Source organism: Microvirga splendida, from assembly GCF_016427565.1.
Lineage (GTDB): Bacteria > Pseudomonadota > Alphaproteobacteria > Rhizobiales > Beijerinckiaceae > Microvirga > Microvirga splendida.
Genome location: NZ_JAELXT010000034.1, coordinates 1 through 44253 on the forward strand (window position 1 = coordinate 1; position 44253 = coordinate 44253).

The window sequence follows — 44253 nt, forward strand, 5'->3', positions numbered from 1 at the left end:
CTTGAACAGAGACAACAGGGCGGCTCCTCGACTGGCCGCATTCCTCTAAACCGCCAAGGTTAATGCAACGGCGCCATGCTTACTTCCAAGAAGTGCCAGGAAGAGACATTCCAGGCGCGTGAATCTCTACCAAGAGGGCGACGAATGATCGTTGCTCTTCTCCCTGAACGGTGGTCGGTCTAGGCGTACTGCCGTTGGCCCTGCGGGACCCCCATCCCTGCTCCTGGTTCATCGAGGCTTATCGTGCCCAGGAGGTGGCCCGTACAGTCCAGGATCTCGAGACTCCAGCCGTGCCAATCGTCCTCAGCATCCGGAACCGCTGCCCGCAAATCGCAAAGGGCCGTTAGGACCTGGGCAGAGGCGTTCCCAATATCGGCAGCATCGACGCCGACATCGTCAGTCAGCACGACCTCGCCCTTCACGAGGTGGAAGAAGCAACGCGTCCCGCCGCCCGCGTCGGGCGGTCTCGCTCTGCCCGTGGGCATCGGGCCCTCTCCAGTCCACACGGGAACCGGCAGGGAGCGCGGCACCGTAGGCCCGTGCGCATGCCTAGGTTCCGTTTCCATGGGCGGCCGCCCTCCGCCTTGTTTCGTGGCCACTCTCACTCCTCCCTGAAAGCCTTGGCGAACTGGTCTGTGAACGGCTTGGTCAGGTAGGAAATCGCGGTCCGATCCTGCGTCGCCACGAACACCTCCACGGGCATGCCTGGCTTGAGCGGCTGTCCGGCCAGCTTTTCGAACTCGCTGGCGCTGATCTGGACGTCTGCCAGGTAGTGGGTGGTATTCGTCGCCGGATCGCGGGCCGCCGCGGCCGAGACGTAGGCGATCTCGCCCTTCAGCTCGGGCGTCGTGCGCTGGTTGAAGGCCGAGAAGCGCAGCTTCGCCGGCTGGCCTACGAACACCTGGTCCACATCCACGGGCGAGAGCTTGGCCTCGATCTTGAGCGTTGCGTTCTCCGGCACGATGGTGGCCAGCGTCTCGGCAGGCGTGATGACGCCCCCGACGGTGTGTACCGACAGCTCGTTGACGGTCCCGGTCATGGGCGCGCGGATGTCCGTTCGCGAGAGGCGATCCTCGAGGGCGACGCGGCGGTCGTTGAGTTCGGAGATCTTGGTCACGACCGCGCTCAGCTCGCGCTGTGCCTCGGTGCGGGCGTTCTCGTCGATCGAGATGATCTGCAACCTGATGCTGCTCGTCCGGGCGCGGGCGCGGGCGATGCTGGCATCGACTTCTCCAACCTCCCCCGTCAGCTTGGCAAGGTCGCGGTTGATGCCATACATCCGGGAGCCCTCGATCAATCCCTTGTCGGCCAGCCCCTTGAGCTTGCCGTGCTCGCCCCTCACGAGGTCAAGTTCCCGCACCTTCGCGATCTGCTGGAACTGGAGCCCCTTGATCTCCTGCTCAAGCTGGGCGATTTCGGCCTGGAGCTGCTCCTTCTGGCTCTCCCGGTGCGTCCTGTTGCCCTCGAACAGTCGAACCTCGCCGTAGGCGGCTAGATCGGCCAGGGAGACCGGAACCACGTCAGTCAGAGGAACCACGATCTCATGCACGCCGTCGCGCTCCGCGATCAGCCTGACCTTGCGGGCCACAAGCTCGGAGAGCTGGGAGTTGACGATCGAGAGCTCCGCCTTCGTCTGCACGTCGTCGAGCCGCAGCAGAATCTGCCCTGCCTTGACGACGTCGCCTTCCCGCACCGCGATCTGGCTGACGATGCCGCCGTCGCGGTGCTGGATGAGCTTCAGGTTCTGGTCGACCTTGACCGTCCCGCTGGCAATCACCGAGCCGTTGATCTGGGCTACTGCGGCCCAGCCGCCGCAGCCCACCACCAGAAGCGCCCCCAGGGCAATCCCGGCCGTGACCCGACTGCCGAGGCGGAAGTCGTCGTTGTCCTTGCCTGCGCGCTTGCTCATTCCCTATCTCCTTGATGCCGCGGCTCGTGCCTGCGGTCGTTCTCGTGGTTATGCGTGTTCGACGATGACGATGGCCCTGTGTCCGTCGAGATGGATGGTCGTCTCGTAGAGGCTGTCGCGGTCCATGTCGGCCTCGATCACCGTGCGGTCTATGCTCTCCGAGCGCTCGTGGCGGAAGCGGATGCGTGCGTCGTCCTCGTCGACCTTGTCGCCGTAGATGGTCTCGAACTGGTCCTCGAGCTCGTCGAAGACCTTCTCGAAGAGGTCGTACTTGGACATCCGGATGCGGTCGCCCGCCTCGAAGTCGACGATCTCGTGGAGAACGGGCGCGCTCGCCTGAGGCGGCGGAGCGAACTCGAAGAGGTCATTCCCCTCGCCGCCCTCAAGCACCATGGGCTGCTGCCCGGTGACGAAGTGGTCGTCGCCCGAGCCGCCGACCACGGTCTCGAAGCCGCTGATCGTGTCGTTCCCGATGTCGCGGCCGTTCGCCGTCCCTTGGGTGAGGTCGACGGTGATCCCGCCCTCCGAGGACGAGTAGTCCAGCGTGTCGCAACCGTCCCCGCCGTCGTAGACGTCGTCATCACCGTCCGCCTCGTTCCTGATGACGTCGTTCCCGCGCCCTCCCGACACAGTGTCACGCCCACTGCCGTCGTAGAGCGTATCGTCCCCCATGCCGCCATCCAGCGCGTCGTTGCCGCCCCGGCCGTCGATGTCGTCGTCGCCTGAACCGCCGGAGAGCGTCTCGTTGCCAGTTGAACCGGCGATGCTGTCATCGCCCGATCCGCCCCTGACGATCTCGAAGCCGACCACCTCGTTGGAGCCGATCTCGCAGCCCTCGGTGGCGCCTTGCGCCAAGTCGACTTCGATCCCCCACTCGGTGGCAGACATGACCAATGTGTCGGTCCCGCCTCCGCCATCGTAGATGTCGCTGTCTCCGTCGAGGGCGACGACAGCATGGTCGTCGCCCTCTCCGCCGGACACGGTGTCCCGCCCCGCGCTGTCGAGGAGGAGGTCGGCACCGGCTCCGCCCTCGAGTTTGTCGTTGCCGTCACCGCCCGAGACCACGTCATTGCCATCACCCCCCGCGATGACGTCGTTGCCTGCGTCTCCCTCGATCCTGTCGTCCCCGGCGTCGCCGCTGACGAGGTCGTTTCCGGCCCCGCCGAACAGGGCATCGTTGCCGCTGCCGCCATGGACCTGGTCATCGCCGTCGTCACCGAAGACGGTATCGTTGCCGTCGTCGCCGAACAGGCGGTCGTCGCCCGCCCCGCCCGAGATCTGGTCGTCACCCGCACCGCCGAAGACGATGTCGTTGCCAGCGCCGCCATGGATGATGTCGTTGCCGGCCCCGCCGACGATGTGGTCGTCGCCAGCGCCGCCGTCGATCAGGTCGTCTCCGCCGCGTGCGTCGATGATGTCGTTCCCGCCACGTCCCTTAACGTCGTCGGCGCACGCGCTGCCGAGGAGCATGTCATCGCCGTCCGTGCCGAAGATCGAGTTCCTGACCACCGAGAAGTAGGCATGCTGGACGACCGTCTCCTTGCCGTCGGTGATCTCGTAGGTGACCGTCACGGGGCCGAGGCGGCTTCCGTCGTAGAGCCAGCCGTTCGCGGTCCAGGTGATGGTGCCTGAGGACACCTTCAGGTTCTTGATCGAGAGGATGTCGCCGTCCGGGTCCGAGGCATGCGCCAGCAGGTCCGACAGGCTGATCAGGACGGCCGCGCAGCCGGCCACGTCACGGAGGTAGACGGGCCCGCTGACCCGCGGTGCCCGGTTGGCGGGGGTGCGCGGGTCGTCATCCTCGTCCCGGTCCACAGGCTTCGGGATCGGATTCGAGTGATCCGGCTTGTCGCCATTCCCCTTGTCGTCCTTGCCCTCGTCGTCGACGGGAGGCCTGTCCGTGGGGTGGTCACCTCCCGGCCTCGGGCCGCCGCCCGTGCTCCCACCGGGGCGCAATCCGGTCACGGGCCCGACGTTGTCGTTGGACGCGAAGATCGGCCCCTCGAACCTGGCATGCCGGCTCACGTCGGCCGGCTTGGGGAACGTCATCCCGAACTGGAGCGGCGGCGAGTCGACCATCAGGAACCCGGCCGGAGGCAGGCGCCAATCGTGAAGCGAGCTGGACCCAACCCGTTGCGGCTGCTCCACCTGGGCGTCACCCTGCTCCAGAGGCTCCAGCGGGATCGACAGCAGCCCGGCATCGACGAGCTTGAGGTGCGGCTTGCCGCCCTCTTCCGGACGCGAGGGCGCCTCGCCCTCGTCAGGAAGGCGGCCAAAGCTCGGCATGGCGCTCTTCAGGTAGGCCGCGATGCCCAGGATCAGCGCCCCGAAGGCCAGCGGCATCTTCGAGAGCCTGGTTTCCTTCAGCTCGTAATGTTGACGGGTATCGGCCTCGGTGGACTGACCGCCGCCCTTCGTTCCTTTGACGTCGATGATCATGCCATGGCCCTCGCGGTTGCAGGTGCCGATGCTGTTGCGGGTGTGGCTGTCCGGGCAGCAGCGCCGTCGATTGCCCCTCGGATGCCGATGATTTCCTCTTTCGGGCCGAAGGCGGTCAGGCGACCGTTCTGGATGACGGCGACGAGATCGACGGCCGCCAGCGCGCTCGGACGGTGGGCGATCACCATGGCGACACCGCCGCGGGCGCGGATTCCCTTGATCGCCTCGGTCAACGCCGCCTCGCCCTCGCCGTCGAGGTTGGAGTTCGGCTCGTCCATGACCACCAGGAAGGGATCCTTGTAGAGCGCGCGGGCCAACCCGATGCGCTGGCGCTGCCCGGCCGAGAGCGCCGCGCCCTGCGCGCCGAGCTTGGTGCGGTAGCCGTCGGGCAGGCGCACGATCATCTCGTGGATGCCGGCCGCCTGCGCAGCCGCCACGATGGCCCGGGAGTCGTTCTCGGCATCGAAGCGGGAGATGTTCTCCGCGACGGTGCCATCGAGCAGGGACACATCCTGCGGCAGGTAGCCGACGTGGCGGCCGAGATCCTCGTCCTTCCACTGGGTGAGCTCGGCCCCGTCGAGGCGGACGCTGCCGCGCAGCACTGGCCAGATGCCGGTGAGCGCCCGCACCAGGGTCGTCTTGCCGCCGCCGCTCGGGCCGATGATGCCGAGCGCCTGCCCGGACCTGACCTGGAGCTCCACCTCGCTCAGCAGCACCCGGCCGGAATCCGGTGCCGCCACCGTGATCCGCTCGACTTGGAGCATGCCCTTCGGAGCGGGTAAATCCAGGGGTTCCTCCAAGTCGGCGAGGGCGATCACTGTCTCCTTGAGGCGCTGGAACGCCGTGCGGGCGGCGACCACGCCCTTCCAGTTGCCGATGACCTGATCCACCGGGGCGAGCGCCCGGGCGGAGGCCACCGAGCAGGCAATGATCGCCCCGGCCGAAAGCTCGCCCTGAATCGTCAGGTAGGCACCCAGGCCCAGCGTCGCCGATTGCAGGATCATGCGCAGCACCTTGGCAATGGCGCCGAAGGTGCCGCTGATGTCGTTGGTCCTGGTCTGAAGGCTGAGGTGCTCGGCATTGGCCTTATCGAAGCGGGCGACCGCCCGCTTGGCCATGCCCATGGCCTTGAGGATCTCGGCGTTGCGGGCGTTGGAGTCGGCGATGGCGTTACGCTCGATGGCCGCCTGATGCGTCGAGCCCGCCAGTCGCCGGGTCATGATCTCGGTGGCGATGGTGAGCATCGTCAGCACGACGGCGCCGCCGAGCACGAGAGCGCCGAGCAGCGGGTGCAGGAAGTAGACGAAGGCAAGGTAGAGCGGCATCCACGGCAGGTCGAAGAGCGCCGTCGGCCCCTGCCCGCCGAGGAAGCCGCGCACGGTGTCGACGTCACGGCCGCGCTCGAGCGCCTCCGAGGTCGAGAAGCCGAAGCGGGGCATGTCGATGGCGACTTGGTGCGCGAGGGGCGCGATGCGCCTGTCGAGCCGGGCTCCGACCCGGACGAGCACCTGGGAGCGGATCACGTCGAATAGTCCCTGGAACAGGTAGAGGCCGACGGCCAGCACCGACAGGGCCAAAAGCGTCGGCACGCTGCCGCTGGTCAATGCCCGGTCGTAGATCTGGAGCATGTAGAAGGAGCCGGTCAACGCGAGGACGTTGATGATGCCCGACACGGAGAAGAGGAAGATGAAGACGCCCCGAAGTCCCTGGGTCAGCTTTTCCGCTGCCTTCCGCTTCTGGGCCGAGGTGAAGCTGGTCCCGCGCATTGGTCCGTCCCTGCTGGTGGTCTTGTTGTATGTTCTTGCTGTCTCTTATGGGGTGACTGGCGGGCCATGTGGCCCGCCAGTCGTCGTCCCTCCCTTGGGGGGCTTAGGAGAGGACGAAGTCGGATGCCTTCAGGTCGTGATTGCCCTTGAGGCTGATCTTGAATTCGGCTGCGTCGGGTCCCGCCGTGTTGCCGCTGACGACCGTGTAGTCGCCGTCGTCGCGGGTCTCGTGGGAGATCACGAGTTGGGCCGGACCCGTGAAGGATGAGCCGTTCGCCAGGGTGAAGGCCTGCTTGCCGCCCGCGCCGCCGTTGGCATCGATCGCCGAGAGGTCGAGACGGTCGCCCGGCTGGAAGCCGAGGATCGTGTCGCCGTTGGCGTCGGCCGCCGACAGGAAGCGGAAGACGTCGTTGCCGGCACCACCGTCGATCACGTTCACCGCGTGGTTCGCCGTGATCGTGTCGTTGCCAGACCCGGTCACGATGTTCTCCACGCCCCAGACCGTGTCGGTGCCGGACTGACTGCTGAACACGCTGCCGTTGCTAGCACCGTTGCCGCCGAGGTTGGCCGTGATGTTGGCGGTGATCGCCGACATGTCGAGCGTGTCGGTTCCCAAGCCGCCTGCCATGTCGTCGCCGTAGTAGACGTCGTTGCCGTCGTTGGCCGAGGCCACGATGAGGTCGTCCCCAGCTCCGCCATAGACGGTGTCGTTGCCCGCTCCGGCATCGATCATGTCGTTGCCGTCGTCGCCGAAGATGCGGTCGTTGCCCGCATCGCTGTAGAGCATGTCGGCATCAGCACCGCCGAGCATGTTGTCGTCGCCGTCGCCGCCGAACATCACGTCCCGCCCGGCCTCACCGCTCAGGAAGTCGTTGCCCGTCCCGCCGTGGACGATGTCAGACCCGGCCCCGGCAACGACGTTGTCGTTGCCGTCGAGCGCCATGATCGTCTCGCCCTTGGCGGTGCCAATCAGGGCCTCGGTGGCGTTGGTCCCGGCGATGGGAGTCCCCACCGAGGTGTCGGGCTGGGTGACGGGAGGCGTGGTGGCGCCCCCGTTGTCGCCCGATCCGGCACCGTCGCCCTCGTCCCCGTCGTGGTCGCAGGAGTCGTCATCCTCGTCCTCGTCGTTCCCGCCCGGGTTGGTGACGTCATCCTCATCCTCGTCATCGCTGCCGGGCTCGGTGACATCGTCATCCTCGTGCTCGTCGTCACCGGACCCGAACTGCGGCAGCCCGCCCTCGCAGACGAAGGTCAGCTTGTGGCCGCCCTTTGTCATCGTGGTCACGCCGTCATCATCTGTCGCGATCTCGTAGTCGCCCGGCACCGCGCCGGCCGGAAGTTCGATCACGTCCTGCGGGCGCAGGGTGCCCACGATGGTGTCATTGCCGCCGTTGGAGCGGAACACGATCCGGTGGGCCGAGGACAGGGCCGAGATGTCGACCGTATCATTGCCGGCATCGCCGTCGATGGTGATCGTGTTGAAGTTGAGGCTAGTGCCGTTGAAGTCGCCGACGACCTGGATGGTGTCGGTGCCCACCGTGCCGCCGTTCTGGCCGCCCGGCGTAGTGACGTTGAGAGCGCTGACCCTGATCTCCTCGATGTTGTCGAGTTCGGCGATCACGACCCCGTTCCGGGCGATCACGATCTCGGTGCCGGCCGCGAGGGACAGGCCCGTGATCGCCCCGAGCGCTGCGGCACGGGTGTAGATCGTGAAGGTCTCGCTTTCGGCGGAGCCGTTCAAGACGTACGTGTCCTCCCCGTCGCCGCCATCGACCGTATCGCGTCCGGCATTGCCTGCGGCCTGGATGATCGTGTCGGCCCCGGTCCCGGCGTTGATGACGTCGTTGCCGATGCCGCCGTTGACTACGTCCGCACCGTCCCCGGCCGCGACGATGTCGTCGCCGCTGCCCGCATTGATGGCATCGTCGCCGCCGAAGCCGAAGATCGCGTCCCTGCCGAGGGTGTTGGTGTTGATGTCGTTGGTGCCGTTCAGGGTTGCATCCGCCTCTGCGGTGCCCAGCCGGACGGCGTACGTGACGCCGTTGAAGTCGAGGCGCTCGATGCCGCGCAGGGTATCCGTGCCATCGGTTCCCACAGTATCGGTCACGATGAGTTCGGTACCGTTGTCGCCGAAGGCGTACTCGGCGGCCGACCCGGTGAAGTGGGCGACGTCGAGGAGCGCATCCCCGCCGTCGAGGGTGTCGTTGCCCTGGCCACCCGTGAGGTGGTCGACGGCAAGGCCGCCGATGAGGACGTCGTCCCCCGCCCCTCCGTCCAGTTCGTCGGCACCGGCACCCCCATCAAGGGTGTCGTTGCCGATGCCGCCCATGAGGTTGTCGGCGGCTCCGAGACCATAGGCGGCATCGTCGCCGTCGGTGCCGTTGAAGACATCCTCAAGCCCGGTTCCGTTGAAGAGGTCGCCGACGACGGCCGTGGGTTGCGAGTACACGGTCTCGACCATGCCGTACCCGTCGGTGTAGGTCATCTCGACCCGCACCTGCCTACCGACCTGGGCCTGCGCCGGGGTGAAGCTCACCGCCGTTGCCCCGGCGATGTCGACCCAGACGCCATCGACCAGCACCTGCCACTGGTAGGTGTAGGAGGCCGGATCGATGCCGTCGGCATCCTGCACCGTGCCGATGGAGGCGATGATCGGAGAGCCCTCGGTCGGCCGCATGTCGGTGAGGGTGGCTTCCCCGGTCGGTGCCCGGTTGAAGATCTCGCGGATGGTGAACTCCCCGTCGGCGAACTTCAGCTTCTCGATGTTGGTCAGGCGGTCCGTTCCGTCCGTCCTGATGCCCTCGTCACCACCCGGAACGGGCGGATCGGTGTTCTCCACCTCCAGGACGTGCTCGACCGTGATGCTTCCGTCCTCCGGGTCCTGGGTAATGACGTATTCGGCCCGGTTCCCGGTAAAGACAGCGACGTCGATGTCGGTGCTCGTGCTGCCGCCTGTGACGATCTCGCGGACGATCGAGAGCTGGCCCGGATTGAGCGTCCGGTCGAACATCGTCTGCTGGAGCGTCCTGCCGCCGAACTGCGCCACCGCGGTCTCGGACAGCACCCCGTTCACGTAGTCAGCCTCGAGGTAGATCTTCGAGTCCATCCCGTCGGCGGTGTAGATGGCCGTGGGAACGCCGGGCTTCTCGACCGTGATGCGGATGCGGACGTTGAGCCACTTGTCGCCGTCGATGATGTCGTCGCCGGCGTTGCCCTGGATCGTGTCGCTGCCGGCGCCGCCGAGCAGGATATCCGAGGCATCGCCCGTGCCCATCACGATGGTCTCGGTCTTGCCGTCCTTGCCCGTGATCTGGGTCCGCTCGAGGTGCGCCACGAGGTCGGCGAGACCGCTGATCAGGCCGAGGTTCTTCTCCAGCAGCGCGTTGGAGTACGACTCGAGCGGCGCTCCCGCTTCGACCTGCGTGGCGTTGCCGTCGGCGTCGTAGGCACCCACGATGACCTCGCGGCCCGTGAGCTTGTCATCGTGTTTCCAGCCCGACAGGCCTTCCACCAGGTCGAACCGATCCCTCAGGATGTTGTTCTGCTGGTTCTGGAAGATCGAGACCGTCATGTCCGAGTCGGCGGCTTGGTCGTGACCCTTGTGGATTGCCCAGTCGAAGCCGGCCATGCCGTTGTTGCGCTCGATGCCCTCGTTCTGGACCATGATGTCGTCGCCGGACTCGGCGTCGTAGTCGTTGTCGTTCCCGCGCCCGTTCAGGACGTCGTGGCCGATGATCGTCGAGTTGAAGAACAGCTCGGAGTTCTCGCCCGCCAGGGTGTCGAAGCTTTCGCCACCCTCGATCCAGTCGTCACCCTCGTTGCCTGCCAGCATGCTGATGCCGGTGCTGCCGCGGATGAAGTCGTTGCCGAGGCCCGCGCTCACCGTCTTCGCCTCGGTGCCGCCGTAGACGAAGTCCTGGCCGCTGCCGCCGAACACGAGGTCGAGGCCGCTGCCTGCGTTGATGACGTCGTTGCCTGCGTCGCCGTGGATCACGTCGGCGGCACCGATGTCCGTGCCGCTGTCGGTGATGATGTCGTTGCCGGCCCCGCCGTGGAGATGGTCGACGCCGTAGCCGCCTTCGAGGCTGTCGTCGTCGCCGTCACCCCACAGGGTGTCGTCGCCCTCGCCGCCGATCAGGGTCTCGCCCCGGTTCGAGCCGCCGAGCACGGCATGGTCGAGGCCGCCGTAGCGCAGGTAGTCGACGTTCCCGTCGCCGTCGGTGTCCTTGCGGATCACCATCGGGCTGACCGCGTTGAGGATCGGGTCGTCGTGGAGCGGGTCATCCCCGATCTGCTTGTCCTTGTTGATCTCGAGGATGACGTCCGCTGTCTGGAACGCGGCGCCGTTGATGTGCGTCGCGCCGTCTTCGCCGAGGGTTGTGTTGCGCATGATGAGCTGCGCGAAGGAGTCGGCCTCGAGTTCGTTGAGCAGGTTCAGTCCCTGCGTGCGGCTCAGGTAGTAGAACCGGTCGCCCGCCTGGAGCTGCTCCATCTGGAACTCGAAGACGTAGGTGAAGGAAGACCCGAGCATGGAGCCGAAGGTCATCTTCTTCTCGGCAAGGCCGCCGATCCAGAAGTCGACGTTGTTGAGGCCGCCGAGCCTGCCTGCCTCGGTATCTGCGTAGGCGCCATCGCCGTGCAGGAAGTCCAGACGGTCGAGCGGAGCGCCGGGGCCGCCCATCACGAGCAGGGTCGCCGCCGCGCGCTTGGCCTCGAGCGTGGTGGCCGAGGTGATCGTTTCATGCGTGCCGTAGGCCGCGATGAAGTTGACCAACGAAGCCGGGTTCTTCATCGAGAGCGCGAAGTCGTACCAGCTCTCGTAGGGTTTTACGCGAGTGTCACCGGTGTCGGCGAAGAACTGCTTGCGGGCCTCGTTGAGCGAGGGCACACCGGTCTCCCGGGCACGGGCGATGTTGACCGCACCGAGGTCGAGTGGCAGGCCGACCAGGTTGTTGCGCAGGGCACCCGTCAGGAACTCGTCGATCTCGTTGCCGACCTGGCGGGACATGCCGTTCAGGATGGCGCCTGCCGCCTCGTCGGGGTCGAGGCCCGCGTTGCCGAAGGCGATCGGGTTGAGGAATGCCTCGATCAGGCCGATCTCACTCTCAATCGGCTTGCCGTCAGCCCCGATGTGGACCATGTCGACGGTCTCGGTCAGCATCGAGTGGCCGAAGCGGTAGACTACGTGGGCGAACTCGGCCACGATGGCGCCGTCGACGGTGGTGGTGTTGGAGAACAGGAACGGGTCCACGTCCGGCGCTGCGGCGCGGGCGAACTCCTCGAAAACGAGGTGCTGGTAGACCATCTCGGTCGAGAAGCGGGCCGCCTGAAACAGGCGCTCGCCATCCCAAACGAGGGTCGCGGCGAAAGCCTCGATCGCCGCGTCGTCGCCTGCGGCCGGCAGCACCGTTCCCTCCGGCAGGTCAACGGCCAGCCATTCGTTGAGGAACGCGAGGTCTCCCGACCCGATCGCTGTCTTCTTCGTCTCCTCGATCATCCGGTTGTGTTCGGAGTGGAACACGTGGTGGATCGAGGTCAGGCCGATGTTCTCGTTGCCGCGGCCGTCGCCCACGATCACGTGCTTGTCGAGCAGCTCGTTGTCGTAGGAGACCTTGCGCCCGCGGTAGTCCATGCCGATGGCATTGCCGGCGTCCGTGTCGGAGTCGGCCCCGACGGCGATGACGTCGTCCCGGGTCATGGGATTGTTATCGGCGTCATAGACGGAGCCTGGCACCGCGTTGTGGGCGATGTCGTTCAGGAACGCGCGCCCGGCCGAATGGGCCTCAGACGCAGCCAGAGGCTCGGCAAGGCTGGCCTCCGTGGGGCCGCCTTCCTTCATCACCAGTTGCGGAAAGCCGTTGGCGCCACGCACGAACTCGCCGTAGACGTCAGTCAGGACCGCCGGAACCCGCAGAACGTCGATGTCGGCCAGGATGATGCCCAGTTTGGTCGCCGCCTGTTCCTTGACGTCAGCCCAAGTGGCCGGGCCGCCGTTCTTGCCTTCGAGCATGCGCCCGGTCGCGACGGGCTTGCCATCGATGAGGTCATATTCGCGCAGGAAGACCTGGTGCGACGGGTTGGAGGTGTAGACCTGGTTGAGGTCGATCCAAGGCGTGGTCTCGTTCCGGTGGCCGAGGAGTACGTCGTCCTCATTGCCCTCGACCCCGTCGGCACCTGCACCCATCACCGGGGTGGCGCGCGTCAGGACCATGAAGTTCGAGTGGCCGCCCGGGACGTAGAGCGGATCGTCCTCGCTGAGCGGAATGTAGACGGTGCCGTTGTCGCCCTTGCTGACCATGTCGAGGCCGTGGTCGAAGAACTGGCCGAACAGAGTGAAGAAGCCGTTGAAGGGTGCCGTGTCGCCGAGATCGGGCGCGACGTTGTCGATCATGACGGTCTTCGGCGTCATCTCGATGTAGTCGACGCGGGCGAGTTCCAGCGTGTTCGTGGTCGCCCTCAGCTCCACGACTGAGGCGGGGCCGACCTTAACATTGTCGAAGGTGATCGTGCGGAGGTTCGCGGCCTGTGCGCCGTCGCCGGGCTGGTTCGGGGCGTTGAGCGTCCAGGTCTCGACCAGCACGCCGTCGACATAAAGAGAGAGGGGAATGGCGCCGTCATTCTCGTCGAGGTAGGCAACAGTCAGGTCGTAGTTGCCCGGCGTGATGCCGTCCTGGGCCAGTTGGGTCGATGTCGCGCCGGTCTGGTTCGGATTGAGGCGGATGACCGTATTCCCCGAAGTCCCGGCGATCGTCTCATCGAAGAATTGGCCGGGTGTCGTGAAATCCTCGGCTTCGATGCGGATCGGCGTGCCGGACACGACGTGCGCCTTGCCCTGGGCGATGAGGGCCTGGATGGCGGGGTTGTCGATCGACTGGTCGGAGATCAGGTTCGAGATGATGCGCGGATCGGCATCCCACACGTCGCCGGGATTCTGGTAATGAGTCGGCTCCGCGCTAGCCGGCGATCCCGGCCCTTGGGCCCCGGCCGGCCGATGGTCGGCAGCGACGTACTTGGGATTGAGCAGGCGCGTCATGATCTGGTCCGCGGAACCGCTCCACTCGTGGCCGGGGATCAGGTTGTTGTAGCTGCCGTCGACCGTGCGCAGGCCGTAGGGAAGCAGGTGATGGCTGACGAGATCGGTGAGGGGCTTCGCGGCGTCGCCGGAATGCGCCACCGAGTTCTCCTCGCCAATCTTGATCTGCTTCAGGATGAATTCGAGATCGTGCTTAACCAGATGAACCATGATGTCTCTCCCTCTGTCGACTTGCCTGGTGTTTGCATTGCCTGGTTGGGCTGCCTCGCCCACCGGCCCGCAATTCTGTCGACGATATTGACCGAGAGGTGCCCAGCCTGCATCGGATGGAGGTGCAACGATTTGTTAACCGCCGGTCGAGGCTCTCGCCTGGACCTGCGCCTCGGCGTCACCTGGACTAAGGTCCAGTGCCCCTACGAAGCGTGATCGTTTTTTTGGATCCGCACGCCACCGTTCCGGCGGTGCTGTAGGCCGTGTGGAACGGGGATACCAGAGCGGAACAACAGGCAGGCGCAGCACGCTGCGAATCGGCGCAGAGCGCCGTTGATGCACATCAGCGGTCGTGATCCCGCACACGAAGATGTTCGTGCGCAAGGTTGCGGCATCTATGAAGTTGAGAAAGTTGCTCCGGTTCACGGCGGACGCATTCACCGGATCGCTAGGTGTGAAGAAAGACAGCCGCAGGGGGAAGGCGACTGCTCGGTCGAAGCTGGAATAGTCCAACAAGGGGCCGTACTGCCGCCCCCCGTCAGCTTCGAGAGAGCGATCATCGGTCAGGATGAGCGGAGGAGGTCGTCTCCCCCTCTAGGAAAGGTCTGCCTATACGGGGTCGTGAACGGAGCAGGAGGCGGTGCGACGCACCCTATCTAAAACGGGGCTCACCACCGACGCTACATCGTTCCGGATTTTGCATGCACCGTAATGAACACCTGGATCAGCCATAATCCTGTCTGCCGCGACGTCATTGTCGTAGCGGCTCCCCACAGCGCCACACGTGACCGGGCTTGGCTCGCACCTACCAACTTCCAGTTCACATCACTTTGTCCCCAAGATCGTTCCACTCGCGCTTGGCGATGAGCGCTGCCTCGACCCGGTTTCTGGCTTTGAGCTTTCTGAGGATGTTGGTTACGTGGTATTTGACCGTCTTTTCCTGAACATCAAGCCGCTCGCCGACCTCGCGGTTGCTCAGCCCGCTGGCCACAAGGCGTAGCGTGCGCTTCTCCTGGTCGGAGAGGAAAGTTAGCGGGCTCGCTTCGGCCCGGACCCTGTTCGTGAGCGCACGGAGCGCGAGGTCGGGAGACACGACGTTGCGCCCCTCTGTCAGACTCCTCACGGCGGCGATCAGCTCCGGCATCCTGATCCCCTTGGGAAGGTAGCCGACGGCTCCCACCTCCAGGGCATGCATCACGTCATCGTCGCTCTCGGAGACCGTCAGCATCGCAACGCGGGGCGGTTCAGGCATATGGAGGATCTCACGGGCGGCCTCGATCCCATTCCCCGGCATCGAGACGTCGAGCAGGATGAGATCGGGTGCAAGATCTCTTGCGAGCTGTACGGCCTCCGCCGCCGTTTCACCCTCCCCCACGACCTCGATCGCGTTGTCGAACGCGAGCGACTGGACCACCCCGGTCCGGAACAGCGCGTGGTCATCGACCACAACGACGCGTATTCTCTCACCCATCCCGACCTCCCCCTGTCATGGTCAGCGTCATCGCGATTCTGGTCCCCCGGTTGGGGACCTTGCTCATGCGGAATGTGCCGCCCAGGCTTTCGACCCGCTCCCGCAGCCCCACGAGTCCTAAGCCAGAACCAAGTCCGGCTGGGCACCCGGGCCCTTTGCCCCCGCCGTCCTCCACGGCCAGGCACAGGACCCCATCCTCGAGCTTGCAGGTCACAATCTGGCCGTTGCCTCCCGCATGCCGGAAGGCGTTGTTGAGGCCTTCCTGGACGAACCGATACGCACACATCTTGGCCGCGTTCGGAAGCGGTTGCGGAATGTCCTCGCAGCGTACCGCGACTGAGGTCCCGGTACGCTGCTCGTGGGCGCGGGTCGCCCGGCGGACAACATCCGGAAGCGGCAGGCCCTCGATCTCCGGCAGTACCAGTCCCTTCGAGATCGCGCGGATCTCGCGCAGGGCGTCCGTGAGGAAGGAGTCTAGCGCCTGCAACTCCTCCTCGTGCTTCACGGCTGTTCCAGCTAGACGGACGTGCTCCACCTTCAAGGCAGCAAGCCCAATGAGCTGCGCGGGCCCATCGTGCAGGTCCGCGCCGAGCCCTCGCAGGAATCGTTCGTTCAGTTCCGAGACCCGGCTCGATGCGCGCTGGATCCGTTCCCTGAGGACACGGTTGTGCCGGGACGTACGCTCAACCTCTGCCATGCGTTCGCCGAGCTGGCGCTGCTGGGCCATGATGACCCGGTTTCCACGATACACGATCCAGAACAGGCCGGCCATGATCATGGCGGTGACGCCAATCCGCGCGAGCCAGCTATTCAGGCGAAGCCACCACAGCCTCTGCTCGAGCGGCTCCGTCACCTCGTGGATCTCTGCTACGGCAACGATCCGCCCGGTGTTCGGCTCCCGAATGGGGGTGTAGATCTCCAGATAGCGGGACGTGAAGCCCCGGATCTTGTGCTCGGCAGCCTCCAAGTCAGCGTAGCGCGCCGAGACCTCCCCAGCCAGAGCAGCGACGACTCCGGCGGGTGGAGCGAACATGCGCCCGACCAGTTCGGGCGACCGCGAGTACGCTACGAGGCCGCCTTCCTTCCAGATCTCGAGGTGGGGGAAACGGCTTTCGAAATCATCCTTACCGAGCAGCCAATCCAATTCCGCCCGCTCCTCCGGACGTAGGACGTCGCTGACCGCGAGGTGGCGACCCAGCGGCGAGAGGAAGCTGTCCATGAAAAGGGCGGTCGTCGCGGCCTTTCGGTCGATCATGTTCCTGGAGACGACCTCGGCCGTAAATAGGCCCTCGACGATCATTGCGAGCAGCATGATGGCGCCGCCCGTCACGGCGAACTGGCGCGTCAGGCTCCAGCCCCCCACGGCGGCGCCCCAGCGCCGCGATCCCAGCCGTGCGGCCAATCCTGACATGCCCTGCCCCGAATGCTTTCTTTGGAACCGCGAGGATACGCTAGACCGGCCGCCCCGCAACCGACCAAGGTCCGACCCTGCCTTGGACCTTGGTCCGGGTGACTACCCCGTTCGGGAGCGAGCAGCAGACGCAGCGGGGCGCGGGCGCGCAGGGTCCCCGGCCACCATTTTCCGGAATTTTTACTGTCCGGGGCGCAATCTTTGTAGGTCCGAGCGGCATTGGCCTCAGCCTCCGCCCCTACCTCCATCGAGTTAGTACCTCCGCCGCGACAGTACCCCTTCAGAGTGAAGGACTCCATTCCTTATGATGGCTACGCTCTCTGAGCAACGAGGCTTGGTACCGTAGGGTTCACGCAACCCCGAACCGCCGCGTCTGCATCCGGGGGGATCAGCTCATGAGTTCAGTTTCGGTAGCCTTGGTCGACGGCCATCCCATCACGATCGAAGGCTTGGCGCACGTGCTTGCCGCACAAGGCACGTTTACCGTGGTGGGGTGCGGCGGAAGTGCGCGGGAAGCGCTCGCTATTGCTGAACAGCACCGACCCAAGCTGATGATCCTGGACTTGGCAATCCCCGGGGACGCGATCTCGGCGATTTCGGACATGACCGCCCGTTATCCAGAAATTGGGGTTGTCGCCTTCACGGCTGCTTCCGGATTGGACTACGCTGTGAACGCGATGGAGGCGGGGGCCCGGGGGTACGTCTCCAAGTCATGCCCCCCGGACGAGCTCGTCGGCGCCGTGAGGGCCGTGGCTGCCGGGAACACCTATGTCTCGCAGAACTTCGCAGGCGAGGTAATCACGGCCCTGAGGAACGCCTCCGTGCGCAGGATCGCGATGCAAGCCCTCAGGCTGAGCGCCCGGGAGGATCAGATCGTACAGTTCCTACTCGCCGGAAAGACAAATAAAGAGATCGCATCCCATCTCGGGATCACCGAGAGGACGGTGAAGCATTACATGACAGTACTGATGCAGAAGCTGAACGCGCGCAATCGCGTTGAGGTCGTAGTCGCGGCGCAGAAACTCAGGCGCGATTCTATTGCCCAGCCCGATCCTGCACTTGGCAACCGGAGCCGCGGCGCCCGCCACTTCATTGCAGACAGGAGATCATGCTATTCGTAGGTAATTCGCAAGTGGATGGATCAGGACCAACGGATAGAAACTCCTCACCTTGTCCAGGCTGTGCTCTATCGCGGCGTCTACCTATTCATTGTGAGGACTACGACCAGGACGATCTTAGCGGTCGGCAGCGTATACTTCGCGTTCCCCTACGGCCTGTTAGTTCTTGGGCCAGTCGATTGCTGCGGCGAGGCAGAGCACGCCTATGAAGGATGAGGTGGTCTTCTCGTAGCGCGTTGCAACCGCATGCCACTCTTTGAGCCTGGCCCAGAGCCGCTCGACGATATTGCGGTTGGTATAGATCCAGTCCGGACAGGCGACCGGCGCCTCCTTGGATTTGGCCGGTATCGCCGGCCTCGCACCGATGCTCCAGATGTGCTCGCGGAAGCTGTGACTGGAATAACCGCAATAAGCCACCACTCAGTCGGGCACACCCGGCAGAGTGTCGAGCAGCGGAATGGCGTCAGGCAGCTCGTGCGCCTGGCCGGGTGCGATCCGAAACGCGATGGCGCGTCCGAGCCCGTTGGCGATCACGCAAGCCCTGGTGTCATAGCCGCCACGAGACCGGCCAAGTGCTTCACGATCGTCTCGTTGAGCTTGAGAGCCCCTTTTCGGCGAACCCCAGCCGCCTTCTGATGAGCGCGCACGCTGGTGCCGTCGAGGAACGTCATTCCAAGCTGGATCCCGCACTCCTGCACCAGATGGAGCAGACGCTCCTAGACACCCAGGCGTGCCCAGCGGATGAAGGTTTGGTCCGCCCGCCACCAGGGGCTAGTTCAGCCGGCACAGCACGCCACTTGGCGCCGTTCTCGTGGCGCCAGAGAATGGCCTCAATGGTCCACCGCAGATCCTGCGGCGGGGTTTTGCCCTTGGGACGGCACTGTTCCACCAAAGGCTCCAGCATGGCCCATTGCGTGTCCGTCAGCATGGCTCCCCCTCAAGCAGGACGAGCAAAACGCCTCCACGTGCAACGGGTTCAAGTCATAAAGGACCGTAGGTCGCTCCTACACCACGGCTTGGCTAATCACGCAGAATTCCCGTTGTCACATCGGAACGACCGCTAATGGGATGGACCGGCCGTGCTTACCGGCGCACCCTTCACCAGGGGCGCCCAGCACGAGGACTTGAGCCATGCCCAAAGCTCCGCTTCAGCACGTTGCCACCCTTGGGATCGACATTGGCAAGAACAGCTTCCACCTGGTTGGCCTGGATGCCCGGGGTGCCATTGTTCTGCGCCAGAAGCTCTCTCGCGGACAGGTGGAGCAGCGCCTTGCCAACATGCCCTCCTGTCTGGTCGGGATGGAGGCCTGCGTTGGTGCCCACCATCTCAGCCGTCAGTTGCTGGCCCTCGGCCACGATGTGAAGCTGATCCCCGCGCAGTTCGTGATCCCCTTCCGCAAAAGCCACAAGAACGACTTCCGCGACGCTGAGGCCATTGCTGAAGCCGTGCTCCGCCCCACCATGCGGTTTGTGCCCACCGCGACATGTCCGAGTCTTTGCGGCAGCGCCCTCAGAATGGATTCTGCTCTCTGATGCGATGGGGCATCTTAAGGTTAAAAGCGTGAGACACGAAGCAAGCACTGGGTAGCTATTGTGGTTCGCGCGTCAAAGCAGTCTCTACATTCCCTTGTCAGACCGCTTGCGAGCTCCCGAATGTGCTGAGACACGAACTCGCGCGATAACGCCCTCAAGCAGGTCCGTGATCACCCGCTCACCTGTGCCGGTGTGGTCGAGCTGCCCAGAGAGGAGCAGGTGCGAGAAGCCATGCACCAGCGACCAGGTATGGACGAGATCTGCCAGCAGGTCGCCCTCAAGCGGTTCATCAGGCATGCCAGCGACCAGCCGGATCGCCGTCTCAAGCTCCTCGAAGGCTGCCCCGCCCGCTGCACGCAGGGCCGGATCCTCATGGTTCAGCCGATGCCAGTCAAAGGTGAGCTGAAAGCGCTCCGGGTAGTCCCGCGCGAAAGCCACATAGCCCCGCCCGATTGCCCGCAGCCGCTCGGTTGGATCCTCAATCCCCGCTCGGGCCTCCTGCATGGCCGCTATCAACGTCTCGAAGCCGAGCGCCGCCAACGCCGTGAGGAGCCCCGTCACGTCACCGAAGTGATGCGCCGGCGCCGCGTGCGAGACACCGGCCCGACGGGCGCATTCGCGCAGGGTGAAGCCCTCAACCCCGCGCTCGGCCAGCACCATCTCGGCCGACGCGAGGAGAGCCCGCCGCAAATCGCCATGGTGGTAGGCTGAAGGCTTCGGCCCTATCGCAATTTTGTCTCGTCCCACCTTCATCCGCACTCTGTTCCTCACCCCAATCCATCTGCTGGCCGCTCGCCCGCGAGAGCGGATCCAGGGGGGCAGTTCAGAGCCGATACCAGAACGCGCTCATCAGCCTCAAGCAGGCCCGCACCTATCGCCGCGACATGGATCCTACAGGGTCCATCTTGACACCGTCAAATACCGTGCGATCCTGCATCTTGACATTGGCAAGAAAGGAGCCGCCCCATGTCGGATCTCTGGCTCGACCGTGTGTTCTCGCTGGCCGGTCTCATGGCGATGGCAGGATGGTTGGCCCTGATTTTCGCGCCTCTGCGGCCGCGCCTTGCGCAGGCAGTTGCAACTTTCGTCGTTCCAGCCGTGATCGGTCACGCCTATGCGGTGCTCATCGCCCGCTACTGGGGCGAGGCGCCGGGAGGATTCGGCTCGCTGGACGAGGTGGGCGCGCTCTTCAGCCATCGCGGCGTGCTGCTGGCGGGGTGGCTTCATTACCTCGCTTTCGACCTCTTCGTTGGCGCGTGGGAGGTGCGGGAGGCCCGGCGGGTTGCCTTGCCCCACTGGCTGATCCTGCCGGCTCTGGCGCTCACCTTCCTGTTCGGCCCGATCGGCCTGCTCGTCTTCTTGGCGCTTCGCGCAGCCCGCCTGCGCTACGCTCCCCTGCACACCCAAGGAGCCACCGCATGACCATGTTCGTCTCTGCCCTGGCTGCCGGCCCTCTGCCACGCCTTTCCGGCGCATCGGCCCAGTTCGAGCCGCGTCTCCTGCGCACCGGCCTTGCGATCCTGGCGCTCATGGTGCCGACCGCCTTTGCCCTGACCCTCGACCCGCGCACCCTCAACGACATCCCCATCTGGATCAAGCCGCTGAAGTTCCAGGCCTCCGTCGGGGTCTACCTGCTGACGCTCTCCTGGTTCCTGGCAGCCCTGCCCGAAGGGGTCCGACGCGGGCGCGTCGTTGCGGTGCTGGTGGGTGTAGCGATTGCAGCATCCACCTTCGAGATCGCCTATATCACTTTCCAAGCCGCGCGCGGCCTCGCCTCCCACTACAACGTGAGCGATCCTTTCCATGGTGCGATGTACACCCTCATGGGTATCGGGGCCGTCACGCTGACGGCCATGAGCCCCGCGGTCGCAGCGCTTTTGTGGCGCCACCGGCCGGCCCGTTGGAGCACCGCCTTCTGGCTGTCTGTGGTGCTGGGCCTGGTGCTGACTTTCGTTCTTGGGGCCGGTGCCGGCGCTGTGCTCTCAGCCGGGGACGGCCACTGGATCGGCGGCGTACGCTCAGATGCAGACGGCCTGCCGGTCGTTGGCTGGTCCCGCACGGGAGGGGATCTGCGGACGGCCCATTTCCTCGGCATGCACGCGATGCACGTGCTGCCTGTGGTTGGATTGATCGCTGGGCGTCTGCTCAGGCCATGGCAGGCAATCAGCGGGGTTGTTGTCGCAGCCTCGGCTTACTCCGCCGGCACAGGCCTGGTGTTCTGGCTGGCTCTGCGCGGTATTCCCCTTTTCCCAAACTAGCGACCTCCCCAACACCCTGTGTCAGGCTCCATGAAGCGGCCGCTAAGACCCAGCGGGAGAAGTCGGCTCCACAAGCCTGTGCGCCGGAGCGAAGCGGTTCGCGTTTCCTCCGGTGTGCCTGACGCGTTTTGTCCGAATACGCTCCAGGGCAGGCCGATCGCGTGGGAGGGAAGGAATCGATGGATCACACAGAAGCTTTCGCGCGCTGGCTGGCCAGCGAGGCACCGCATGGCACAGTACAAGGGCTGTTCGCCGGCTTCTGCCAGGAAGTCGTGCGCTCCGGTATTCCGGTCTGGCGCGCCTCGCTGGGCCTCGAGGTGCTGCATCCGGAGGTGAGTGGGTGGCAGCATGTCTGGACGAACGAGAGCCTGTCTGTGCGGGGGTCTGATCGGGCTACAGCGGCCACATCGCCGTCTTACCTGAACAGCCCGACACGGATCGTCGATGAAACAGCACGGCCGTTCCGCCGTCGGCTTGAGGCCCCCTTGCCCGACCTACCGCTCCTCGAGGAACTGCGCCTGGCTGGCGCGACCGATTACGTCATGTATCCCCTGCCCTTCCTGGACCAGACCCGGACCGCCGTGATCTCCTTCGCCACCCAGCACCCGCAGGGCTTCGACGCCATATCATTCGATCGGCTTGAATTCGGCGCGAAGCTTCTGAGCCCATATCTGGAGCGGCATGTCCTGCGCCGCATCGCCGTCGACCTGCTCGACACCTATGTCGGTCCTCGTACGGGGCAGCGCATCATCGAGGGCCGTGTGGATCGCGGCGCCGTCGAGATGATCGAGGCGGCGATTTGGTTTGCCGACCTGCGGGGCTTCACCTTTCTGTCCGAGCAGGCGCCCATCCCGGTCGTGCTGACCCATCTGAACGCCTGGTTCGGCATCATCGGCGAGGTGGTCGAGGCGCATGGCGGCGAGGTACTCAAGTTCATCGGCGATGCTGTGCTGGCAATCTTTCCGAACTCGGGCGAGCACGACCGCATGGCAGCCTGCCGCAGGGCGCTGGCGGCCGCACAGGAGTTCTGCCGGAGATCTGAGGCCGAGAACGTCCTGCGCCGCTCCTCCGGCAGCCCTCCTCTGGAGCACGGCCTGGCGCTGCATGTGGGCGAAGTTGCTTATGGCAATGTCGGGGCCTCACGCAGGCTCGATTTCACGGTAATCGGCCCGGCCGTGAATCGGGCCAGCAGGCTCCTGGATCTGGCCAAGCGCCTGAACCGGCCAGTGCTCGTCTCGCACGCCCTTGCGCGGGAGGTGGACCACCCCCTGGTCGATCTCGGACGCCACCAGTTGCGAGACGTCGAGAAGCCGCAACGGGTCTTTACCTTGCCTGAGCAAGACCTTGTCTGATCGCACCGATCTGCGCGCCAAGCCGCCCTCATCTGCTCAGTGCCCGCAGACTTTTGGGACTTCCAATCACCGTCGGAGGTCTCCTCTGGGTCAGGCAATGACGATCCCGTGCTATTCAGGAACGTCCGGTGTTCTCTTGGTGGGCTGACATTCGGCTTACTTCCGGGATGTGCCGATACCGTTGAAAAAGTCTGCAAGTGCCATTTTCCGCGTAGTCAGCATACAGGATGTTGTATCCGCTCTAGCACACTAACCCCAGCAGTAGACCGACGAAGTAGCACCCGCGAGTTTTTCAACAAAATCTGCCATGAGCCGACATCCCTCGGTCAGTCAGTGAATGCCCAGGTCCTCGGATCGAGCACGTCTGGGGACGGCAGCATTCCTGGGGCCATCAACGAACGCCGGTAGGATGCCGCATAGCAGCCGTTGCTTGCCAGATGCCCCATAACCAATCTGGCATGCAGCCCGGCTTCGCAATCGTAGTCGAGGCTCGGGCTACCATGATGATTGTCGGTTTGACCACACAATCGAAGATCGGCCCGAGCGTCTGTCCAACTTATGGAAATCGCGTCTGGACGCGCTCCGGCTGCCGATGCCCCTTGATTTGTTCGGTTCGATCAAATGACTTGGCAGTTGGAGCGGATGCCTCGCGTACGACGACAAGAGCTAGAGAAACATCATGACATCTCTCGACGAAACCGACCGCCAGATCCTCGCGATCCTGGCACGCTCCGGTCGCGAACCCTTGAAGCAACTGGCAAGAGCCGTCGGCCTGTCCCGCAGCACCTTGACGGCTCGTCTTCGGCGTCTGGAGCGGGAGGGATTCATTCAAGGCTATTGCGCCATCCTGTCCGACAGCGTCTCGCCGAGGCCAAACCAGGCCGTCCTGCTCGTGAAGCTCGAGAGGACGCCCGCCTACGGCGTCGTCGATGCCATCAGGCAGATCGACGAGGTCATTCAATGCCGATCCGTGGCCGGCGACATCGACCTCGTGCTGGATGTTGCCGCCGACGCGGTCGAGACCCTCAACAGGGTCCGGGATCGGGTTTCGACCATGTCCGGGGTCGCCGACGTGCGCACCCACATGGTCCTGGCCACCAACTTCAGAACCGTATTCTCCTGAGACACGGGCCCCACCTCGTGACGTTGCCGCCCCTACAGGCGGCAGGGTTCCTCCCTGAGCACCGCTGCAAGCCGATGCAGGAGATGGGACGCGTCCTCCCGGGTAAAGCAGAGAGGAGGCCTGATCTTCAGCACGTTATCGAACGGTCCATCGGTCCCGATCAGGATCTGGTGTTCGCGAAGGCGGTTCACGATATATAAGGCTTCCTTTTGCGCAGGCTCCAGGTTGTCGTGATCCCGGACCAGCTCTACGCCGATGAACAGCCCCGACCCTCTGACGTCGCCGATGATCGCGCTCTCGTCCTGAAGCCCGCGCAACCCATCCAGCATGAATGTGCCGACGTCCAGGGCCTGTGCCTGGAGGCCTTCGTCGTCGACGACGCGAAGGACCTCGTGGCCGATCACGCAAGCAAGCGTGCTCCCGCCGAAGGTGCTGAAGAATTCCATCCCGTTCGCGAACGAGGCCGCAATCGCCGGCGTCGTGATCACGGCGCCGATCGGATGCCCGTTTCCGATCGGCTTGCCCAGGACGACGATGTCGGGAACGACGCCTTGCGTCTCAAAACCCCATTGGTGGGTGCCGATGCGGCCGAGTCCGGTCTGCACCTCGTCGGCGATGCACACGCCCCCGGCCGAGCGGACGGCCTCGTAGGCATGGCCGTAGTAGCCCGGCGGCGGGATGAGCTGGCCGCCGACGCTCGGGAAGATTTCGCAGATGAAGGCTGCGACCCTCCGGTCACGCGCGTGGATCCGTTCGACGGCGGCGCGCACGTGATCGGCGTATTTGCGCCCGGCCTCCGGATCGCTTCCCTTGTACGGACCCCGGTAGGAATCGGCGACAGGCACGACCTCAACCCAGTCCGGTGCGCCCCGTCCCCCGGGACCGTCGAACTTGTACGGACTGATATCGATCGCCGTGTTGGTGTTGCCGTGGTAACCGGCCTCCATGACGATCGTGTCGATGGCCCCGGTGTGGGCCCGCGCAAGCCGTAGGGCGAGTTCGTTCGCCTCGCTTCCCGAGTTCACGAAAAAGCAGATGCTCAACTCATCGGGGAGGCGCGACGTCAGCGCCTCCGCATACGCGACCTGCGCCGGGTGGAGATACCGCGTGTTGGTATTGAGCAGCCGGTTCTGCCGCTCTGCCGCGGCGACGATCCGCGGGTGGCAGTGACCCACATGCGGCACGTTGTTGTACCCGTCGAGGTAAGTCCGGCCATGCTGGTCGAACAGGAACTGTCGATATCCTCGGAGCAGGGTGAGCGGCGCGCGATAGGAGAGCTTCAGGTTTCCCGCGAAGCGCTTTTTGCGCTGGGTCAGGATCTCGCCGGAGTCGATGGTGACGGCGGCGGTCGCCTCATCGGCCAGGTTCAGGAGGGCCGCCCCGTTCGGGAACAGCTCCATCCATTCGGCGGCCTCGTCGGGATCGGCAACGCCAGGCCAATCCGCGCCGCGCCCCAGCGTGGTCAGGCCGAGCTGGAAATGGACGTGAGGGGTCCAGCCGCCGTTCTCCGCCCGGTCGCCGATGAGGGCGATGACCTCCCCGGCGGCCACGGTCTGTCCCGGCGAAAGACGCGTGACGACGTCTGCCGCCAGGTGACCGTAGAGCGTGTAGAACCTGTCGCCCTCCGGTGTCGCGTGCTCCAGGACCGCGACGCCGCCGTAGTCGAGTGGCGCGGTCCGCAGTTCTACGGCGTGGACGATCCCGTCCAAGGGTGCTCGGACTTCCGTGCCGGCGTCGATGAACACATCGACGGCGATGTGAACGGTGCGCCTGTGGGATCCTGCATAGGGAGTCTTCCTGAACTCGGGCCCGGTATAGATGAGACGCGGCTCGCCATATCGGCCGAGTCCTGCCTCCGCGCCCCTCATCGCTTCCGCGACCGCGTCGTCCAGGTCGTCGGGATCGAGCGCGAACGGGTTGCGCGGCGATGCGGGACTGGCGACGCTCAGGTCCATGACCGGAATCCCGTCCAGGCTCCGCCCGAACATCGGCGCGAACCGGCCCCGTCGGCTTGCGATCCAGCCCATCACGGCGTCGGCACGGGGATGTCCGGCGCGCCCGCACGAGACGCGAAGGCATGACAGGACCCAATCGCGCGGAAGGCCGGAGCTCGTCTCCAGGAAGTTCCAGGCCGGTTGCTCGGACACCGTGACATAGGGGTCGTCGGGCCTCTCCCGTTTCACGATGGCGGAGTTCGTGACACTCACGGCAAGTCGCGTCAGGACGAGAGGATAGATCAAGGCGAGTTCATCATCGCTCAGCGGCCGGACGCTGTCGTACCCGGCGACGAGCGCCGCAAGGGCCGCGATGGGCCGCTCCTGGCCGAGAACCGCGTAGGCTCCGGCGATCGCGAGTTCCGCAACCGCCGGGCCATCGATCATGTCGCCGAAGTCGATGATGCCCGAGAGCCGCGGCTCTCCCGTACCCGCATCCACGAGCATGTTGTAGTCGTTGATGTCGTTATGGATCGCGGTGCTGGGAAGCGCGGTCAGGCACCCCAGCAGGCCGCCTTCGAATTCGGCGACGATCCGTTCGACGATCGCCTGCCTATCGGCACCGTCGATCAGGCCGATCGAACCGCGGATCCATCCCGATCGGCGGAGATCCCATTTGATCTCCCGTCCGAGAGCAGGATGGGCGAAGCCCTCGAGAGCCCGATCCATGGCCGCAAGGGTCGCTCCGATCTCGCGCAGCAGGGACAGCGGCTGCGGGTTGCTTTGCTTGTAGACCCGGCCGGGAAGGTTCGTGATGAGCCAGACCAGCCGTTCCCGACCGTCCCGATCGGGGGCGGACACGAACAGGGAACCATCCCGCGGCCTCACGACGCGAGGCACGACCACCTCCGGACCGTGCTGCGCGACGTGGTTGAGTGCCTGGCATTGCACCTCGATGAGCGAGCTCTCGCATCCGGGCCGCATCACCTTCAGGACATGGGTTCTCCTTCCTTCCTGATGCACGGCGAAATTCAAGTCGTATTCGCCGTCCAGGGGAGTGAGGGAGGCCCGGATGCCATAATGCTCCAGAAGCACATTCGCCCACCACGTTGCGCTGTCCGCCTGGACGGGACACATCGACGATGCCTCCGGCATGTTCATTTCCTTCTTTGCGATCCTGCTCGCAGGTCCGACATCCTCGCCGGCGCGGGCCGAGTTCTCAGATGTGACATGGTCGGAGCACATTAGTCCCCTCCCAGGCGGCGGTCGCCAAGCAGGATTCGCCGACGGGCCGTCACTTTGCTCAACTCGACCGCCATTATGTCGGACGAGTTCGACCCGAAATCGACATCACCACGAGGCGATGGACCGCGGCTTGGCCCACCCCGCTTGAGGTGAACACAGTTTTCGTGAACATCCCGGACATGATCCCGGTGTGAGCCGGGCGCGGGAATCGCCGAGGGAAAGTCTGTACTGGGTCACAAGGAGGAGATCGACGCTAGGCGAAGAAGGTCCAGCTTACCTCGTTTAAGCCGACGAAGACTTTCGGAGAAATACCCAGTCTGGTTTTATCGGCAGAACGGCCAAGATTCATTGTGGGGCTTCATGTCAGGAGCACTGCAATGCAAGACGGTATCGCTGCCCATCCCTGCCGAACCAACTCCGCTTGGAACCGGGGCAAGCTAATCGGACCCAAGCCGCCTCTCAAAGCTAAAGAGATCTGGTCCATTCGGGTCAGGCTCCAGCTTGCTCATCTCATCCGGGATTTGGCTCTGTTCAACTTGGCCCCCGACAGCAAGCTGCGAGCCTGTGACCTCGTCACACTCCGCGTCGATGACGTGGCCCTCAATGGACGGGTGCGATCCCGCGCCACTGTCATGCAGCGGAAGACCGGCCGTCTCGTTCAGTTCGAGGTTACAGAGCAAACCCGGGAGGCTGTGGCGCGCTGGCTGGAGAAGAAGGACTTGCACAAGGGCGAGCCGCTGTTTCCGAGCCGGATCAATCGAGCGAGGCCCATGACGACGCGTCAGTACACTCGCTTGCTGGCATCCTGGCTTCGCGCGATCGGCCTTGATCCCCTCGCCTACGGCACTCACTCCCTTCGGCGCACCAAAGCGTCAATGATCTACCGGAGAACAGGCAATCTCCGGGCCGTGCAGCTCCTTTTGGGTCACACCCAGATCGAGAGCACTGTTCGGTATCTGGGGATTGATATCGACGATGCCCTTCTGGTTGCGGAACAGGTTGAGATCTGACCGCCTGGGGCGGCCCGCCATCGAGCCGCCTCAGAGCCTAAAGCCTGTTACGGGGCAAGTTCCGGACCTGAGGCTCAAGCAGCCACAAGGCAAACGACCGGCGGGTGCCAAGAAGAGACATTGTATCCCATATAAGTATGGCATTCAGCCCCTATATTGATTGCTCCATGTTCATCTCAGTTACACCGATCTAATACTTTCACCCAAACAACGCCTACGCGGCGCTAACCTCATATGTGTGGGACCCTTTAATTGATTTTATGCAACATCATTCCTGCTCGGGCAGTAGCGAGGCCGGCCACGCGACCCAAGGCGACGGCTGAAAGAAGTCCGTTTCCGGATAGATAGCCTTCCGCCTTGGAACCTGAGACGCCGCAGGCTGCTCCGCCGACAGCAAAGAGGTTGGGCAGCGCCGTTCCGTCCTCGCGCATGACACGGGCGTTGCCGTCGATCACAAGCCCACCCTGGGTGTGGAACAGCGCTCCGGTGACTCTCACGGCATGAAACGGGGACTGCAGAGGTGGCGCGCCGACGAAGTTGCGCCCGAAGTGGTCCAACCCGCCAGCCAGCTTCAGCCCATCAACCTGGTCGAAAGTTGACTTGAGGCTATCAACAGGGAGGCTCGTCTGCCTCGCGAGACCCTCGACGGCTTCCGCTGTCAGAATGGCCCCGAGCGCTTCTGCCTGACGGAAATCCTCGAACTGTCGGGCAATGCCGGCGATGCGCGCATCGAAAATTGTCCAGGCAAGTCCTTCCGGTTGCCGCAGCACGACAGCCGCCTGCTCAGAATAACCGTGGCTTTCGTCGGAGAAGCGCTCGCCGCGCAGGTTCACCTGAAACCCGCCCTCCGTGATCGTCGCCCATGTGATGAGAATGCCATGGGGATGCGCGACCGACCCATGCCCCTGGTGACCCGACAGGTTCCGCGTGGCAGCCCCCAGCGCTTGTCCCCAGAGCAGGGCATCACCCTGATTGCCCTCGTGGCCGAAGTAGAGCGCGTTGCCGAGTTCCGGAATGTGGCGCTGCACGAGATCCTTGTTACCGCCATAACCATTGCAGGCAAGGATGAGCATCACGCACCCGATCCTCTCCTTTGTGCCGTCAGGGCGCTCGACCTCCACTCCCACAACGCGGCCGTCCAGTTCTGCGAACAAGGACGTAACACGGGCATCGCAGAGGATATTGACGCCCGCCCGGTCTGCCGCCTCGCGCAGACGGTCGACCAATTCCGTACCGGACCGGGTCGGCAGGCCGTGCATCCGGCAGACAGAATGTCCCGGATAGCGAAAATTCTCGATCACGGAAAATGGCAGATCGTGATGATCCGCAAGCCATTCGAGTGTCGGCCCGATCGCCTTGGTCACCGTATCCAAGAGCATGGGATCCGGCTCGCCGCTCGCCTTGGCTGCGATATCGCGTCCGAACAGCTCCGGGCTGTCGACGATCCTGGCCGCTTTCTGCCACCGGGTGCCGGGAGCGGGGATCAATCCGGCCGAGAGAGCCGTCGAGCCGCGCGGCACGGCATTACGTTCGAGAACCAGGACATCCTGTCTGACCTCACAGGCCGACAGCGCTGCGACGAGGCCCGCCGCGCCAGCACCAATAATGACAACCGGAACCTTCACGTCGAAGGCAATCCCCTCCGCCGAAAGAATGCTCATGCGTCTTCGATCTCTCTCATGACCTCGGAAATGGAAGCGACACGGCAGACTGGCCGCAAGGCATCGATGGCCGTGGCCTGCACGGCAGGTGAGAAAGCCGCGCACCCGTCTTCGAGCACAACGGTGTCGAAGTCGCGCACATGCGCATCACGCACGGTCGATGCGACGCCACCATTGGTGACGATGCCGCAGACGAGAAGCCGCTCGATGCCGCACTTGCGCAGCACCCATTCGAGCCTGGTCATGTAGAAGGCCGAATAGGCGATCTTCTCGACGGTCAGATCGGCCGGCTGCAGGACATCCACGAGCTCATGCCCCCAGGCGCCAGGTTGGAAGTCTCCCTTCGTGAGGAAGGGCCGAAGCTGCTTGAGATGAGGCGAGATCAGCGGTTCGCCGCCTTTTGCCGGCACCAGGGTGAACTGCGTCGAGGCGACATAACCGCCCTTAGCGCGCAACAGGTCAGCCAGTGGCTTCACTCGTTCTGGAAGGGCTGTGATTTCCGGCGCTCCCTGCCCCGCCCGCCCATAGGCGCCCTCCGGATGGAGGAAGTCGTTCTGAAGATCGACGATGAGGAGCGCCGTGCGCTCCACCGGGATGGCGGCTTCGCTCATATGGCGCGCTCCACGATAATGTTGCCGAAATCGTCCACCCGCGCGACGAGATCCGGATCGATGACGGTGGTCGCGTCAGGCTGCTCGAGAATGGCCGGCCCATGCACGACCGCGCCGACCGGAAGGTCGAGGCGCGCATAGATCGCGGTGTCATGCCAGTCGCCGTCGAACCAGACCGGCCGGCCGCCGAGCCGTGCCGTCTCCAGGCTCGCGGAAGCCTCGGGCGCGAGCGCTGAGAGGTCGAAATGAGGCCTGCGTCCCACGGCGGCCGTGCGCAGGTTGACGATCTTGGCCGGCACACCCGGCAGGAGGCGGCTGAACGAGGCTTGGTAGGCGCGCTCGAAAGCCTCCCGGACGATGAACGCAGTAGTTCCGGTCGTTCCATTCTGGAGCGAGACGGGAAGCGGAACGCTGACTGTGTGGGTCTGGCCGACATAATGCATGTCGAGTTCGAACAGGATGTCGATCCGCTCGACCGAAAGGCCGGCCTCCTCCACAACCGCTCGAGAGGCTTCCGCCTCCTCGACCATGCGCTGATCGAGAGCCGCGTCGTCGAGCTGGTCCAGAAGTAGGTTCACGGTCTGCACCTGATCGTGCCGGATATCCGCGATGACACAGCCGAGCGCCGAGGTCACGCCCGGATAGCGCGGCACGAGCGCAGCCTTCAGGCCCACATCCTTGATCAATGCTCCCACATGCAGGGCTCCCCCGCCACCGAATGGCACGGCGGCAAAGCGACCGGGGTCATGTCCGCGCTCGATGGACACGAGGCGGATGGCGCCGGCCATCTTACCGTTTGCAACTCGCACGATGGCCTCTGCCGCCTGCATGGCATCGAGCCCGAGCGGCTCCGCCACGTGCTTGGCGATGGCAGCCTTCGCGGCCTCGACATCCAGACGTGCAAGCTTTCCGCCGATGGGGCGCTCAGCATTGATGCGCCCCAGCACCACATTGGCGTCGGTGAGCGTCGGGCGCGTGTTGCCCTGCCCATAGGCCACCGGCCCAGGGCGCGATCCCGCGCTCTCCGGCCCGACCTGGAGCAGCCCACCCGCATCCACATGGGCGATCGAGCCTCCGCCCGCTCCGATCGTGGTGATCTCGATCATGGGCGTCCGGATGACGAGACCGAAATCGATGGTGGTCTGCGCCGCAAGCGCCGTCTCGCCGTCGACCACGATCGATACGTCGAAGGAGGTTCCGCCGAGATCCCCTGTGATCACGTCCGGAAAGCCCGCGGCTTTCGCGATAGCGGCTGAAGCAATCACGCCTGCCGCGGGGCCGGACAGAGCCGTGCGCACAGGCAGGCGCCGAGCCGTCGCGGTGGACATGACACCGCCGTTCGACTGAACGATGTGGAACTTGCCTGAGAACTTCTCTTGTGCCAGAGCCTGATTCAGCTTGCCGAGATAGCTGCCGACCACCGGCTGAAGATAGGCGTTAAGCGCCGTCGTCGATGTGCGCTCGAACTCCCGGATTTCCGGCAGGATCTGAGCCGAGCACTCGATGTTCTCGTTCGGCCAGACCTCTCGGGCCGCGGCGAGGGCCTTCAGCTCGTTCGCGGGATTGGCATAAGCGTTGATGAAGACCATGGCGAGGGCCTCAGCGCCGCGCGCCAGCAATGTCCGGGCGATCTCCTTGACCTCGTCCGAATTGATTTCCTCCCGGATAGTTCCGTCCGCCATGGTGCGCTCGCCCACTTCGAGGCGCAGGTCACGGTCAACGACCGGAACGAAATCCCCCCAGAGCCCCCACGTGTTCCGGCGGTCGCGACGGCGCATCTCAAGCACATCCCGGAACCCGCGTGTGGTGATGAGGCCGATCCGAGCCCCCTTGCGCTCCAGCAGGGCATTGGTGCCCACTGTCGTGCCGTGCACGATGGAGCCGAGCTGTGCGAGAGGTCCGAAGGTCTTCAGGCCTTCGAGAAACCCGATGGCTTCGTCGCCGCGGTTCGACGGGACCTTTGCCGTGCGGAACCGGGCTGCATCCTCGTCGTAATAGAACAGGTCCGTGAATGTTCCGCCTACGTCCACGCCGACGATCTTTCCCACGACGGCGTTCATGCGGCCGCTCCCTTTCTCAGAGCGATGGTCGCGCTCTCGTCCACTTCGCCATTCTCCGTCACCACGACGCCGTAATCCCGCGCCGCCGTCTCGGCACTGACGTAGCCCAGCCGCACGTCACGGGCGACGCGCTGCGGGTCACGCTCCAGAGGATTGCCCCACCCGCCCCCACCGGGCGATTCCAGGCGCACGCGCTGTCCTGCCCGGATCTTCACGTTTGCCACCTTGGAAGCCATGGGCGGCGACTGCTCGCCCTCATCCGACTGCCAGAAGAACTGGTTCAAAGACGCGGGCAGACCACCAGCCACGCCGAACGGCGCGAACCTTCCGCGCTCGCCGAGGAGGAACACATCCGCATCCGTCAAGGACTCGATCTCGTAGATCGCGCCGACACCGCCGCGATGGATCCCCGCTCCCGCGGAATCCGGCCGCAGCGCCCATTGGGTGAACATCACCGGATAGGCGGCCTCCAAGATTTCCGCCGGCGGGATCGTTGCCGTCGAAATCGGATTGTTGGCATGGTTCAGGCCATCGCTCTCCGGGTTGCCGCCGAGGCCTCCGCCGAAGAACGAGAACATCACCCAGCGCGATCCATCAGCGCGGTGCCCCGCCAGCGACAGAGCATTGATGGTGCCGAACGGCCCGGCCGTCGCACGACTCGGATCGGCCTTGGCCAGAGCACCGAAGACGACGCCGATGACACGAAGGATCGTCTCCGTATATCCCCCAACGGGCTTCGGCGCTTTGGCGCCGAGGAGCGTCGTGCTTGGAATGACGAAGGTGATCGGCCGCAGGCAGCCAGCGTTGGCCGGAACGTCGGTGAAGACGTGCTTGAGAGCCACATAGCAACAGGCAACCGCCGTGGAATAGGCGATGTTGAGTGGTCCGGCGCAGGGCGCGGAGGAGCGTGAGAAATCCAGAACCATGGAATCGCCTGAGACGGTCAGGTCCAGGGCAATCGTGAGCCGCTGATCAGTGATGCCATCGTTGTCGAGGTAATCCTCGAACGGATAGATGCCATCCGGCAGCGCACTGACGGCGGCGCGCATCATCGCCTCCGCGCGATCCGAAAAGGCGTCGAAAGCCGTGGCGACGACCGCATCGCCATATTCGTCGAGAAGTTCCGTCAGACGGCGCTCGCCGAGATCGAGAGCATTAAGCTGGCCGTTGAGATCGCCAAAATTCGACACCGGCACGCGGGCATTTGCCGAGAGGATCGCCAGGATGTCCTCGTTCATCACCCCTGCCCGGATGAACCTGACGGGCGGAAAGCGTACGCCTTCCTGGAAGCTTTCGGTCGCCTGCGCGTTGAAACCGCCCGGCACGTTGCCGCCGATATCGAGCCAATGGCCGACGGAAGCGAGCCAGCAATAGAGCTTGCCCTCCCGGAAGATCGGCCGCACGAGGCGGAAATCGTTCAGATGCGTACCGCCGTCATAGGGATCGTTGAACAGGAAGGTATCGCCTGGCTCCAGTCCCCCTTCCCTCTCGACCTTGTCGATCACGGCCTTCACCGCAAACGCCATTGCACCGACGAAGATGGGCAGCCCATTCGTCCCCTGAACGAGGGTCGCTCCAGTGACGGGATGGTAAAGCCCATGGCAGGCGTCGCGGGCCTCCGCAATTATCGGGTTGAATGCGGAGCGATAGAGGGTCGCGTCCATCTCGTCCGCGATCTGCTCGAGCCGCCCTTTCAGAACGGCCAGCGTAACGGGATCGATCGGGCTCATTGGTCATTCTCCCGGTCGAAGGATTCGTAGCGCTCGCCGAGCGCCAGCATCTCAGGTGTACCGATGAGGCGGTTCAGCGCCGTAAAGTCGAACATGCGATCGCGGAAAGGCTCGTTGGTGCCGTGGGTTTGAAGCGAGCGGTAATAATCCTGCGCGGTTCGGGCCAGGGCACGCACGATCCCGCCCGGGAAGATCACGAGACGGAAGCCGAGTGTGCCGAGGTCATGCGCCGATGACAGAGGCGTCTCCCCACCCTCGACCATGTTGGCGAGGAGCGGGCGCAACGAGCCGAGGGCGGACGTGACCGCGGCGAGCTGCTCGCGGGACTTGGGAGCCTCCACGAACAGCACGTCGGCCCCCGCCTCGGCATAAAGCCGGGCCCGCTCGATCGCCGGTTCAAAGCCCTCAACGGCGACCGCATCGGTGCGGGCGACGATGATGGTTTCCGCGGTAGCGCGGGCATCAACGGCTGCCTTGATCTTGCCGGCCATCTCATCGGCAGTAATGATCGACTTATCCTGCAGGTGGCCACAGCGCTTGGGAAAGCTCTGGTCCTCAAGCTGGATTGCTGACGCGCCGGCCCGCTCGAAGATCCGCACTGTGCGCTGGACGTTGAGCGCATTGCCGTAGCCGTTATCCGCGTCCACCACGAGCGGGGTCGACACCCGGTCACGCACCAGCGCAATGGTCTCGGCGACTTCGCTCACGGACACCAAGCCGATATCGGGGCGCCCGAGGCGGGTATAGGCGATCGCTGCACCGGACAGGTAGAGCGCCTCGAAACCGGCCTCCGTTGCGATCGATGCGGTCAGCGGATCGTAGACACCAGGCGCTACGACAACCTTGTTCTGAAGAAGCCGTTCTCTGAAATTCATTGTGACGAACCGTGTTGGGGAGAGCGCGCAAGAAGGTCCAGAAGTCCGCGGATGTCGGATGCGCCATCGATAGCGTCGACCTCGGCCATGATGCGCTCCGCATGCGGGCCGCCCCAGACGGGCTCCACCAGCTCACCGAACTTGGCGCGCACATCCTCGGGCGAGTACGGGTCTTCGGTGTCACCCTTGTTGGTAAGCACCTCGGCCGCCAATTGCCGGCCGTCCCTCAGGCACACCCGCACCCGGGCCGGGCGCAGGCCCGGAAGCATCGCCGTCAGCGCTGCATCCTCACGCACCGAGACGCGGCGTGCGAGATCGCGGGCGACGACATTCGCCTGGGCCTCTTCGCGGAAGGCTGGAACGCTGGCGGCGCCATTGACGATGTAGGTGGCTAGCGCGAACGGCAATGAGAATTTTGCCGCGAGCATGTTCTTGGGTTCAGCCGAGTCGAGCTGCGCCGCCCAGACATAGGTGTCGACCTCGATCGCCTCGATGGAGGCCGGATCGATCGAGCCACCCAGCTGGCGCGTGATTTCGCCGAGCGCGTCGAGGGCGCCGTGCGTATAGCGGCAGGCTGCATGTCGCTTGAAGTAGTTGCGGGCGATCTCCCAGCGCTCGCCGAGCTCCAGTACCATCTCGTCCGGCTGAAAGTTCTCAGCGATCACGGTGCCATAGACGGTCCCGACGCCATCCGTCTCACCGACGAAGCCGGAAGCCTGCAGCTCCCAAGCCATGAGACCGAGCTGGTTCGAGAAACCCGCATAGGTGTTGCGCACGGTTCCGCCTTCCAGCATCGTGCGACGGCTGGTAGAGAGGCCGAAGCTTGAGGCCAGGTTGATAGTCTCGATTATCTGCTCCGGCGTGGCCCCTTCGAGCCGGGCCGCCGCCAGCGCAGCGCCGATCGTGCCCCAGGTGCCGTGGGGATGCATGGTCACCCGCAGTTTCGACGCGATGCCGACGCGGGACCCAATTTCATAGCCGAGCGCGATCGCCAGGATCAGGTCCGGGCCGGAAACGGCAAGGCGCTCGCCAGCCGCCAGGGCCGCCGGGACAACATGGATTCCGGGATGTCCGCGGGCATATTGATTGCCCTCGTCCAGCTCCAGCATAGTGCCCGCCGTGCCGTTGAGCAGGCTTGCGAGCAGCGCGCTCATGCGGCGCCCGGCTCCGATCACCGGAACCGGCCCTGCTGTCCTCTCGCGCTCACCAAGCCGCGCGAGGAGGCTGCGCATCTCTGGCTCCTGCATTCCGGCCGCAATAGCGCCGATGCAATCGAGGAGCACGAGCCTCGTGCGCGCCACCACAGGCTCCGGCAGGTCTGAAAACTCGATCCGGGCCGCGAAGCTGCCCCATTGTCGGAGCCATATGGGCTGCCCGTCCTGCAAAAGGACGGATGCGGGAATGACATTCTGTGTGACGATCGTCATGAGGTCTTCTCCGTCACATGCCTAGATAGGCGCGCTTGAGCTCAGGATCATTGCGGACCTGCTCGGCCGATCCCGACAAGGCAATCATTCCGTTCTCCAGGATGTAGGCGCGCGAGGCGCACTCGAGCGATTGCACCACATTCTGCTCGACGAGAAGGATCGGCAGGCCTTCGTCGTTGAGGCGGCAGATCAGGGCAAACATCTCCTCCACGAGGAGCGGCGACAGGCCGAGCGACGGCTCATCGAGGATGAGCAGGCGCGGTTCCGCCATCATCCCGCGCCCAATGGCCAGCATCTGCTGCTCGCCGCCAGACAAGGTGCCGGCCGCCTGGCCGCTGCGCTCCCGCAGGCGCGGGAAAGTGTCGAAGACGCGTTCCAGATTGCTGGACCGCCGCTTGCGCCCACGCCGATAGCTGCCGAGCTCGAGATTCTCGCGCACCGACATGTTCGGGAAGATCTTGCGGCCTTCCGGCACCTGGATGAGGCCCGCCTCTACGATGTCCGCCGAGGATGCGCCGGTGAGGAGCTTTCCGTCGAAGCGGATCTCGCCATCGTTCGCGCGCAGGATACCGGAGAGAACCTTGTTCAGCGTCGTCTTGCCCACGCCGTTGGAGCCCAGTACCGCGACGATCTCGCCGGCCCCGACGGACAGATCTAGGCCCCGCAGCACCTCCGTGCTGCCATAGCCCGCTCTCAAGGCCCTGACCTCAAGCATGGACCTTCTCCCGCTTCAGGCGCTCGGCCGCGCCAGCCCCGAGATAGGCTTCGATGACCTTCGGGTCGTCGCAGACATCGGCGGGAGGCCCTTCGGCGATGATGCGGCCCTGCGCCAGCACATAGACCTGCTCGCAGAGATTCATCACGGCCTGCATGACGTGCTCGATCATGAGGATCGTGACACCCTCTTCACGGATCGCCAGGATGACGGGGATGATGTCGCGGATCTCGGAAGGATTCAGCCCCGCCAGCACTTCGTCGAGCAGCAGCAGCTTCGGCTCCGTTGCGAGAGCGCGGGCGAGTTCGAGCCGCTTGCGGCCCGCCACCGTCAGGCTGGAGGCCGATTTATCGAGTTCGGGACCGAGACCGACACGCTGGCCCACCCTCTCGGCACGTGCCAACGCATCGCTGCGCTTCGCATGGCGTAAGTGCGCGCCCACGGCGATATTCTCGAGGACGGAAAGGCCCGCGAAAGGCTGCACGATCTGGAATGTCCGGGCGATGCCACGGCGGGCCCGCACATGCGGTTCATCACTGCTGATATCCTCCCCCTCAAACAGTACGCCCCCCTCGCTCGGCTTCTCGAAGCCAGAGATGAGGGTGAAGAGTGTCGTCTTTCCGGCACCGTTCGGGCCAATCAAGCCGGTGATGGAGCCTGCCTCCACCTTGAGGGACGCTTGGTTGACGGCAACAAGGCCACCAAAGCGCTTGGTCGCGTTCTGCACCTCAAGCATTGCGAGCGGCTCCTCTCGATCGGGCAGAGCGGCGCAGCAGGCCGAGGATGCCCGCTGGAGCGAACGCAACGGCCGCAATCAGAAGGCCGCCGAAAACCATGAGATCGATGCCCGGAACGCTGCCGGCCGCGAGCTTGGTGATCTCGCCCAGTCCGTGCAGGGCTACCGCGCCGACCAGGGGCCCAAACACAGTTCCAAGACCACCGACGATGGGAGCAAGGATCGCCTCCACAGAAATCCAAGTGCCGTAGGCGATATTGGCATCCACATAGAGGAAATACTGGGCATAGAGGCCGCCGGCCGCCGCCGTCACGGCCCCGGATATGGTGATCGCCCCGAGCTTCACCCGAAGCGTATCGACGCCGAGCGCCTTGGCCGCCGCCTCGTTCTCGCGCACGGCCACGAGTTGTGCTCCAAAGCGCGAGCGTTCGATCCAGCCGGTCAGGAGGAGCACTGCGCCGACGAGGGCCAGCGCGATCCAGAAGAAAGCGCCCCGGCTTTCGAACTGGAAGTTGCCAGGCCGCACATCCAGCTTGATCAGAACGCCCGCAGCGCCGCCCGTGAAGGTCGCCGCATTGGCGAGAATGCGCAGCACCTCGGCGAAGGCGAGCGTCACCAGGGCAAAATAAGAGCCGCGAAGACCGGAACGGAAGCTCAGATATCCGATCACCCAGCCGACGGCTGCGCCCGCCACCGTTCCGATGGCAAAGGCGATCCAGGGATTGATGCCGAGGCGAACCTGGAGCAGCGCGGCCGCATAGGCGCCGGTTCCGAAGAAGGCAGCATGGCCGAACGAGAACTGCCCGCCGAAGCCCCCAAGGATGTTCCACCCTTGCGCGGCGAGGGCGATGATGAGGGTGAAAACAAGGAAGTTGAGAACGGTGTTCGCCGAGATGAAAGCCGGCACAAGGGCCAGGAGCGCGATCAGGACGACGATCGGGGCAATGTCACGGAATGTCATGCCTTCGCTCCAAACATTCCCGTTGGCCGTACGAGCAGCACCAGGATGAAGATGAGGAAAATGCCGATCTGTCCGAGAGAATCCCCAAGGAAAAGCCCGCAGAGGCTCTCTACGAACCCGATGAATAATCCGCCGAGGAGCGCACCTGGGATCGACCCCATGCCGCCCAACACGACGATCGTGAAAGCGACCAGCACGAAAGCCTGCCCGATGCGCGGATTGACATAGAAGGTGGGCATGAGCAGGCAGGCCGCCACGGCGAGGCAGGCGCAGCCGAGCCCGAATGTCACGGCATAGACATGGGCGACATCAATGCCGACGAGGCTTGCACCGAACTTTTCCTTGGCAACGGCCCGGATCGCCTTGCCGGTATCGGTGCGCGAGAGTAGAAGCCACAGGAGCACGGTGACCAGTATCGCCGCTCCAAACCCAATCAATCGGGGCTTGGACAGTAGAAGCGGCCCGAATTCCACGACCTGAAAGCCGTAATCGGTGTTGAGCGTGCGCGTATCCGAGCGAAATCCGGCCAGCAAGGCGTTCTCGATCACGATCGAAAGCCCAAGGGTTACGAGCAGGATATTGCTGTCGTTACCATGGCTTGCCGGCCCGATCACGAAGCGCTGAACGGCATAGCCCAACCCAAAGAAGAGAGGCGTCAGCGGCAGGATGGCGAGATAAGGATCGAGACCGAGAGCCTCATACACGAGCCAGACCGCAAACATAGCTGCGGTAAGCAGCGCGCCATGGGCGAAGTTGATGATATGAAGGACGCCGTAAACCAGAGTAAGGCCGAGCGCGATCAGCGCGTAGACGGCACCCGTCATCAATCCGTTTACGACGGCTTCCGCTATGATGGCGGGTGAATACATCGTCGAAGTCACTCCTCAAAGACCCTGGGGAGCGACTATGCACCCCAGGGCCATTGCTCAGGATCAGCCGGTCACCGGGAATTTCGGCTTCGCATCCGCGAAGGTGTCAGGGAAGATCACTTTGATGTCGCTGCCCTGGACCTGCGTGTTGACGGGCGCGGCACCCATGTTCTGCCCGTTGACGAACTTCGTCTCGGCATAGGGCATGATGTGGTCCTTGAAGGTCGAAGTGTTCAGCGCCTCGATGATCTTCGCGCGGTCGGTCGAACCGGCGCGGTTGATGGCATCGGCCAGAAGCTTCACGCAGGAATAGTTCAGCGGAACGTTATAGGCGAAGACCTTGCCCTGCGCCTCGACCTGCTTCTTGAGCTCCAGTGCCTTGGGATTGCGCGGATCGTACCAGTGATTGCAATCCATGATGCCGTCGGCCGCGTCGGGGAACTCCTTCACGAAGCGGTAGTTAGAGGCTGCGCCGTTGAGGACGGCATAGACCCCCTTTGGCCGGATGCGCTGCTGCTGCATGGTGCGCGCGAGCAGCACGAACTCACCGTAATAGCTCGACGGGATCACGAGATCAGGATTGAGCGAGCGGATGCGCAGGGCAACATTCGACATGTCGCGCGCGGGTGTCGGGTGCGCGATGGTCTCAAGGATCTCGAAGCCGCGCTTCGGCAGTTCCGCCTGCATGAGCTTGGCGAGACCAGAGCCGAACAGGCCGTCCTCATGCACGAGCACCACCGTCTTGGCGGGTTTGCCGGCACTGTCGTTCAGCTTCACCAGATTGTCGACTGCGAATCCGGTGACAATGCCGAAGCCGGGGGCGAAGCGGAACGTGTTCTTGAGGCCGCGCTGCACAATCGGGTCGCTGACGCCCACATCGACGATGTAAGGCAGATCGTAGCGCGCCGCGGCCTGGGTGGCCGCCAGGCAGATGGGGCTCGCGAAGCCGCCGACGATAGCGGCAACGCCGTCCGCCTGCATCTTCTCGACCTCCTGGGTGCCCGCCTCGGGGTTCGAGCGGGCATCGCCGAACACCATCTCGATCTTGGCTCCGCCGAGGCCCTTGAGGCCGCCGGAATCGTTGATCTCCTCGATGGCCATTTCGGCGCCCATGCGGCCGAATTCACCATCCTGGGCAAGCGCGCCGGTGACAGGCTGCAGAATGCCGATCTTTACGGATTGCGATTGCGCGCGCAGGTAGGCCGGCATAGCAAGCACAGCCGCCGAGGCGGCACCTGCGCGCAGGACCGAACGGCGCGTTGGACGCATGATGTTCTTCATGTCGATGTTCTCCTCTGGTTGGACACCCGCACCGGGCGGGGCTTTGGCTTGAGGCTCTTCGGCCCCTCAGCTTTGCGCTTTTTCGGCTCAGGTCTTGCGGTGGAGGGCTTTGCCACCGGATTCCATCGGCGGGCGCCAACGGCGCCGGTCCGCACAAGGTCCATATGAAAGGAATAGCGATCCGGCCTGTAGAGGGCATGGAGATGCTCCACGCCCTGGCCCGACGGATCCCATACGACACGGGTGAGCGAGAGAAGGGGCGAGCCGATCTCCAGCGCCAGAGCCTCGGCCACGTCCGGTCCGGCCAAGGTCGCGCCTATGCTTTGGCTCGCCTCCTCGACCACGATGCCCGATCGCTCCAGGAGTCCGAGGAGCGGCATCGAGGCGAGATCGGCCTCGGAATAGGTGACACCGATGCGCTCCGGCACGTGGGTCACGAGATAGGAGAAGGGGGCGCCATCGATAAGACGGACGCGGATTGAGCGCTGCGCCCGCTCCCCGGGCCCAAGCCCAAGCGCAGCGGCAACGCTCTCCGACGGGTTCACATAGGCAAAGGACAGAAGCCGCACACTGGTCCGGCGTCCCATCTCGACCAGATGGGACAGCACGTTCGAGAGATCCGCCACGATCGGCTGCACCGAACTGTTCTCTTGAACGAAGGTTCCCGAACCGGGGCGGCGGTCGATGAGGCCGTCGATGGCCAGGGTATCGAGCGCACGCCGCACAGTCACGCGCGACACCCCGTATTCGGCTGCAATCGAAAGCTCTCCCGGCAAGCGGGAGCCGGGCTCCAGCGCTCCGTTCAGAATGCGCTCGCGCAGGAGAAGATAGATGCGCCGCGCTTTGAGGGGTTCGACTGCGTCCACCAAGGTCGTCCGCTCCGATCTGCAACAGTGTTGACTGCTACAAAGGACAGCTACCTGTCTACCTTATAAGACATTTCACTTGCGTCAAGCCGCCCCTTTGGAAATACTGACATCGGCTCCAACATGAGCCACAAGAGCCCAATCGGGAGAGCGAGATGGCGCAGAGCCCCTCCGGTCCGCGGACCCTGTTCGACAAGCTTTGGGATAGCCACGCGATCATGACGCGCGAGGATGGTCAGACTCTACTTTGGGTTGATCGACACTTCGTTCACGAGGGTTCGTTTCACGCATTCAACAAGCTGAAGGAGCGCGGCGCCACGGTCGCCCACCCGGAACTCACCTTCGGTATCGCCGATCACTATGTGCCGACGCGCCGTTCCGGACGCAGCATCGATCCGGCCATCCAGAATATGATCGATCAGCTCGAGCGCAACACGTTGGAGAACGAGGTGCTGCTGTTCGGGCTCAACGATCCGCGCCAAGGGATTGTCCACGTGGTGGGTCCCGAGCAGGGCTTGACGCTTCCGAGCCTGCTCATCGTCTGCGGCGACAGCCACACCTCCACGCACGGCGCCTTTGGCGCATGGGGTTTCGGCATCGGCGCTTCCGAGGTCGCGCATGTACTGATGACGCAGACGCTCTGGCAGCGAAAGCCAAAGCGCATGCGCATCACCGTCGATGGAACGCTGGCGCCCGGAATCGGCGCTAAGGACATTGCTCTCTCAATCATTGCGCGCATTGGTGCCGACGGCGCGCAGGGACATGCGGTCGAATATGCGGGCTTCGCCATCCGTGCGCTGTCGATGGAGGGGCGGCTCACACTGTGCAATCTCTCGATCGAAGCCGGGGCGCGCTGTGGCATGGTTGCTCCCGACGAGACGACGATCGCCTATCTGCGTGGCCGTCCCTTTGCGCCTGCGGGCGACGACTTCGAGCGTGCAGCGCAGGATTGGCTGCGGCTGCAGAGCGACGAGGATGCGGAGTTCGACCGTGAGATCGCCCTAAATGGTTCCGAAATCGCCCCGTTGGTGACCTGGGGCGTCAGCCCCGAGGATGCGCTGCCGATCACCATGGCGGTGCCGGATCCCAAGGCGATCTCGGATCCGGGCAAGGCTGCCCAGATTCGGGACGCGTTGGCCTATATGGATCTCAGGCCGGGACAGAAACTGACCGAAGTTTCCATCGACCGCGTCTTCATCGGCTCGTGCACGAACAGCCGCATCGAGGATCTGCGGGCGGCCGCCCAGGTGCTCGCCGGCCGCAAGGCGAAGGTGCCAGGCCTCGTCTCGCCCGGCTCATCCCTGGTGAAGCAGCAGGCGGAAGCGGAAGGGCTCGACCGGATCTTCAGGGAGGCCGGGCTCGAATGGGTCGAGTCAGGCTGCTCCATGTGCGTGGGTATGAACGGCGACATCGTGCAACCCGGCGAGCGCTGCGCGTCGACCACCAACCGTAATTTCAAGGGCCGTCAGGGACCCGGCGCACGGACCCATCTCATGTCGCCAGCCATGGTTGCGGCCGCCGCCGTGACCGGATCCCTCGTCGATGTCCGCCACCTGATCGAGGAGCGATCCTGATGCAGCCCTTTCAGCGCCTGACCGCCCCGGCGTGTCCCCTGCCCTACGCCAATATCGACACCGACCAGCTGATCCCGGCCCGCTTCATGAAGCGCTCACGAGCCGAAGGCTATGGCGGCTACCTGCTTCACGACATGCGCTTCACGAGCACCGGTACGGAGATCGCCGACTTCCCTCTCAACCGGACGCCCAGTCGCAATGCGCTGATCATCGTGGCGAGACGCAATTTTGGGGCAGGCTCCTCACGCGAGGCCGCCGTCTACGCCCTTGTAGATTATGGAATACGTTGCGTGATCGCGCCGAGTTTCGGCGACATTTTTGCGTCCAATTCCGTCAACAACGGCCTTCTTCCTGCCAAAGTGGACGAGGGAGACGGTGAGGCGCTGATCAGGCTTCTCCAGGAAACTAATGCGGAACTGACCGTGGATCTCGAGGCGCAGACGATCTCGGCGAAAGGAAGCTCGGTTCCATTTGCCATCGATCCTGTTTGGCGGACGAAGCTTCTGAACGGCTGGGATGATATTGATATCACCCTCAGCCAAGCCGATGCGATTGCGCGTTTCCGAGAAGAGGACTCATTGATACGCCCATGGGTGACACCGAGGATACGCGAGGGCGCTGGCCAGACTACGATGTGAGCCTCGTTTTAGTCTGTATTGGGATGTGCATTGATCTCCGCTCTGTCGGAATCTAATCGTCATGTATTATAATTGCTTAGATGGGAGTTCTCTCTGGCATCTGACGCTATGCCTAGCCGAACTCGGTTCAAAGAACTCTCCATTCCGAAATTCATTACACCCCTGTTCACCGTCTTAGTTTCTAAACCTACCGATCAGCACTGAGCTCTGCTTATCAGTATTATGCTTGGGTGGACTGAGTCCTAAACATGCAATCCTGAAAGGCTTCTTTGGGCCAGGCAGTGAAATTCGTTCACTGACAGGAACGCCCGATGTTCCTGTCCAAAGCGGAAGTTGGCCCCCTGTCCGGAACGTGCCACCTTGTATGGTCCGGCCGTGCGTCGCAAGATGATGTTGGCAGAGTGACAAACGTGAGAGCTGCATCAATGTATTCGGCC

General features: G+C 64.3%; 29 protein-coding genes and 2 pseudogenes. 9 read left to right on the plus strand and 22 right to left on the minus strand.

Going from position 1 to position 44253, the window contains the following annotated elements; translation table 11 throughout:
* Positions 1-179 precede the first annotated feature (179 nt).
* From JAO75_RS25535 to JAO75_RS21135, 7 genes are all read right to left on the minus strand, one after another.
* Positions 180-566, minus strand: coding sequence for a DUF6894 family protein (locus JAO75_RS25535; RefSeq protein WP_425523211.1), 387 nt, complete (start codon positions 564-566; stop codon positions 180-182).
* A gap of 35 nt (positions 567-601) precedes the next feature.
* Positions 602-1909, minus strand: coding sequence for an HlyD family type I secretion periplasmic adaptor subunit (locus JAO75_RS21110; protein WP_199051121.1), 1308 nt, complete (start codon positions 1907-1909; stop codon positions 602-604).
* Between the two features lie 48 nt (positions 1910-1957).
* Positions 1958-4348, minus strand: a complete 2391-nt coding sequence (locus JAO75_RS21115; RefSeq protein ID WP_199051122.1) for a cadherin-like domain-containing protein — start codon at positions 4346-4348, stop codon at positions 1958-1960.
* A complete protein-coding gene (locus JAO75_RS21120) occupies positions 4345-6114 on the minus strand; it encodes a type I secretion system permease/ATPase (protein ID WP_199051123.1) in 1770 nt (589 codons plus the stop codon). Before JAO75_RS21120 ends, JAO75_RS21115 begins: the two co-directional genes overlap by 4 nt.
* Before the next feature lie 103 nt (positions 6115-6217).
* Positions 6218-13357 (minus strand): peroxidase family protein, encoded by a 7140-nt coding sequence (locus JAO75_RS25265; protein WP_199051124.1) that lies wholly within the window; start codon positions 13355-13357, stop codon positions 6218-6220.
* Positions 13358-14177: 820 nt separating this feature from the next.
* On the minus strand, positions 14178-14828 hold the full coding sequence (locus JAO75_RS21130) for a response regulator (RefSeq protein ID WP_199051125.1): 651 nt from the start codon (positions 14826-14828) through the stop codon (positions 14178-14180).
* Positions 14821-16239, minus strand: coding sequence for a sensor histidine kinase (locus JAO75_RS21135; RefSeq protein ID WP_199051126.1), 1419 nt, complete (start codon positions 16237-16239; stop codon positions 14821-14823). Before JAO75_RS21135 ends, JAO75_RS21130 begins: the two co-directional genes overlap by 8 nt.
* Before the next feature lie 395 nt (positions 16240-16634).
* Between JAO75_RS21135 and JAO75_RS21140 the strand changes: the two genes are divergently transcribed.
* Complete coding sequence (locus JAO75_RS21140) at positions 16635-17360, plus strand: LuxR C-terminal-related transcriptional regulator (RefSeq protein WP_199051127.1); 726 nt, start codon at positions 16635-16637, stop codon at positions 17358-17360.
* A 156-nt stretch (positions 17361-17516) separates the two neighbouring features.
* On the opposite strand, the pseudogene JAO75_RS21145 reads toward JAO75_RS21140, so the two are convergent.
* Positions 17517-18285 (minus strand): annotated as a pseudogene (locus tag JAO75_RS21145) (IS5 family transposase).
* 203 nt (positions 18286-18488) lie between these two features.
* Between JAO75_RS21145 and JAO75_RS21150 the strand changes: the two are divergent.
* Positions 18489-18869 (plus strand): annotated as a pseudogene (locus JAO75_RS21150) (IS110 family transposase); the annotation flags it as partial.
* A 105-nt stretch (positions 18870-18974) separates the two neighbouring features.
* Here the strand turns inward: JAO75_RS21150 and JAO75_RS21155 are convergent.
* Positions 18975-19580 carry a TetR/AcrR family transcriptional regulator gene (locus JAO75_RS21155; RefSeq protein WP_210340352.1) on the minus strand — a complete coding sequence of 202 codons (606 nt, stop codon included), beginning with the start codon at positions 19578-19580 and terminating at the stop codon, positions 18975-18977.
* Between the two features lie 276 nt (positions 19581-19856).
* On the opposite strand from JAO75_RS21155, the gene JAO75_RS21160 reads away from it, so the two are divergent.
* The 4 genes from JAO75_RS21160 to JAO75_RS21175 all read left to right on the plus strand — a co-directional run bounded on the left by JAO75_RS21160 (position 19857) and on the right by JAO75_RS21175 (position 23623).
* Positions 19857-20312, plus strand: a complete 456-nt coding sequence (locus JAO75_RS21160) for an ABA4-like family protein (protein WP_199051129.1) — start codon at positions 19857-19859, stop codon at positions 20310-20312.
* Positions 20309-21148, plus strand: coding sequence for a hypothetical protein (locus JAO75_RS21165; protein ID WP_199051130.1), 840 nt, complete (start codon positions 20309-20311; stop codon positions 21146-21148). Before JAO75_RS21160 ends, JAO75_RS21165 begins: the two co-directional genes overlap by 4 nt.
* A 179-nt stretch (positions 21149-21327) precedes the next feature.
* Positions 21328-22500 carry an adenylate/guanylate cyclase domain-containing protein gene (locus tag JAO75_RS21170; protein ID WP_199051131.1) on the plus strand — a complete coding sequence of 391 codons (1173 nt, stop codon included), beginning with the start codon at positions 21328-21330 and terminating at the stop codon, positions 22498-22500.
* 679 nt (positions 22501-23179) lie between these two features.
* Positions 23180-23623, plus strand: a complete 444-nt coding sequence (locus tag JAO75_RS21175; protein ID WP_199051132.1) for an Lrp/AsnC family transcriptional regulator — start codon at positions 23180-23182, stop codon at positions 23621-23623.
* A 32-nt stretch (positions 23624-23655) separates the two neighbouring features.
* Here JAO75_RS21175 and JAO75_RS21180 read toward each other — a convergent pair whose 3' ends face one another.
* Positions 23656-26802 (minus strand): aminotransferase class III-fold pyridoxal phosphate-dependent enzyme, encoded by a 3147-nt coding sequence (locus JAO75_RS21180; protein WP_199051133.1) that lies wholly within the window; start codon positions 26800-26802, stop codon positions 23656-23658.
* Between the two features lie 377 nt (positions 26803-27179).
* On the opposite strand from JAO75_RS21180, the gene JAO75_RS21185 reads away from it, so the two are divergent.
* Positions 27180-27812, plus strand: coding sequence for a tyrosine-type recombinase/integrase (locus tag JAO75_RS21185; protein ID WP_199051134.1), 633 nt, complete (start codon positions 27180-27182; stop codon positions 27810-27812).
* Positions 27813-28060: 248 nt separating this feature from the next.
* Here JAO75_RS21185 and JAO75_RS21190 read toward each other — a convergent pair whose 3' ends face one another.
* The 12 genes from JAO75_RS21190 to JAO75_RS21245 form a co-directional block, all read right to left on the minus strand.
* On the minus strand, positions 28061-29473 hold the full coding sequence (locus tag JAO75_RS21190) for an FAD-dependent oxidoreductase (protein WP_199051135.1): 1413 nt from the start codon (positions 29471-29473) through the stop codon (positions 28061-28063).
* On the minus strand, positions 29470-30084 hold the full coding sequence (locus tag JAO75_RS21195; protein ID WP_199051136.1) for a cysteine hydrolase family protein: 615 nt from the start codon (positions 30082-30084) through the stop codon (positions 29470-29472). The genes JAO75_RS21190 and JAO75_RS21195 overlap by 4 nt, the downstream gene beginning before the upstream one ends.
* Positions 30081-32144 (minus strand): hydantoinase/oxoprolinase family protein, encoded by a 2064-nt coding sequence (locus tag JAO75_RS21200; RefSeq protein WP_199051137.1) that lies wholly within the window; start codon positions 32142-32144, stop codon positions 30081-30083. Before JAO75_RS21200 ends, JAO75_RS21195 begins: the two co-directional genes overlap by 4 nt.
* On the minus strand, positions 32141-33874 hold the full coding sequence (locus JAO75_RS21205) for a hydantoinase B/oxoprolinase family protein (protein ID WP_199051138.1): 1734 nt from the start codon (positions 33872-33874) through the stop codon (positions 32141-32143). The genes JAO75_RS21200 and JAO75_RS21205 overlap by 4 nt, the downstream gene beginning before the upstream one ends.
* Positions 33871-34749: an isocitrate lyase/PEP mutase family protein gene (locus JAO75_RS21210; protein WP_199051139.1), complete on the minus strand. Its 879-nt coding sequence runs from the start codon at positions 34747-34749 to the stop codon at positions 33871-33873. The genes JAO75_RS21205 and JAO75_RS21210 overlap by 4 nt, the downstream gene beginning before the upstream one ends.
* Positions 34746-36176: an MmgE/PrpD family protein gene (locus JAO75_RS21215; protein WP_199051140.1), complete on the minus strand. Its 1431-nt coding sequence runs from the start codon at positions 36174-36176 to the stop codon at positions 34746-34748. Before JAO75_RS21215 ends, JAO75_RS21210 begins: the two co-directional genes overlap by 4 nt.
* Positions 36177-36189: 13 nt before the next feature.
* Positions 36190-36891: an ABC transporter ATP-binding protein gene (locus tag JAO75_RS21220; RefSeq protein WP_199051141.1), complete on the minus strand. Its 702-nt coding sequence runs from the start codon at positions 36889-36891 to the stop codon at positions 36190-36192.
* Positions 36884-37627, minus strand: coding sequence for an ABC transporter ATP-binding protein (locus JAO75_RS21225; protein WP_199051142.1), 744 nt, complete (start codon positions 37625-37627; stop codon positions 36884-36886). Before JAO75_RS21225 ends, JAO75_RS21220 begins: the two co-directional genes overlap by 8 nt.
* A complete protein-coding gene (locus JAO75_RS21230) occupies positions 37620-38588 on the minus strand; it encodes a branched-chain amino acid ABC transporter permease (RefSeq protein ID WP_199051143.1) in 969 nt (322 codons plus the stop codon). The genes JAO75_RS21225 and JAO75_RS21230 overlap by 8 nt, the downstream gene beginning before the upstream one ends.
* A complete protein-coding gene (locus JAO75_RS21235; RefSeq protein ID WP_199051144.1) occupies positions 38585-39457 on the minus strand; it encodes a branched-chain amino acid ABC transporter permease in 873 nt (290 codons plus the stop codon). Before JAO75_RS21235 ends, JAO75_RS21230 begins: the two co-directional genes overlap by 4 nt.
* Before the next feature lie 63 nt (positions 39458-39520).
* Complete coding sequence (locus JAO75_RS21240; RefSeq protein ID WP_199051145.1) at positions 39521-40738, minus strand: ABC transporter substrate-binding protein; 1218 nt, start codon at positions 40736-40738, stop codon at positions 39521-39523.
* On the minus strand, positions 40735-41607 hold the full coding sequence (locus JAO75_RS21245; protein ID WP_199051146.1) for a GntR family transcriptional regulator: 873 nt from the start codon (positions 41605-41607) through the stop codon (positions 40735-40737). Before JAO75_RS21245 ends, JAO75_RS21240 begins: the two co-directional genes overlap by 4 nt.
* Before the next feature lie 152 nt (positions 41608-41759).
* On the opposite strand from JAO75_RS21245, the gene leuC reads away from it, so the two are divergent.
* Positions 41760-43178, plus strand: a complete 1419-nt coding sequence (gene leuC / locus JAO75_RS21250; RefSeq protein ID WP_199051147.1) for a 3-isopropylmalate dehydratase large subunit — start codon at positions 41760-41762, stop codon at positions 43176-43178.
* Positions 43178-43816 (plus strand): 3-isopropylmalate dehydratase small subunit, encoded by a 639-nt coding sequence (gene leuD / locus JAO75_RS21255; protein ID WP_199051148.1) that lies wholly within the window; start codon positions 43178-43180, stop codon positions 43814-43816. Before leuC ends, leuD begins: the two co-directional genes overlap by 1 nt.
* Positions 43817-44253: the final 437 nt, after the last annotated feature.

Excerpts from the sequence above, each read along its gene's own strand:
- JAO75_RS25535 (WP_425523211.1), bottom strand. The coding sequence starts at position 566 with ATGGAAACGGAACCTAGGCATGCGCACGGGCCTACGGTGCCGCGCTCC.
- JAO75_RS21110 (WP_199051121.1), bottom strand. The coding sequence starts at position 1,909 with ATGAGCAAGCGCGCAGGCAAGGACAACGACGACTTCCGCCTCGGCAGT.
- JAO75_RS21115 (WP_199051122.1), bottom strand. The coding sequence starts at position 4,348 with ATGATCATCGACGTCAAAGGAACGAAGGGCGGCGGTCAGTCCACCGAG.
- JAO75_RS21120 (WP_199051123.1), bottom strand. The coding sequence starts at position 6,114 with ATGCGCGGGACCAGCTTCACCTCGGCCCAGAAGCGGAAGGCAGCGGAA.
- JAO75_RS25265 (WP_199051124.1), bottom strand. The coding sequence starts at position 13,357 with ATGGTTCATCTGGTTAAGCACGATCTCGAATTCATCCTGAAGCAGATC.
- JAO75_RS21130 (WP_199051125.1), bottom strand. The coding sequence starts at position 14,828 with ATGGGTGAGAGAATACGCGTCGTTGTGGTCGATGACCACGCGCTGTTC.
- JAO75_RS21135 (WP_199051126.1), bottom strand. The coding sequence starts at position 16,239 with ATGTCAGGATTGGCCGCACGGCTGGGATCGCGGCGCTGGGGCGCCGCC.
- JAO75_RS21140 (WP_199051127.1), top strand. The coding sequence starts at position 16,635 with ATGAGTTCAGTTTCGGTAGCCTTGGTCGACGGCCATCCCATCACGATC.
- JAO75_RS21160 (WP_199051129.1), top strand. The coding sequence starts at position 19,857 with ATGTCGGATCTCTGGCTCGACCGTGTGTTCTCGCTGGCCGGTCTCATG.
- JAO75_RS21165 (WP_199051130.1), top strand. The coding sequence starts at position 20,309 with ATGACCATGTTCGTCTCTGCCCTGGCTGCCGGCCCTCTGCCACGCCTT.
- JAO75_RS21170 (WP_199051131.1), top strand. The coding sequence starts at position 21,328 with ATGGATCACACAGAAGCTTTCGCGCGCTGGCTGGCCAGCGAGGCACCG.
- JAO75_RS21175 (WP_199051132.1), top strand. The coding sequence starts at position 23,180 with ATGACATCTCTCGACGAAACCGACCGCCAGATCCTCGCGATCCTGGCA.
- JAO75_RS21180 (WP_199051133.1), bottom strand. The coding sequence starts at position 26,802 with ATGTGCTCCGACCATGTCACATCTGAGAACTCGGCCCGCGCCGGCGAG.
- JAO75_RS21185 (WP_199051134.1), top strand. The coding sequence starts at position 27,180 with ATGCAAGACGGTATCGCTGCCCATCCCTGCCGAACCAACTCCGCTTGG.
- JAO75_RS21190 (WP_199051135.1), bottom strand. The coding sequence starts at position 29,473 with ATGAGCATTCTTTCGGCGGAGGGGATTGCCTTCGACGTGAAGGTTCCG.
- JAO75_RS21195 (WP_199051136.1), bottom strand. The coding sequence starts at position 30,084 with ATGAGCGAAGCCGCCATCCCGGTGGAGCGCACGGCGCTCCTCATCGTC.
- JAO75_RS21200 (WP_199051137.1), bottom strand. The coding sequence starts at position 32,144 with ATGAACGCCGTCGTGGGAAAGATCGTCGGCGTGGACGTAGGCGGAACA.
- JAO75_RS21205 (WP_199051138.1), bottom strand. The coding sequence starts at position 33,874 with ATGAGCCCGATCGATCCCGTTACGCTGGCCGTTCTGAAAGGGCGGCTC.
- JAO75_RS21210 (WP_199051139.1), bottom strand. The coding sequence starts at position 34,749 with ATGAATTTCAGAGAACGGCTTCTTCAGAACAAGGTTGTCGTAGCGCCT.
- JAO75_RS21215 (WP_199051140.1), bottom strand. The coding sequence starts at position 36,176 with ATGACGATCGTCACACAGAATGTCATTCCCGCATCCGTCCTTTTGCAG.
- JAO75_RS21220 (WP_199051141.1), bottom strand. The coding sequence starts at position 36,891 with ATGCTTGAGGTCAGGGCCTTGAGAGCGGGCTATGGCAGCACGGAGGTG.
- JAO75_RS21225 (WP_199051142.1), bottom strand. The coding sequence starts at position 37,627 with ATGCTTGAGGTGCAGAACGCGACCAAGCGCTTTGGTGGCCTTGTTGCC.
- JAO75_RS21230 (WP_199051143.1), bottom strand. The coding sequence starts at position 38,588 with ATGACATTCCGTGACATTGCCCCGATCGTCGTCCTGATCGCGCTCCTG.
- JAO75_RS21235 (WP_199051144.1), bottom strand. The coding sequence starts at position 39,457 with ATGTATTCACCCGCCATCATAGCGGAAGCCGTCGTAAACGGATTGATG.
- JAO75_RS21240 (WP_199051145.1), bottom strand. The coding sequence starts at position 40,738 with ATGAAGAACATCATGCGTCCAACGCGCCGTTCGGTCCTGCGCGCAGGT.
- leuC (WP_199051147.1), top strand. The coding sequence starts at position 41,760 with ATGGCGCAGAGCCCCTCCGGTCCGCGGACCCTGTTCGACAAGCTTTGG.
- leuD (WP_199051148.1), top strand. The coding sequence starts at position 43,178 with ATGCAGCCCTTTCAGCGCCTGACCGCCCCGGCGTGTCCCCTGCCCTAC.